The sequence below is a fragment of the Roseiflexus sp. genome (assembly GCF_057785375.1).
Genome location: NZ_JBYNRX010000087.1, coordinates 57,529 through 111,612, shown reverse-complemented (window position 1 = coordinate 111,612; position 54,084 = coordinate 57,529). Strand labels below are relative to the sequence as shown.

Genomic DNA, 54,084 nt, shown 5'->3' with positions numbered 1-54,084 from the left:
CCACGCGGTCTGCCGCCGGTGGCGGAGACGTTGCCTGCCGCCATCGAAAGGCTCGTCCGCGAGGTCAACCCGGAGAAGATTATTCTCTTCGGCTCATATGCGTATGGCAACCCGACGCCCGATAGCGATGTTGATCTGCTGGTGGTCGTTCGGAGCGACGAACCGTATCGCCAGCGGTATCTGCGCGTGGCGCGGGCGCTGCAACCGCGCCTGTTCCCCCTCGACCTGATCGTCAAGACCCCTGAAGAGATCGAAGAGGCGCTGCGCGCCTTCTCGCCCTTCCTGCGCGAGATTTACACAAAGGGAATCTGTCTCTATGAAAGAAAGTAATCCCCTGGATTGGGTCGCCAAAGCGGAAGGCGACCTCGACATGGACGCGCTATGCGCGGCAAGACTCAGCATACCGACGCTGCCGTCTTCCATGCACAACAATGCGCTGAAAAATATCTCAAGGCGATGCTGATCGCCGGAATGATCCCATTTCCCAAGACGCACGACCTGACGATCCTGCGTCATCTCTGCATCAGCAATGGCATCCCGATCAATGTGGACGAACAGGCGCTTGATTTCCTCTCTGGATTTGCGGTCAATGCGCGCAACCCCGGCGCCGAACCGTCGCCGGAGGAAGCCCGTGAAGCCATTGCCATCGCCAGAAACGTTCGCGCCTTCGCGCGCCGCCGGCTGGAGGTGAAATAACATTCAACGTTCAATGATTATTCGCGCCAGGTATTGACCGGTGTACGATCCCGGAGTGTGCGCAACCTGTTCGGGAGTTCCGGCGGCGACGACGCGCCCGCCCTCGTCGCCGCCTTCGGGACCCAGGTCGACGACCCAATCGGCGCACTTGATGACATCGAGATTGTGTTCGATGACGAGCACCGTGTTTCCTGCATCGACCAGCCGTTGCAACACGCGCAGCAGGCGATCCACATCGGCGACGTGCAATCCGGTCGTTGGTTCGTCCAGAATGTAGAGGGTGCGCCCGGTAGCGCGGCGGCTCAGTTCGGTCGCCAGTTTGATGCGCTGCGCTTCACCGCCGGACAGGGTGGGGGCCGGCTGACCGAGGCGGATGTATCCCAGCCCCACATCGATCAGGGTTTGCAACTTTTCGGCGGTGGCCGGCACGCGCTCGAAGAACGCCGCCGCTTCTTCGACGGTCATGTCGAGCACTTGCGCAATATTCTTGCCGCGGTAGCGGATGTCGAGCGTCTCGCGGTTGTAGCGCGCGCCGTGGCACACGTCGCAGGTCACGTAGAGGTCGGGCAGGAACTGCATTTCGATCTGCATCAACCCTTCGCCATTGCAGTGTTCACAGCGTCCACCGGGGATGTTGAACGAGAAGCGACTCGCGTCGTAGCCGCGCGCGCGCGCTTCAGGCGTCTGCGCGAACAACTTGCGGATCGGATCGAACGCTTTGGTGTAGGTGACCGGGTTGGAACGCGGCGTGCGACCGATCGGCGACTGATCGATATCGATCACCTTGTCGATATGCTCGATGCCGTATATGGCGTCGTGCGCGCCGGCGCGCGCGCGCGCGCCGTGGAGCGCCTGCGCCAGACGCGGGTAGAGCGTGTCGTTGATCAACGTGGATTTGCCAGAGCCGCTGACACCGGTAATGGCGACCAGGCATCCGAGCGGAATGGCGACGTCGATATGCTTCAGGTTGTGCTCACACGCCCCCTTGATCGTCAGAAACTTGCCGCTACCGGATCGTCGCCGGCGCGGAACGGCGATTGCGCGCTTGCCTGAGAGGTACTGCCCGGTCAATGAGCGCGGCTCTGCCAGCACAGCGTCGAGCGGTCCACTGACGATCACCTCGCCGCCGCGCTCTCCTGCGCCGGGACCAATATCAACGATCCAATCGGCGGCGCGGATGATTTCTTCATCGTGCTCGACAATCAGCACGCTGTTCCCCAGATCGCGCAAGCGGCGCAGCGTAGCGAGCAGGCGCGCCGTGTCGCGCGGGTGCAGCCCGATGCTCGGCTCGTCCAGAACGTAGAGCGCACCGCTCAACCCAGAGCCGATCTGCGTCGCCAGGCGGATGCGCTGCGCCTCGCCGCCGGAAAGGGTCGTGGCGGCGCGGTCGAGCGTGAGATACTCCAGCCCTACTTCGTTCAGAAAGCGGAGGCGCGCGCAGATGTCGTTCAGGATGGGTGCGGCGATCTGACATTCGCGCACGGTCAGAGCATAGGCGGATGAGTGCAGGTCGCTTTCGCGCGTCTCGCGCCAGCGTGTGACAACCGCATCGACATCGGCAGCCAACGCCTTTGCCCACGACCAGGCTTCAGCGACGGGGAGCGCCGACACCTGTGCAATCGTGTATCCGGCGACGGTGACGGCAAGCAACTCAGGGCGCAGGCGCGCCCCGTTGCACGCCGGGCAGACACGCGGCGTCATAAACTGCTCGATCTGCGCGCGTTCCGTTTCGTCGGCGCACTCTGCCAGCCGACGGCGCAGCGCAGGGATCACCCCCTCGAACGGCGCTTCGACGACGCGCTCCTCGCCGCGCAGCCGGTAGCGTAGCGGCAGCACATCGCCGTCGGAGCCGTAGAGGATCGTTGCCACAACGTCGGGGGGGAGGTCGCGCAGCGGCGTGTGCAGCGAAAAACCAAGGTGATCGGCGAGCGATGCCAGCAGATCGTCGAAGTAGCGGCGCTGCGCGCGACTGACGTTTGCCCAGGGCGCAATCGCACCCTCTGCGAGCGAGAGCGAGCGGTCAGGAATGACCAGATCGGGGTCGAACTCCAGCACGCTGCCGAGTCCATCGCAGGCAGTACAGGCGCCAGACGGGTTATTGAACGAAAAATCGCGCGGTTCGAGCGCCCCAATCGTTGCGGGACCGTGGACCGGACAGGCATACCGTTGCGAGAGGGTCAGTTCATCACCGCCGACGACCTGCACGATCACCACCCCATCGCCGACCCGCAGCGCCGTCTCGACCGAATCGGCGACGCGCACCCGAAACTGCGACTGATGCGGCGCCGGATCGGGCGATGGAATAACGAGGCGATCAACCACAACCTCAATCGTGTGTGATCGGTAGCGATCCAGGCGCAGATCATCCGCCAGGTCGCGCACCTCACCATCGACGCGCACGCGCACAAACCCCTGTTTGCGCACCTGATCGAGGAGGGACTGATGATCGCCCTTCTGATCACGAACGAGCGGCGCGAGCAGCAGGATGCGGCTGTCGGGAGGCAGCCCGAGGATCGTATCGATCATCTGCTGCGCCGACTGACGAGTCAGCGGACGACCGCAATGAATGCAGTGCGGTCGCCCGATGCGAGCGAAGAGCAAGCGCAGGTAGTCGTAGATTTCGGTGACCGTGCCGACAGTTGAGCGCGGATTGCGCGCCAGCCCTTTCTGGTCGATAGCAATGGCGGGTGACAGACCTTCGATGGCATCGACATCCGGCTTATCGATCTGCCCAAGAAACTGACGTGCATAGACGGAGAGCGACTCAACATAGCGACGCTGACCCTCAGCAAAAATCGTATCGAATGCCAGCGACGACTTGCCGGAGCCGGACAGACCGGTGATCACCACCAGCGCATTGCGCGGCATGGTGACCGTAATATTCTTGAGATTGTGGACGCGCGCCCCGCGCACCACGATCCAGTCAGCAGCCATAGCGCGTATGCCGATACACAAGCTCAGACCAGGGATGGTAGCACGGAACCGCGCAGAGAGCAAATGGTTTTTTAACTATGTGAACTTTTCGCCGCGCACCACCTGTACGTCACAGACATAGGCAATGACGGCATAGTTGGGAAAATAATGGTCTGCCACCGCGTCTATAATGCGGTCGGCAACCTCAGGCGAGACCAGCGTTTCGATCTTGACATTGCCGCCCTGCCACCGGCTGGCGTGAATGCCGCGCGTCCCTTCGCCATGCACCTCCGAAATGGTATAGCCGTGGGCGCCGAGCGTACGGATCTCATTGATCAGGCGTTCCTTCAGCACTGGTTCGGCAATGATCGTCACCAACCGCACGGTCGTCAGTTTCATCACTCGCTCCTTTCACTGCACTTCATCGCGAAGCGTTACATCCGTCCAAGCGCCGCGCTCAGCCAGCGTGCATATTCATAATACAACGGCAAGCCAATGATCAGATTCACCGGCAGCGTAATTCCGAGCGACGACGTCAGATAGATGCTCGGATTCGCCTGCGGGAACGTGGCGCGCACGGCGGCGGGAGCATCGATGTACGAAGCGCTGGCGGTAATCACCCCCAGGATGAAGGCGCCACTCGGCGAAAGACCTGCCAGCAGACCGAGCGACACGCCGATAATGCCGTGGATGAGCGGCATCACGGTTCCGAAGACCGCCATAAACGGACCGACCTTGACAAAATCACGCAGTTGCCGGCCAGCGAGCATGCCCATTTCGATCAGGAAGAAGACCAGCACGCCGCGGAAGAGGTCGCTATAGAGCGGCTTGATGCGCGCAAACCCCTGCTCGCCGATAATGACGCCGATCAGCAGCCCGCCGAGCAGTAATACCACACTGCGCCCGGTAAGAGTATCACGGATGACCCGGCCGAATTCGCTGTTCTGCGCCTGACTCACACCCATGCGCCAGCGCCCGATGAAGAGCGCCACAACGATTCCCCATTCCATGAGCGCCGCCAGCGCCGGAATGAACGCCTCGAAGGTGTTCTGCCCGTCCGGCAGGCGCTCGATGAACGAAATGCCGGCGACGAATGTCACCGATGAGACCGAACCATAGTGCGCGGCAATGCCGGCGGCGTTGGGAATGTCGAACCTGCCGGGACCGCGCAGGATCAGGTAGCACCACGTCGGCACGGCAATCGCCAGGGCAATCGTCGCCAGCGCCGGCAGCAGAAACTCGCCAAGCGTCGTGCCTGCCAGTTCGATGCCGCCGTTCAGCCCGATAGAGAACAACAGGTAGACCGAAATCGCCTTGATGACCGCTTCTGGAATCTCGACCTCGCTCCTGATCAGGGTCGCCACAATCCCCAAAACAAACGCCAGTACGAGTGGTGACAAAAGATTGCTGCGGATGATCTCGATCGTATCCATACCTTCCTCAAAGACATATAAAGATATTGCTGACATTGCGGAAGGTAGCACGAGTCGCTATTTTTGTCAATAGAAAGACTTAAGAGACACAAAAAGACTATACCTTCAGCGGATCGTGCTCCATCGAATGGCGGGGAGGAGGTCAATCGACGTCGCGGCGCAGCATGTATCCCTGGCCGCGCACGGCGATCAGTTTGCGCGGATGTTTGGGGTCGGGTTCGATCTTGTCGCGAATGCGCTCGATAATCTTCTGCAGCGCGCTGTCGGACGGCGGCGACACGGGCCAGATGGCGCGCTTGACTTCATCGCGGGTGCAGACGCGCCCGGCGTGTTCGTGCAGGAATGCATAGACTTCCCCTTCGAGGTGGGTGAAGGCGGGCGGCGCTGCTGGCGCCGCAGGGGGCAGAGGGAGCGACGTTTCAGCGGCGGGCATGCCAGGCTGGTCCGACAGCGCCTGAGCGAAGATGGCGGAGGTCATCCGCCAGCCATGCCGGTCGCGCTGCGCCAGACCACGCAGGTGGAGCGCCTCGAAGATCGCGGTTTCGTCGGAGGTTGGCGCGCGGTGCTGTTCGAGCAGCACCGCGCGCGCGTCGGTCGCCGTGGTATGCGTTTCGATCAATTCGCGCCACCAGGAGCGGCAGAGGGGGCGCGCCTCTTCGATAGCGGCGCGCTCGATGTCGTCGGGGTTGCTGCCATTGGGATGCGTTCGCCAGTGATAGACGTGCGCAGCGGCAATCAGGAGCAGCAGCACGTTGGCGCCGCCAAGCCGCCGGATCCAGGCGTGATCGGCGGCGCTGAACATCGGCGCGCGCGCGAGCAACGCGGCAATGTCGGCGTCATCGAGCCTGCCGATGAAGAATTCGCTGGCAAACAACCCCCAGAAGGACGACGGCTCGCGCAACTCGTCCAGCGGGTACAGCCGGCTTAATGGCGCGCTGGCAGTGACCACATAGGCGACGTGCGCGCCAATATCGGGGTCCTGTGTCAGCGAGCGCAAAAAACTGGCGGTATGGCGCGGCAGGCGGGCAATCCCCTCCACGTTGTCGATCAGAAACACAAACGTGCGGTCGCCATTTCGCCGGATCATGTCCTCAACGACGCATTTGAGCACATAAACTGCATCGACGATCGCTGTTTCGGCGATGCCCTGATCGGGCAACGCCGGGAGATCGTCGTACAGAGCGAGCGCTTGAGCCGTGGCGCGCGCCAGATCACGCCAGAAGTACAATGCGCCGTGGCTCTGAGAAACGCCCAGATCGGCATACGGACCAGCGTTGACATAGGGGAAGACAAACCGCGCCGTCGCGTCGCCGCAGATCGGGCGCTCCGGCGATGCGCTGCGCAGATAGTAGAGCAGTGAGGTTTTTCCGCTCCGCGCATCGCCGATTATAGCGCAACACTGCGATGGCGCCGCCGTCAGGCGTTCACAGACGGCGGCGATGAGGTCGCGGCGCCCGATGAACAATTCAGGATCGATGACCGGCTTGCGGTTGCCGAAAGGGTTCATATGCTCGCCTGCGTTCAGCGACATTGCTGACAATAACTATACCACACTTCGCGCAGGCATGTCGATATACCGACCTTAAAACGTCAGTGTTGTCGCGCCAACACAAAGCGCTGCCATTTCCTCGATGCCCAGCACGCGCACATCTGGCAGGAGACCGTGATCGGCATCGAGCCAGTAGCGCCGGAGACACGGTTGCGACAGATACAGCGCCCCGCCGGCTGCACGATACGCATCGCGCACCTCGCGCAAAGGCGGGTATCCTGCTTCGTGCAAACCGGCAGCCCACCCCTCGGGTGTTGCACACAACACTCCTTCGCCGCGCAGCAGAACCGCTGCGCGATTCCCGGCGGCAAGCACTGCGCTGGCGGTCAGAAAACCCAGCGTGGCGGCGCCGGGATCGCGTCCGGCATGGGTGATGATAATGACGAATGGTGGTGTGGTTGTCATCGCAGTCATATCCATACCTGGGTTGATTCAGATTCGACAAGCCCCCGTCGGAACGCACGCAGCAAGATAGTCAGACGGCGTTGGCTTTGGCAGGCTCAGCCAACGCCGACGATCTATCTGGCGATCTCAGGACGCGAGCAGGGACTGCGGAGCGCGTTTGACATTCCTGGCTATCGTCAGTTCCTGCCCGACGTGACTCGCCGCCTGCTCAACACGCCTCCCAGCGCAACCCGCCGGCATACTTGTGCATCACCTTGCCGCGCTCGTCGAGCGCAAACAGGTAGAGCCAGCCGTTGTCGAGCAACTGCCGCACCTGCTCGTGCCGGGCGATAATGTCGGTCATCGCCTCGATCGGCGCTTCGATCATCACGTGCAGGCGCATCGGTTCGTGGACGTAGCTTTCGCCGTCGTGAACCGACTGCCACGGCAACCCGACCTGCAGATCACCGGAGTTGCCCTCCAGAACGCCAAGCGTGCCGACGACGTTGTGCAGCGTTTTGTTGCCGCTGCCGAAAACCCGGTTGTCCACTGTCGAACCGTAGTACTGCAGATTGATCCAGCTTGCAACGATCATCGGCGCCGTCATAATCAGTTCCAGCACACCGAACCCTTCGTCCTGCCGCCAGTCGTATGAGTGCAGGAAGGAGCGTCCATTCATCACCACCCCTGCCGTGCGATCACGCGGGGTGACGATAAATGCTGCGCAGCCAGCCAGCCCCCACTCCGGACGCACCTGCGACCAGTCCTTGCTCCGCAGCCGCACCGCGCCATCGATGTCCGCCTTCGACGTGATCTTCAGCAGGGTTGATCGCTCGGCGCGCGCCAACCGTCCGGCGGCGGCCAGGTCCGCTTCTAGCCGCTTGAGATCTTCGGCATGGCTCGCCGGGATGTCGGCTTTGTCGAAAATCGCCACATCATCGGTGGTGGTGTCGTGCAAACCGGCCACAAACACGGTATCGTCGGGAATGACGAGTCCGCGCGCGTTCAGACCGGCGCGCACTGCCGGGTCGTTCAGGATCTGCACCGCCACGCGGACATTCGCCTCGCCGGTATGACCGCCGCAGGCGCCGCAATCAAGACCCGTCGCGTGCGGGTTGTTGACGGTGGTCGAGCCGTGCCCGGCAAGCAGCACAATGCGAGCGAAGTTGGTCGTCAGCGACATCGCTTTGAGCGCACCCTCGGCGACCGCCACCCGCTGCTCGAGCGCCATGCCAGTCGTGCGCCCGCCAATCGTGCGCGGCTCGAGACTGGGGCGAACACGCTCGCGGGTGTGCGCATCCAGCCCGAAGGTCGCCGGATGCGGCACGGGGCGGGTAATCCCCAACGTATCGAGTGCCAGCTTCCGCACATATGCCAGCCCAACCGGACCGACGAACCCGAAGCAGGAAATTGGTCCGAACTTGAACATCCGCCACGCTTTGGCGACGCGCTGGTTCATCGCGCGTTTCTCGATGGCAGCGGTCACCTCAGCCTCGGGCGCGCCGCGAACCGACTCGGCGATCACGAACTGCGGTGTCAGCAGAACCGGGCACTGCGCGCCGCCGCGGGTTTCCGCCAGCGGCACATACTCGATTGGGAAGCCGAAAAAACCGGCGAAACCGATCGTCTCGATCTCATCAGTCACGGTTTCGAGCGCGCGGCGAAAGATCTCGGAGCGCACGTCGATACAGAAGACTGCCTGCACCCGCTTTCGCGTCGCGGGTGCGTCCGTCGTCTGCGCGCCGAGGCGGGCGAACAACTGGCGCTGATAGGCTTTCTCGAAGGCGCGCTGGAGCAGGAGATCGCCAGCGATCGCGCGCCGGGTCGCGTCGTCCAGGTAATCGTTGACCAGTTCGCCAGCCCGCGCTCGCCATGCCTCCGCCAACCCTTTGGACGCGAAGCTGCGCCAGAGCGCCACTTCCCACACCAACCGGATCGCCAGCAGATCGGTGAGCGTGTCGTCTTTGCCGCTGTAGAGTTCGGCTTCCCAGCGCAGGTAGCGGGCATAACTGGCCCAACCGTGAATGGTCAGCAAGAGCCGGTGCAGGTACGCCTCAACTCCCTCGGCAGGAATGTTCAATATCTCTATCGCAGCGACAATCGTCTCCATCGCCGACTCCGGCAATTCGCGCAGCGCCTGGCGAAACCCATGCGCGCCGCGCATCTGCGGCGCGCGATCATGCGCCGCCTCAGCCCGCCACGCGGCATATGCCGGCAGATCGGCCCACGGCGACCGCCAGTAGGACTGGCCCAGGTCAAAGTAGGCGCCTGCCCATGTCGAGATCGACTCGGTGACGATGTCAGCCCAGTTGACGCCGGTCGTCTCACGCGCAACATCGGCGACCGTGGGCAGTGTTGTGAATGCCGGCGCTTTCGCGTCACTCAGTGCGAACGCCTTGAGCGCTTCGACCGTCGCAGGAGCGCCGGGGAACGGGATGCCTTCGGCCAGCGCCGCTGCCAGGTCGGCATCGATCACGCGCCCGCTTGTGATCGCCTGTGCATAGAAGGAGCGCGGCGCAGTCATGCGGGCGCCAGCCCGGCGCGCCAGCAGTTCGGCGGCGTTCTCGAAGGAGTGCTCGATCAGACCGAGATACGGATTGACCGCCACAAAATTGCGCAGGGGCCACAGCGGAGCAATGCGCTGTTCGGCGCGCTTCACGGCTGCGGCGATCATATCGGTGGCAGGAAAATATGTCGGCGCCATCATCGGTGCAGGTCGGGTCCGAGTGTCAGCCAGGTGCAGATTCATCGTATCGTCCTCCGAATACTACATAGTCACAAATCAGCGAGCCAGCCGGAATGTATCGATGAACCGGTCGAACAGCGTGTTGGCGTAGAAGCCGTTCTTCAGATGGACATAGAGCGACCGCCATGCGGGGCGCTTCACCAGCGCGGGCAGGAAGGCGCTGAGCGCCATCACGATGCCGAACATCGCCACTGCCGCCACGACCGCGATCATCGCCGTCATAGTGAGCGGCGGGTAGACGGCAACCGCCTTGCCGAGCAGCGCCTCAGCCGTCACCTCCAGGGCGAAGAAGGCGATCGTCACCAGCGCAGCCATCAGCATGGTGCGACCGATCACCGAGACAGGCGCTTTATTGGTATTGCCCTTCACCAGCAAATAGGCGACAGCAAGCATAAAGATCGTGATCATCGCGGTTTCGCCCGGTCGTTTGGTGATGTCGATGCCAATGGCAGTGGCGACTGCCAGGAAGATCGCCACGGAAACCGCCATATTCGCCAGGAGACTGAGCAGGTGCGGCGCAGTGTCGAGTTTTTGAGCGCCAGTATTGCGCACATATTCGATAATGCTGCCCGACGACAGGAAGGCGTGCGCCTTATAGCAGGAATGGGCGATAAGGTGCATAATGGCGACCGTATGCGCGCCGAACCCGCACAACATCAGCATGAACCCCATATGCGCCGCGCTCGAGTACGCCAGTGAAACCTTGACGCTCGTCTGCGTAATCATTGAGGATGACGCGAAAATCGCCGTGAACCCGCCAAGCGCGATCAGCAGGATCAGCGCCGGAGTCGACAGGAACACCAGTTCGCCGAACCGCACCACCAGAAAGATGCCAGCATTGAGCAAACCGGCGTGCAGCAGCGCCGACACGGGGGTTGGCGTTTCCATCACTTCGAGCAGCCAGCCGTAGAAGGGGAACATCGCCGATTTCAGCGCCGCAACGATCACGATCAGGACTGCCGCGACAGCAGCATTCGCGGGAATATTCCCATCGGCAAGCGCCGCCGCAGTCGCCTCGCGGATCGCGCCCAGGTCGGCGGCGCCGAAGGTCTGGGCAAGCAGCACAGCGGCGACAATCAGACACACATCGCCGATGCGAGCGGCGATGAATTTCTTGCGGGCGGCGCGAATGGCGCGCGGGCGCTCAGGGTAGAACACCAGCAGTTCGTGCAGCGCCAGGCTCATACCAATCCACGCCAGCGTCAGTTGCCAGAGATTACCAGCCAGCACCATCAACAGGACTGTGCTAATCGTCAGGTAGAGGCGGATAAAAAAGATCCTCTGGCGCGGGTCGCCATCGAGATAGTTGCGGCTGAACTGGATCAACAACGTGCCCAGCAACGTCACCAGCCACGACATCATGACACTCAGTTCATCGAGGCGCAGCGCAATGCCTGCCTCACCAACGCCGATCAGCGGGCTGACCATGGGACCAGAGGTGAAGACCGCAATCCCAAGCCCAAGCAACAGCAAGAACGAACCGATGCCGACCGCGCGCCCCAGCTGGAACGTCAGATCAACCGACCGCGTCAGAGACGCGATGAGCGCCACGACTATCAGTGACAGCGGCGCAAGATACCCGAGAAGCGCCAGATCGCCGACCATGCCTCCGTCCATAACGTACCGACCCTCCTTCTGTTCTTGATCTTTTCCATACCAAGAGAATATCGGAGATTGTCGTCAATGTCAATATAAAGACATCAAGACATCTGAAAAACTCTTTCTTTGACGGATGTTCCTCGACGGATGGAGGGGATAGAATAGTTCTCAAGGGTAGAGTTTTTCAGGAGCGAGATGCGTTTTCCGCGTCTCGAAGCCTTTTTCTTCCTCCCCCCCGCCCCCTCTCCAGCAGAGCTGGAGAGGGGGATTTGAGGCTTTCTGATGCCTGAAACGGGCGACTTAACATGAGAGTTTGCCCAAAAACTCTACACTTGTAAGGGATAGAATAATCCGGCATCGCCACGTCTAGCCCGCGAAGGCGGGCTTCGCTTCCCATAGCCCGTGACTTCAGTCGCCGGGCGGGGAGGCGCCATCACGCCCGCGCGGATGCCGCGAGTCGGGATCGGCGGCCAGGAGCGGCAGATACAGCCCCGTGGTTCCTGGCACATCCTGCCTGCGCCCGAGTGACATCCGTATAGTGACAATCGTTCCATCTCCTCGTATAATGGAACGGAATGCATCCGCCCGACGAGTCGCGCCGGAGCGCCCGATATGTCTGATCGAAAACGTCAAAGCCAGCCATCGACACCACAAGGAGGAAGCGGCATGAATGTTGCGGGGCGAACTGTCGCCATCGTGTTTGCACTGCTGATCATCGTTGGATTAGGCGCGGCGACCGCGCGCTTTGTGCAGGTGGACGAGGGACAACGCGGGATTATTATTACCAGCGGCGCCGTTGAGGGCATCCAGGAGCCGGGCGTCTTCTTCCGCCCCTTTGCGCCATTGACCCGCGTCGAGATCGTGAATGCCCGTCGTCAGACGCTCCAGATCTCGCAGAATGTCGCCAGCAGCGACAAACAACTGTACGATATCGACATTCAGATCGACTTCAGCCGGAAGACCGATCCGGAGTCGTTACGCCAGATGTACGCCCGCCTTGGCGCCGAAGATGATCTGCTCCGCCTGCAACTTGAAGGCTTCGCTTCCGACGCCTTGAAGAGCGCCAGCACGCAGTTTACGCTCGATCAGGCGCTCTCCGACCGTGGCGGTTTTTCCCAGCGCATTCGCGCCAATCTGACGTCGCCGCCCGGTCCGGGACAGCAAAGCCCTGCCGATCAACTCTTTGTCGTCATCGAAGCGGTGAAGGTGCTCGACATCAAAGTCAGCGATGAATACGCCCGCCTCCTCTCCGAAAAGGCGAATCTGGAAGTGAAGATCGAAACCGAGGAGCGTCGCCGCCAGCAGATCGAGGCGGAGCAGGCGAACAATCTGTTCCAGGCGGAGCAGGAGGCGCGGGTGGCGCTGACCCGCGAAAAGGGGCAAACGGCGGCGGCGCTCGAGGCGGCAAACCGCGAGGCGCAGGTGCGCGCGATCCAGGGGCGCTACTGGCGCGAGAACCCGGAATTGTTTGAACTACGCATCCGTGAGTTGATGGTCGAAATGTTGAAAAGCGGCAATATCTGGTTCATCGATCCCAACACCAACATTACCCTGTTGCTGAACCAGATGGCAACCGGCACAACGGTCGTGCCCAACCCGTCGTCGGGGCAGCGGACATCGACGCAACCAGCGCAGCCGTCGCAGCCTGCGACGCCTGAGCAACCGGCGGCGCCGACGACGCCGTAATTGCGATGGCATATGTGGTCTGGATCATAACAGGCGTGCTCACAGCGGCGCTCCTTAGCGCGGCGCCGCCACACCGTTCCGTGTACGGAGACGCGGTCGCGCCGGCGCTGGCAGGCGTTTTTGGCGCGCTCCTCGGCGGCATCATCGTCAGCGGCGTCATTCATGCCGATCATACGGTGACGCTGCCGGGCGCGCTGGGGTCCATCATCGGCGCAGCGATCTTCGTCCTGACGGTGCAGGCGCAGCCAGGCGCCGGAAACCGGCGGGTCGGGCGGGGGAACCCCGGCACGGATGACCGCTGACGGAATGACGGACCTCGCCGGGGGAAAGCGGGACCTCACAGGATCGGGCCGTCCGTAAATGTGATTTCCCTCATCCTCCTTCCCCTTCTCCCACAAGGGGCGAAGGGGGCGTGAGGGAGGCGTCGCCTCCCTCATACGGGGCGAAGCGGGTGCGGGGAAGCAGCGTTGCCTTGCCCACACGGCGCGAAGGAGGCGGCGGGGGCGCCACCTTTTTGCTTTCTCGGATAAGCCTAACGCATTAGCCCAACTCTTGCGCCCTGCGTTCCCTGCTCTTCGAGGAATGCTCCCTGTGAAAAGCGGACAGTACGTCGCTTTTGAGTAGATAGGCGAGGAAAACGACTGGGGCGAGAAAATCTCGCGTCATGGCAAACGTACACGTGGCGCAAATTTTACAAGTGCGGACACGATGGTGATGTTTGAGCGGATAGATGGAAAGCGGCACATTTTATGCGTCAGCAGTTTTTGACCCACGAAATGGAACGAGCCAAAGAACTGGCTGCTGAGACGGTATGCGTCCTTCATATTGCCCCAGACCATTGCTCTTGCGCCACTTGGTGAGATAGTTACGGATATTTGGAAGAAACTGGTGCATCCGTGCGACAGGTTCATCAGCATCAGCACCGAATAACTATTTGGCGGTTGGTCGGTTGAAGCATTTCCAGAGACGAGGGCGTAGCGGGAATATATCCCTGCAAGGTACGCCTGGTTTCAGCAGGGGGCGGGCTAACACCGCGTTCCAGCCGCTGCGAAGCGGCAGCGGCTCATCCGCGTGCCATTGGGCAGCAAAAGTAGTCATCATTATTATTCTGCGTAACCCTGATTGATCAACTCCCGGCACTGTCGTGCTGGGCGAAGCGAAGCATTTCCTCCCTTGAAAACCTAGACTCTTCGCTGCGCTCAGCGCGCCAATCTGCAAGGTCATTATGGTTACCCTAATAGGTTATCATCGTTGGCGCAGGGATTGCCGGGTTGCGCGCCGCCCAAATATTGCAACAAAACCCTCGAAGCGCGTAACCGAACTGGCGGGCGAGTATGGACTGATGACTACAATGGACTGCCACTAGACCTTGGCGCTTCGTGGATTCACGGCATACGCGGCAATCCCATCGCCGCTATTGCTAATCAACTGAATGCAACGCTTATCGCCGCTGATTATGATGACCTAAAACGATTCAACGTCAGCGGCGAACCACTCTCTGCAGACCTCGACCGCCGTGTCGAAAAACTGCTGGAGCGTTACGTTGAACAGGCTCGCGAGTATGCCGAGAACCAAGACCGCGACTTAAGCCTGCAAACCGCTCTAGAGTCCGTTTTGCGCGCATTTCCTCTTAGTATGCAGGACTTGCGTTTACTCAACTACGCGATAAACACCATGTTTGAGCATGAATATGCAGGCGATGCCAGTCAGTTATCTGCGCGGTAAAGCACGCCCACAAGGAACGCCCGGTCATCGCTCGCAGGAGACGCCCGCGAGAACACGACCCTGTATCGCAACGTTTGGCAACCTGGACAATCAAAGATGTGGAGCGGCGGACGTTGGCTTCAACAGGCTCAGCCAACGTCCGTTGCAAGACGGTCAATGATTGTGCACCATCTGGTTGATCGCTCTATGAGGCTCATCACCGTGGAATGAAATCGGTCTCTGGTTCCAGGCTGCGCACAAACGCAGCAATCAGGTGCGCAGCATGCTCAACGTCGCTCAGGTCGATCATTTCGTTCGGCGAGTGCATGTACCGATTCGGGATCGAGATGACGCCGACAGCGACGCCGCTGCGCGAGACATGGATGGCATCGGCGTCGGTGCCGGTGGAGCGCGGGTTGATCTGCACGCTGTACGGAATGCCTTCACGCTCGGCAATCGCCACGAGCATGTCGTACACGACGGGGCTGTTGGCAGAACCGCGCGATAGCACCGGCCCGCCACCCAGTCGCACATTCCCGTACTGCTTCCGATCCGCATTGGGATGATCGGTTGCAAAGGTCACATCCACGGCAATCGCCGCCTGCGGCTCGAAACTGAACGCTGCGGTGCGAGCGCCCGCAAACGTGATTTCTTCCTGCGCGGTTGCCACGGCTGCCACCGTCGCACGTGGACGGTCGTGCGCCAGCAGGCGCAACGCCTCCAGCACGGTAAACGCGCCGATCCGGTCATCGATGCTGCGCGAGACGATCTTGCCCCCCGGCAAGTCGTAGATCGGCGCATCGATCACTCCGGCGTCGCCGACGCGCACCAGCGCCTCGGCCTCCGCCCGGCTCGCTGCGCCAATGTCGATCCAAAGGTCCTCGATCTTGCTCGCTTTTTCCCGTTCCTCGGATTTCATCTGGTGGATGGGCTTCTTCCCAATCACGCCGATCACATCACCGGAGCGCCCCAGCAACCGTACTCGCTGCCCGACGAGCACCTGCGGGTCCCACCCGCCGACCGGCGCAAACCAGAGGAAGCCATTGTCGTCAATGGAACTCACCATTACCCCGATCTCATCGATATGCCCGGCGAGCAGCACACGCGGCGCGCCCCCTTCGAGCACGGCATACGAACTGCCGCGCACATCGGCATAGACCCGGTCGGCAAACGTTTCGGCTTCATACCGCCAGACGCGCCCGGCGGCGACTTCGTCGCCGGAAGGACCGGGAGTGGCGAGCAGGCGCTTCAGGAAGGCAAGCGAGTGTTCGTTCATCATTGTTCCTCGATAAGTTTCAGACAACCACACTCCCTATTGTAACGCACATACCCCTTCCCGAAGCGAGGAATGAAGAGAAGTCAGAAGTGAGCGGAAGGCGCGCTGCGCCAGGACAGGCAATGCCGGGACTGAACGGCGGTGGCGGAGAATCCTTTACACCAGGGATGGGGTGGGATATACTACACGGCTGCCCGGCGAATCTGGTCATGAGCATATGCGCAAAGCCCGCATTGAACCTGAATCCTTTATCAGGAGGCGCAACTGAACGATGGGGATGACGATTGATGAAGCCGATACGCTTCTCGCGCCACGTGAGCGAACGACTGCATGATCACGGCGCAACGGAGGAAGAGGTGATCGAGACGATCAGAACGATGCCTTGGACGTCGGCAGGGACACGGCGCTTTGAATGCCAGGCAGTGGCTCAGCAGCCCCGACGGGACGTGCTCAGCGAGGGCTTTCGCCCGCAGCGCCCTGGCAGTATGGTACGAATGATCCACATGAGTATGCGCTGCTACGCAGAACCGTATGCCTGAAACGCAGCGTCGTGCCGTATGCTGGAGAAAGCAAGGTTCTCTCCTCATTATCCGGCGACAGAAGAACCATCAATAACAACACCCAACCTTGTCTGAAAGGATCATCTATGCGCCTGACGAACATGATCACTGCTGTCGATTTGCACGCCTGCGGCGAACCAGGACGAGTCATCATCGGCGGGGTGCTAGACGTGCCGGGACGAACCATGTTCGAGAAGATGAAATACTTCGAGAAGCACCACGATACCATCCGTATGCGTCTGTTGCGCGAGCCTCGCGGGTATCCTGCTCTATGCGCAAATGTCATCCTGCCGCCGGCGCACCCCGAAGCACAGGCCGGCTTTATCATTATGGAGCAGGCGGAATATCCCCCCATGTCAGGAACGAATACCATCTGCGTCGCCACTACCCTGCTGGAAACGGGCATGTTGCCAATGACTGAGCCGGTCACGGAGTTCATTCTGGAAGCCCCTGCCGGTTTGATTGGAGTCAAAGCGGAATGTTACGATGGAAAAGTGACGCGAGTGACATTTCGTAACGTGCCAGCATTCGCCGTTCATCTGGACGTGAGCGTCGAAGTGCCGCGCTTAGGAACGGTCAAAGTTGATGTGGCCTGGGGCGGCATGTTCTACGTCATCGCGGATGCTTCCCAATTCGGATTGCGCCTGACGCCTGATGAAGGACGGGATATCACCCGCATCAGCGAAATGATCAGGGCTGCGACCCGTGAACAGTATCCGGTCGTTCATCCAGACAACCCGGAAATCGTGGGGCCGACCATCTCCCAGCTTTCTGGTCCGCCTGCTCACCCACAGGCCCATTACAAAAACGTGGTCACGCTTTCCACCGGCACATTTGATTGGAACAATCCTTCCACCTGGACCGGCGTGATCGACCGTTCTCCCTGCGGCACCGGCACATCGGCCAAAATGGCAACCCTCTACGCGCGTGGACAGTTAGGGCTGCACACCGATTTTTATCATGAAGGCATTCTTGGTACGCTGTTTACCGGACGATTGGTTGAGGAGACGCAGGTAGGACCATACAAAGCGGTAGTGTCTACCATCAGCGGCACGGCCTGGATTACCGCCATTAACCAGTTTGTTGTGGATCCGTCCGACCCATATCCCAATGGATTTACCGTCGGCGATATCTGGTAAAAGTCGGGGGAGGCGCATGAACCGACATTCTCGCCGCTCACCTGATCGCGTGCGGCAACGGTCCCTCAACCGACAGTTCCGCCCGCTGCCGGTCGAAGATCTGGCGCGCCTGATCGAGACGGCGTGTAGCATCCGCCATGGTGAGCGCCGCGCGGTTGGCGTCTTCGGCGCGAAAGCCGCTGTAGAACGCCAGCATGTGGTCGAGCGCCGTCAGTTCCAGCTCCAGCCCCTGCAGATAAAGCGCATGCGCCTCTGCGAGCGTTTCCGGCGGTTCGAGTGCGGCGATGACGGCGTATGCCTGCTCGATCTCATCCCGCAGCCGCTGCGCCGATGTCGCATGGACAATCGACGATCCGCCAGGGCGACTCGTCGCGTTGCGGTATGACTCGACCGCGCCGCGCAGCCGGGCGCGTGGTTCTTCGAGCCGGCTGAGGTATGCCAGCGCCGCCGCCTCGCGCTCGGCTGCCGGTGCTACTTCGAGGATCGCCGGAACAGCAGGAAGCGGAGCAGCCGCATCGTCCAACATCTGTGCCTGTGGTTCGGTGGCGCTCACCCGCTGCGCCAACTCCGCCGCGATGAGCGCCTCGTTCCGTTCAACGGCAGCGCGAAGCGCATAATTGAGCGCAAGCGTCAGCAGCAGCAGCAAGATCGGCATACTCCAGAGCAGGGCGCGCGCCCGCCCCATCTCCTGGCGCGAATGGCGCCAGCCGACCCACCAGGAATCGGCGTGATCGGACGATGGCGCCGATGCCGGGATCAGACGGCGGAATGCTCCTGCCGCTCGCACCTGCCACGAAACCGGCGCTTCCGGCGCCTCATCACCGGTCGGGGAGTCGGTTGGCGCGGCCGCAGGCGTCACCGCAGGGGCCACGCGCGCAAACGACGCAGTGATGGCGGTGTCGTCATCGCGCAGCAACTGGCGGCTGTTCAGCCATGCCAGCCCGCGCTGCGCACGCTCGTTGTGCGGATTGATCACCAGCACCGAGCGCAGACAGAACGCGATCTCCTGCGGATCATCGAGCACGCCGGAAAGCCACAACCACCCCATTTCGTGCTGCGGATCGAGTTGGACGACACGCGACAGCAGCACCGCCGCCAGGCGTCGTTGCCCGCCGCGCGCCGCCGCCACTCCACGCACAAAGAGTTGCGCCGCCTCGCGCTCGTTCGCTTTGATCTCCGACTTGATCATCAATGCTCCGGCAACAGGCGACTCAACACCCGCTGCGATTCATACGGGTCTTGCAGCAGCCGGGTGCGAATGATCTCCCAATTGCGCGGGTCCTCGCCGCCGAGCCGCCAGATCGCAATCCCTGCCAGATCGAGTTCCTGCACCAGGCGCAGTTTTGCGTCGAGACCGCTGCTCGTGGCGAACCAGACTTCGCGTCGCCCTTCGGTGCGCGAACTATAGGTGATCCAGTTTTCCTGCACCAGACCGTTCTGATTGCTCTCCATCAGATTGACCGACAGGCGGTACGTTTGAATGATCTCATTGATCATCGCCCACGTCTGCCCGCGCGCATTGCCGCCGCCATCACGGGGCCAGTTGTAGCCGTAGAACGGCACGCCGATCACCACCTTCGCCGGATCGACGACCGTCACCGCATAGCGCGCCACCCGTTCCACCCAGTACACCGGCGCCACCGGACCAGGACCGCCGCCGCGCCAGTGGTAGTCGTAGGTCATGATCCGCAGCCGATCGACCACCTGACCGATGACCGCCCAATCCTGGAACCCTCCCAGCCCGCAGTAATCGCAATCTTTGGCGTGAACGGCGACCGTCAGCAGTTTGCCGTGCGCGTGGAGCGCGTCTGCCAGTTCCAGAATGAAGGCGCTATACTCATCGCGCAGGCTGCTGCTGAGAAACTCATAATCGATGTCGATCCCATCGTAGCCGTAGGTCAACACTTCATCGACGATCTGCTGCACGTGGTATGAGCGCAGACGTGGATTGCGCAGAATGCCCGGCACCGGGTCCTCGCCGGTGACAACGTTATGGACGGTTGGGATCACGAGCACGTTTTTGCTATGCGCCAGTTCGACCAGCGTGCGATCGCGCGCCTCACGCCCGAAGCGCAACCCGCCGCCGGGCGACGGCGAGTACCAGAAAGGGCTGATCTCATCGAGAATGTCGGCATTCGCCTCGAACGACTCGCGATTTTCGGAACCGAACGAATTGGGGAGCCAGGCAGCGATATAGCGCCCGGTCTTGGGATGGAACCAGCCATCTGCGGGGGGGGGTTCCGGCGCGACTGTCGCTGCATCATTCGTCGGAGCGGAAAGGATGAGTGTTGGCGCTGGCGCTGCATCGGCAGGCGCAACGGTCGCCGCAGGCGCGAGCGTGGGGGTTGGAAAAACCGGCGGCTCGGTAGCGCGCCGGGCGAGGCTTACGGTATCGACGACCAGCCATGCCCAGACGATCAACGACACAGCGTAGATCGATGCTGACAGCGGTGATGAAAAGAAGTGTCGCATGACCACATGATAGCGAAGATCATTCGCTCAGTAGGCGTCCAGTTCATGGAGTCGTTCATCGCTGATGCCAAAAAAGTGGGCAATTTCGTGCAGCAATGTGCGCCGCACTTCTTCGCGCAACGCATCGCGGGAAGGGAAATCGCGCACCAGCGGCGCCTGAAAAATCGTGATGACATCCGGGAGAAGCGGTTCGCCGCCGGCGCGTTCGGTGAGCGGCACGCCCTCGTACAGCCCATAGATCGTCTGCCAGGGGCGCAAGCCAAGCGCGCGCCGTTGCTCGCGCGAAGGGCGCGCTTCGATGCGCACCTCGACATTGTTCAAATAGCGGGCAAATTCAGGCGGCAGCGAGTCGAGCGCCTCGACAACGATTGCACTGAAGGTTTCGCGGTCCATACGCTTCCATCGCCCCAAAACAACATTCCCAGGGCATTATACGCGGGCGATGGAACCGGCGTCAAGGGTTTTTCCTGCAAATGAGGCAATTCAATGGCAAAGCGGCTGAGGTGATGGCGACACACATCACGATGCCGCAATCGGTCGATGCGCCGGATGATCGGCGAGCGCCTCGGCAAGGCGCGCCAATCCCCGGTGCTGCAACGCCTTCACCGAACCTACCGTGCGCCCAAGCGACTCGGCAATCTCAGCAAGCGAGCGATCCTCATCGAAGCGCAGCCGCAGCACCAGGCGCTGATCGCGGGTCAGCACGCGCATCACGCTCTGAAGTTCGTGATACGCGATCCGGGAGATGACCGCCTCATCGGGCGGTTCGAGCGCCTGAGGCGTGCTCTCGTCCAGCGGAACCGATGGCCGCCGCCGCGCCTGACGCAGCATGTCCATCGTTCGTGCATAGGCAATGCGGTAGAGCCAAGCAGAGAAGGGCCAGCCGCGATCTTCGTAGCGATGCAGCCCTTCCAGCATCTTGACGAAGACATCGCTGCACACATCTTCGGCGAGCGCCGGATCACCCAGGCGCGACGCAATGTACCGGCAGACCTGCGGCGCATAGCGTTCGTACAACAGGCTGATTGCATCGGCGTCGCCAGCTTTGGCGCGCGCAATAATATGCGCCTCACTCTCGCTGTGGTTGTCGGTTGGTGCAGATGGGTATGCCATCGTCTGCCTCTTCACAATCCATTGGCATGCTGCTGACCGAGTGAGATCGGAAACCTGTGACACGCTGCTGAAGTCGCAATCAGTGTACGTAGCCAAGATGAAATGATCGTGTCTCATCCACACCTTGTGCTGACTCTCGTGGATGCGGAAATGTGCGGAGGCTTCACTACTTTCCGCGTTTATATGCGCCCTTATACCCCATTCCAATGCCAGATCTGCATGTGCTGGCAGATGTCCCGCGAGGATTGGTTTATTTGGTTCGCAAATACGAACCCCCAACGAACAATCATAGATAACGCTACGACACAGGGTCATAATGAATGTTTGTTCACGGTGCGTTCATCGTATCCCCGGCTCACCAGAATATTACCGATCCTTAACCCATTTTTAGTCATGAGGGGGTAAAATATCTGTTACCATAAACAGTACCGAAGACGAAAGCAACCGAATGACCCTTCCGCCATCTTTCGCGGGCAGCGTCATCAGCGAAGGATGGCAGTTGGGTGGTTCTACCCGGAAAGTGAAATTGTCATGCGAGATCATTACCTGAAACAACTGCAATTGGTGCACGATGACCTGCTCCGTATGGGAAGCCGGGTGGAACATCAACTTGCCGACGCCATCAAAGCGCTGGATCGCCTGGACGTGGTGCTGGCGCGCGAGGTGATTGCACGCGACCGTGAGGTCGATGCTGCGCGCAATGCTATCGATGAGCGCGTCTTTGAATTGATTGCCACGCAGCAACCGGTCGCCTCCGACCTGCGCAGCCTGCTGGCAGCCGTTGCCATCGCGGGCGAACTGGAGCGCGCTGCCGATTACGCCAAAGGGATCGCCAAGAAAGTCGAGCGCAGTCTGCACTCGCCGGCGATTATCGAGGCGCCCCTCGAACTCCACCGCCTGGGAACGCTGGTGCAGAACATGCTGTATACCTGCCTGGATGCGTTCGTGCAACTCGATGTAACGCTGGCGCGCTCGCTTGGCGAGCGGGATCAGGAGATCGATGCACTGGAAGATCGGGTGATCGAGATGCTGAAAGAGGTCGCGCGTCAGGAGCCGAACAAGCTTGATTGCGCATTGCTCCTGATCGATACCGCTCACGTGCTGGAACGTCTCGCCGACCGAACAACCAATATTGCGGAACGGGTCATTTTCATCGCCACAGCAAAGGCGGAGGAAATCAACCCATGATCACCATGGCTCGTGCCCATGTCTTCATCTCAGGCCGCGTGCAGGGGGTCAACTTTCGTGCCAACGCCCGCGCCTACGCCCGCGAAATTGGCGTCTCCGGCTGGGTGCGGAACCTGGAAGATGGACGGGTCGAGGCGGTCTTCGAGGGCGACCGCCTGGCAGTGCAGCGGATGGTCAGCTGGTGTTACAGCGGTCCCGCCCATGCCCGCGTCGACTCGGTCGATGTACAGTGGGAGAAGCCCACCGGCGAAGAACGCGAGTTTTCGATTATCTGGTGAGATGCAGCGCCTGCGCCAGACGGCGGAAGTCTTCAACCGGAAAGGGTGCTGCAACATAGATCATGGCGCGCGTGAAACCCAGCGCCTGCCACCGATCCAGCACAGTGCTCGGATCGGAGAGCAGGTCATGCCAGTCGGCATGCACTGAGAGATCGAAAGCGGCGCGGGTGCGTCCCGCCTCTGCCAACCCCTCGTCAAGCGCTGCGATCTGCGCGTCCAGTCGTGCATGATCGCGCCATTGCACGTTCAAACCATCGGCAAAACGCCCGGCAATCCGGCAGAGTCGCGTACCGCGCGCTCCGACGATAAGCGGCGGGAGCGGTTGGGGCGGCGGCGCCACGATCGCGTCTGTGAGCCGATAGTAGCGCCCGTGGAAAGTAACCGGCTCGCCGCTCCAGAGTAACCGGATCACCTGCACTGCCTCGGCGACGCGCTCTGTCCGTTCGTTGAGCGTGCCCTGATCGATTCCAAACGCTTCCTGCTCCGGTTTCCACCCGCCGCCGCCAATCCCCAACTCGAACCGCCCCCGTGCAATCTCCTGCAACGTCGCAGCAATCTTCGCCAGGCGCCCCGGATGGCGGTTGAGATTGTTCGCCACCAGCGGACCCAGACGAATCTGCTGCGTCGCTTCGGCAAGCGCGGCTAATGCTGTCAGCCCTTCGATCACCGGCTCGCGCGGATCGTTCCAGGAAACGTAGTGATCCCACAGCCAGACCGAATCAAACCGCAGCACGTCGAGCAGACGGGCCGCTTCACGCACTTCGGCGTAGGAGACGCCGAATGTCCCCAGACAAAAGCCTATCGGCAGCGTCATCAGATACCTGTCACAGAATCGCCGGCGATATACGCCTTCTATCCTACCACACTGCTGCGCACATTCTGCTGCTGAACAGGACTGTCGGGCGCTTTTCCGGTTGGCGCTCCGCTGCTATTGTATGCCCGACGACCCAATACCGTCAGACCCGAAAGGGAGCCGGCAATGAGCGATACATCTTTTCCCGACGCCAGCATCTATTGCGCCACAGCGGTCGGCATTCTCGACGTTCCGCCTGCGCATCGCCAGAACCCCTCCCGCCACCCTCAGTTGCGAATGGCGGGCCCGCTCGGCGGCGATTTTCGCCTGCCGATCCGGGTGATGCGCGAGATTCCCGGGCGTGAATTGCTCGACTCCGCCCACCACGGCGCGCGTCTGCTGATCGAGGGTCGGCTGGAGTGGGCGACATCCCCCGATAATGCCACGACATCGCCGATGCTCATTGCCAGCGCCGTGCGCCTGGTCACTCCCGACGACGAGGATGGTTGCGACATCCGCATGTGCGGTGAGATTACCGGTCCCGCGCGCATTGGACGGCACCCGTTGCGCTCCGGGATTGCGCTGGCGCACGTCAATCTGCGGGTTCAGATACCGCGTACCCGCCCTGGAAGCCGCGCCATGCTCACCGAGACGGTGCGTATTCCGGTCGTCATCCCGCTCAACCATCCAGGCACGCCAGCCCTCCTGCGCCCCGGCAATCGTGTTGTTATCGAAGGCATGCTGGAACAGGCGTTGTTGCCGCGCAGCGGACCAGAGGTTGAGCAGGCGCTTGCAGACCTGGAGGAAACCTCGAAGCAACGCGCAGCATGGGTTATGACCCCGGAAGAAGCACGCGCTGCCGAGCGCGACCATGCCCGGCGACGCTGGGAAGCGACCCACACCATCATCCATCGGGTCGTGGCAGGATATGTCGAATTACTGAATGGCGCCCCCGCAACCATCCGCGAGGCGCGCGAACTGCGCCGCGCCGCGCTGCAACGACGTGCGCAGCGGCAGCAGGCATCATAACGGTGGTAACCGGCGGTCGGTCGTCCGGGCCGCCGAGACCAGGCCAGCCCACCAACTCCCCTCTGTCCATCGGCGAGAACGTCGGCTGGCTTCGTATCACCGGCCCGGCGGGGCCGGCAGCGGGTTCCCGCTGCACTGCACCCTGACAACGCCCATACCACACGTTGCTTTTCGATGTGCACTCGCGCACAATTACGCGCACACCTTCGGAAAGAACCGTCTCCGGCGCTCGATGCGCCAGATACGTTTTCGTTCCTTTCTCAACCACCGGTGGGTGCAGTTGCGACACATCATGCGTCATGCTCCTGCTGCGCCACCCGGGGCGTTTGACATCACCAGGAGGAAAACGCCCATTTCGCTTTCTGTGTGACGTTGCGCCACAACCGCTACCCGGCAGCGCGACGCCGCACTCATCGTTTGTATCCATTCCCGCGCAGGGACACACCAGCTTTCTGGACGTGTCCCGCGCGGGACGTCACGGAACGTTGGCATGCCCTGCGCTCCTGAACCAACAGGAGACAGAAATGATGCACAACGTTCCTGTTTCGTCTACGATGTTCAAGAACCGCTACGTTCTGGGCTATCCCGACGATCCTATTCGGAGGGCTATGGTTCAGACAACACACCCAGGGTTCTTCGAACTGATCTGCCATGGTTCGCGGCCTAATCAAAAAGGCGAAACGTTTGCGATCCCATATGTGTATATGGGAGCAGACGGCTGTCGAACAAAATCGCTGAATGCAGAGCAACTCTTCGAGATCATCATCACCCATCCGGCATATTCTCTTGGACAACCCGTTCGTCTGATCATGTGCTGGGTGGGGTATGGACCAAACTCGCTGGCGCAGCAGCTCGCAGACCTTCTGGGAGCGCCGGTGCTGGCGGCAAACGAACGCATTAACGCCCATACGTTTTGTCCCGTCAACAACGGTCGCTGGATACTGTTCACACCGCGCATTCGCTCGTGACACCGTGGGCACAGGAGCGAGGACACGTTCCTGTGCCCGTCTTCATAGGGGCATAACAATGGTGCACGTTCTACGTTGAACGAATGACCACGAACGACGGAGAGGCTGGCCTCGCACTTCGCACCATACCCTCCGCCTCACGTCTCTCGTCTCTCACCCCGCCGTCATGGGCAGCAACCTGGATACCTGAACCTGCACAGGAGGAATCACCATGTACCTTGCCGATCTGAGCCAATACCGTGGGTTTCTCCAGGCGCCGAAAGAATATACCGTTCTGGCAATCGGCTGGCTCGATGATCTCTATCCCTTTCCATTCGGTCCGACGCCGGTCGAGTTCCAGCAGCGGCTCCGTGAGCACTGTACGCGGGGGGTCCATGCGCTCACGATGGGCTTCCACGAATGCCAGTTCTGTCACCGGTGGAACGTTGGGTTATGGTGTGGCAAAAAGTGGGTTGCCAACAATAACGGCGAAATCTGGATCCCGGATGGAAACACCATTTATGCCGCGCCGGTCATGATCTACCACTATGTGACCGACCACGAATACCGCCCGCCAGAGGCGTTCATCGATGCGGTGATGCGTTGCCCGCTGCCGTATGAAGAGGAGTATCAGGCGTTCATGCGCTTCATCGGCTGGGAAACGGACGATCTCACGCGCGAGTGGAATGAATGAACCATAACTGTCGGGTTGACGTACAAAGGGCGCTGATGCGCCCTCAATGTAGCATGCGTCGTCGCCAGCTGCCGACCGGTGATGAGCAGATCTGGGCATCTCTGAGGGACGCCCCCTCTCATGCGCATGCCCGCCAGGCATGAGATCGATAACGCAACGTGACACGCGGGTGATGCAAAGGGTTCAGAACCTGCGGGAGGATGCCCCGACATACGGAAGCCCCTCACCGCAGACGGCGCATGGGGCGCTGTTGGGCATGCCGGGCGCCACCACGGAACCGCGATTGCGCATTTTTTACATAAGAACGGATCGCTGCGCCGATCCGCCTGATGAGCAGGGTCAGTAGTTCGCGCCGCAGCGCGCGCCAGTCTTCACCCGGCAACGGAGTGAGAGCGGCGTGGACGGGGTGATACCGTTCGGCGACGAAATCGCCGACAATGCGACCAATGACGTACTTCTGGCGGGGAATGTATTCCCTGAGCAATGCCGCATACTCATACGGAGTTGCATCAGGCGGCGCTCTGACGCCTGCCCATCCCGCCAGGCGCGTCAGACGCGCATAGGCGGCAGCCGCCGGTGAAAGACCGCGCACATCCCAATGCAGCCACAGGAACAGAGCGCCGATGAGCGCCAGAACAAATGCCAGGGTCCCCACCACAATTGCAGCCAGGCGTAACCGCTCCTGGGCGCGTCGCGCTTCGATCTCGCGTTGCAGCGCACTATCGTCGCCAATTGCAGGACCGGTGTTGCGCCCGATCATCTCGCGCAGCATGGCTTCCGGGTCGCTCAGCGCGCCCCCCAACCCGCCGGTGGTCTCCGGTCGTTCCGTCTCGCCAGCCGGGGGAAACGGCGGACGCAGCGGGACACTGGCGTATGGCGCTGGCGTCGGCTCGAAGCGCTGCCAGCCATAGCCGGGAAAGTAAACTTCGGGCCAGCTATGAGCGACATTCTCACGCACCAGGTACACCCGCCGATCCGGGTCAAGTTCGCCGCCGGCGTACCCCTGCACCCACCGCGCAGGCACACCCTCGGCACGCAGCAGCACGACCATCGCCGACGTGAAATCATCGCAGTAGCCGCCCGGCGCATCGAAGAGGAACCAGTCAACCCAATCGCGGTCATCGGGCGGAAGGGGACGCTGATCATTGTACGGCAGCGTGCGCAGGTAATTCTGCATTGCCAGCGCCTTGTCGTAGGGTGTAACCGCGCCGGCGTCACGAACGATGGACGCCGCCAGTTCGCGCACCCGCGCTGGCAGCGTGTCGGGCAACTGCAAATACGCCACGCGCACCCATTCCGGGTATGCGGTTCCGCTTTCGCGCAGACTCTGCTCATCGACCGTGGACAGATACGTGGCAACCGTATAGGTTTGGGTCGCTTCGAGCGGCGCTTCGGTCACAACGGTGGCGGTTTCGGTAAAGTTGGGCAACAGTTCGCCGGATACTGCCAGGTATCCGTGCTGGATCAGCACCGGCAGACCGGTGGATGCCAGCGCGCCGCCAACCATCACCAGCCCATCGGTGCGCGTTTGCGCAAGCTCGATGGTGGTCGTGACCAGGGTGCGGCCACGGAGTTCAGGCTGTTCGAGGCGCACGCCGGGCGCCAGCGGCGTGCGCGCTGCTTCGGCTGTCGCCACTCCCAGCGCAGCGCGCGCCCGCTCGCCGACCATGTTCTGCCACATGCGCCCGGTATAGCGATCAAACGCCGCAGCGCGCCAGTAACTGTACTCAGACGATCGCACCGTCATCACCAGCGCCGTGCCTAACTGACGGGGACCGCCGACCCGTGCAGTGCGGGTCAGAAACGCGCCAGTTGATCCCGGCGGCGCGTTGATCGTACTGAACGCCTCCTGCCATTCCTCGCGCAGCGCTGTCATCGGCGCGCGAATGGTGCGCCAGAGACGCGCCAGGTGCTCATTATCCGGCTGGTTCGGCAAAAAGGCCGTGACAACCAGCAGGAACACAACGACCAGGAGCGAAGCCAGCAGGACGCGCGCCGGCAGAAAGTCGGGAAACTCGACGCGCGAGGCGCGCCAGAGGCGCTGATGGCGGTCGACATGCTGGTAGGCGATCAACAGCAGCGCCGTGATCAGAAAAACGAAGAACAGTCCCGTTGCTTTGGGCCAGGCATAGGCATAATTAATCAGGATGACGCTTGCTTGCAGCGCAACGGCGATCCAGGCGCGCTGATGGCGGAAGACGAGCCATCCGGTTCCATACCCCATTCCCCAGATGATGAGCGCCAGGGTCAGGACAAAGAGAACGATATCCTCACCGCGCCCGCCAGCCTGGAGCGTGCGCGACCAGATGATGACACGGATCGCAAGTTCCGCAGCGACATCGCTCCAGGTTGTAAGACGCTGCGCCTTTGCTGCGCCAAACTCAGCCGCCGTTTGTGCGCTGACGACCGGGCCGATTTGCCAGATCACGAACACAACTCCCAGGCACAATGCCAGTGGATGCGCCAGTAAGGAAGGCATCCACGCGACCCGCGCAAAGAGCGTGCCGGTGAGAAGGGCTGCCAGACCAACGCCTGCCAGCATGGTGAGTCCATCCGCCCAGTTTGCGACCTCGAGACTGCGCGCCACACTCCAGGTCATCAACAGCGCCAGCAGAAGCGGAAGCACGAGCGATCCCAGTTCGAGCCGGGCAAACCAGGAGCGGGACGACATCTCGTTTGGAATGGTCACAACCGCAGAACTCACAGCCCAAAGACCTCCTCTGCATTGCGCCATATCGCCAGAGCCAGATCATCGAGCGGTATGCCGCGCAGGGCAGCGATTCGTTCGGCAATCAGGCGCACATACGAGGGTTCATTTCGTTTCCCGCGAAAGGGATGCGGCGCCAGATACGGACTATCAGTTTCGATCAGCAGACGGTCGAGTGGAGCGCGGCGCGCAACGTCGTGCAGATTGACGGCTTTCGAAAAGGTGATCGGACCGCTGAACGAGAGGTGGAAACCAACGTCCAGACACGCACGCGCATATTCCCAGTCGCCAGAGAACGAGTGCATGATGCCAGACAGACCGCGCGCTGCGTCGCGCAACACGCGGATGGTATCGTCGCGCGCGTCGCGGCTATGAATGACGACCGGAAGGCGCAGGGTGCGCGCCAGATCGAGTTGTGCACGGAAACACGCTTCCTGCACAGCGGCAGGCGCCGCATTCCAGTAATAATCGAGACCGATCTCGCCGATGGCGAGCACCTTTGGTTGTTGCGCAAGGGCGCGCACCTGATCGAGCCAGTCGTCCGGCAGATCGGCGACATGGTTGGGTTGCACGCCGATCACGGCATAGATCGATTCGTGCTGTGCCGCCAGTGCAACCGCAGCGCGCGATGTCGCCAGGTCGTAGCCAATTTCGACGATCCGCACCACCCCAGCAGCCCTTGCGCGTTCCAGCACATCGGTGCGATCTGGATCGAACTGTGGAGCGCCGAGGTGCGTGTGGGAGTCAATCAGACGGATGACATTGTTCACGTCGGATATTGTACCACGAGCCTCACACGTTGCGCTGCAACCGCCAAAAAGAGCCGTGATACAATAGTGGCATGCGTGATCCGATACGTATCATGGTCGTTGAAGACGATCCGACCATTGCCAGCCTTATTGAACTCGTGCTTCGGGGGGCTGGCTATCAGACGCTTCTGGCAGCCACCGCCGCCGACGCGCTCACCCTTATCGAGACCGGCGACATTGACCTCGTCATTCTCGACTGGATGCTGCCAGATACTCCGGGAGTGCAGATTTGCACGGTGCTGAAGGGGCGTTCTGGTCGAGGATTTCTGCCTGTTCTGATGCTGACCGCGAAAGGTGAAGTGTCAGACCGGATCACGGCGCTCGACTCGGGCGCCGATGATTATCTCACCAAGCCGTTTTATATCGAGGAACTGCTGGCGCGGGTGCGGGCGCTGCTCCGTATTCGCGCAGCCGAAAGCGAACGCGATGCGGCGATGGCAGCGCTCGCAGCGCAAAACGATGCGCTGCGATCCGCCAACGAACAACTACGCTCCATGCAGGCGCAACTTGTGCAAAACTCAAAACTCGTTGCGCTGGGAGAACTTGTCGCCGGTGTGGCACACGAATTGAACAATCCTCTCGCCATCATCCTTGGCAATGCCGAACTCCTTCTCCCACAGCGCAATCCCGACGATCAGCGATCGGTCGAACAGATCATCGAAAGCGCCAAACGCGCCCGCCGCGTCATTCAGAGTCTGGCGACCTTCGCTCGCCGCAGTTCGATGATCAAAGAATGGACGTCGCCTGTCGATCTGATCGACCGGGTGCTCGATCTCAAACGTGCCGCGCTTCGTTCTGCCGGGATTGCGCTTGAAGTCGTCTGCCAGCCTGATCTCCCAATGCTGCGGATCGATGTTCCACAAATACAACAGGCGTTGCTCAATCTGCTGCTCAACGCCGAGCAGGCGCTTTCGGGCGTACCTGCGCCACATGTGCGGATAGGCGTCTCGCGCGGGTATGCTGAACCGCCGCCCCTCTTGCCAGCCCGCGCAACCGAAGGCGATGGACCATTCGTGCGTTTTGACGTGGCGGACAACGGTCCTGGCATTCCGGCGCATATTATCGAGCGCCTGTTCCAACCCTTCGTCACTACCCGTTCGACAGGCCAGGGGGCGGGATTGGGGCTGGCCATCGCATACGGCATCGTCACGCAACACGGCGGTCAGGTGCTGGTGTCCAGCCAGCCGGATCAGGGAACAACGGCGCGGATTGCGTTGCCGATCAATCCGCCGGAAGGCATGGATGGATAGGAATAATCGGGGGATGGTCACGCTGTTGCACACTCAGGAGTGTCCACGTTGCCCGGCGCTCGTTGCCAGCCGGCGGCGCATTGTGCATGGTTATGGCGATGTGACCAGCGGCATTGTGTTCATCGGCGAGGCGCCCGGTCGTCACGGCGCCGATCAGACCGGCATTCCGTTCTGGGGTGATCGGTCAGGGCGAGTGCTGCGCCGCATACTGATGCGGGTTGGGCTGGCAAGCGACGAGACTGCCGGCGCAGTGCTGCGCTGTTTCATCACCAACGCAGTACGCTGCTGCCCGCCGGGGAATCGCACGCCAGCGCCGGGCGAAGTGCGCGCCTGCGGCGAATGGCTGCGCACGGAACTCGAGATCATCAAGCCACGACTGATTGTTCCGGTTGGGCGACTTGCTTTGCACGAAGTGGGGAGGCGGTATCTGGGGCGCGATCCGGGCGCCATCCGCAGATTGCACGCAACCGTACTCCGCAGCGAGAATGTCACCATCCTTCCGCTTATCCATCCGGCTCGCATTAGCCGCGCCGATACGCAGGCGTTCATTACGGCGGTGAAGCCGCTCATTGACGAGAGGAATGAACCATGAACTTTGACCTTACCCCCGAACAGCAGCGCATTCGCGCAGAAGTGCGACGTTTCGCCGAGCAGGAAATCGCGCCGCGCACCCGTCACGTCGATGAGACGGGCGAGTTTCCCGCCGAAACATTTCGTAAAATGGCGGAGTTGGGTTTGATGGGGTTGCCATTCCCCGAAGAGTATGGCGGCGCGGGCGCCGATAGCATCTCCACGGCAATCGCCATTGAAGAAATTGCGCGCGCCTGTGGTTCAACCGCACTGATCTACTCGGCGCACCTGGGGCTGGGATGCGCACCCATCGCCATGTTCGGCACTGAGGAACAGAAACGACGCTTCCTGCGCCCGGCAGCCGAAGGGCGCCATATCGGCGCATTCGCGCTGACCGAGCCGCATGCCGGGTCCGACGCTGGCGCCACCCGTACGACTGCTCGCCTCGAAAATGGAGAATGGGTAATCAACGGCGCGAAGATGTGGATCACCAGCGCATCCATTGCCGGGCATATGATTGTCACAGCGGTCACCGATCCGGGGGAACGGCACGCGATCAGCGCCATCATCGTGCCCGCCGGAACGCCGGGGCTGAGTTTTGGCAAGCCGGAAGCCAAAATGGGATTGCGCGGCTCGATCACCAATGCGGTGACATTCGAAAATGTCCGCGTGCCCGAGGCGAATCTGCTGGGACGGCGCGGGCGCGGTCTGCAACAATTTCTTGCCGTGCTCGACGGCGGGCGGGTCGGCATCGGCGCCATGGCGATCGGTCTGGCGCAGGCAGCATTCGAGGTCGCTTCCGCGTATGCGCGTGAGCGCACCGCCTTCGGCAAACTGATCGGTGCCTACGAGTCGGTTTCGAACATGATCGCCGATATGGCCGTCGGGCTGGAAGCGGCGCGTTTGCTGGTCTATCAGGCGGCATGGCTGAAAGACCAGGGGCGCCAGTACAGCCGCGAGGCGGCGATTGCCAAACTGTACGCTTCGGAAGTCGGCGAGAAAATCTGCCGCGACGCGATCCAGGTGCTTGGCGGGTATGGATACAGCAGCGAGTATCCGCTCGAACGCATCTACCGTGATCAACGCCTGCTCACCATTGGCGAGGGCACGTCCGAGATCCTGCGCGTGGTCATCGGGCGACAAATTCTCGGCGAGTTCGTCGGACGGTGACGGCGTGGAACGTTGCAGGTGCGAACGTTGAACGTGGGAAGGTAAAGTAAGGCTAGAGGGGCGAGGGGAGAGGCAAGCGGCGCGAGGCAAGCGGCGCGAGGCAAGTGGCAGGGACCGCTGGCATAGCCGCTTCGTGCCCTTCGTGCCCTTCGTGGATCACAGGAACGAGGCGCGAGGCAAGCGGCGCGAGGCAGGAAGTCTAACCTCTAACCTCTAACCTCTAACCCCTAACCTCTAACCCCTAACCTCTAACCCCCTTGACCCAGTATCCACCCCTCGACGCGGCGAATGACCTCGCCCTCGGGCTCACCGGCAATGCGACGACCAAGGACGACATTGAGTGCGCCGAACAATCCCACCGTGGCGTCGAAATCATCGTCGCCGCCGGGTGCAGCGCCAAATCCGTCATCAATCGCGCGGCGCAGAGCGGTATCGATCGCAACCTCCGCCGCATCCGCCCATGCCAGCAGCGCCATTCCTGCGGCGGCGCGGGCAGCCTGCGCGCGTTTGCTGCCGTGCAGCGTGATACCCAAATGATGGCAGCACTCAGCAGGGTACACTTCGGCGACCACCAGGCGGTCCGCAGCAATCAGGTCGTCCAGGCGTCCCTCAAAGGGCCAAAGCCAGGGAAATATGGCATTATCTCGAGCATACGCGCGGCGCGCCGCACCGAGCATATCGCGCCAGCCGACGATGGTCGCCTTTCCCACCTGCTGTGCGCCGAGCGTCCAGAACATCGGCGCAGCGGCGCGCCGCGCGTCGGTAGCCTGGTCGCACCGGCGGCGCAGGTCGTCGATGGTCGTCATACCGAGCGCCCGGATCAGGTGCGATTGCCGTGTTCCACCCGGTCGCAGCGGGTAGAATGGACGAACGATGCTGATGTCGTCCGGACGACTGGCGACCTCGTAGAACTGCACCCATCGTCCTGAACCCAACTCCGGTAGAAGCGCTGCAAAGTCGGCAACGCCAGCGGCATTCGCGTAACGCAGCGGGAGACCAAGCGGAAAATCGACGCCGAACAGGATGCCGCCACCAGGCGCGAGAGTGCGCAACCGCGCCAGCAGCGTCCGCGGGTCGCCGGCCGGACCCGGCGCATACGCCGTGAACCGCCCATCGGACTGGCGCAGCGCATACGCCAGCCGCCTTCGCGCCGCGTTCGATCCCCAATCGGCGTGAGCGACCAGAACAGGAAGAGCAGCCATTGGTGGTATCAGGGAACAGCGACAGGTGCGGCGGTCAGCACCCAATCGCGGTAGAAATCGTTGAGATCGCAGGCGCAGGCATTTTCGGCGATAGCGCGCACATCGTCGCTCGACGCAATCCGGTAGCGAAAGGTCGCATAGTAATCGCGCAAAAAGCGATCGAACGCCGGTTCGCCGATGCGGTTGCGCAACGCCTGAAAGAAGAGCGCTCCTTTTGCATATGCAACGGCAGTATAGTTGCCGCGCAACGCCGACACAGGGCGCTTCAGCGGCGCATCACGACCCGCCTGCCGCGCGCGCAGGTACGTCGCACGGAATCCGTCGAGTTCGCGTTCTGCCGCTATCGCCCCACCGGTTTCTTCCTGATAGATGACCTGCGAAAATGAGGTCAATCCCTCGTCGAGCCAGGCTTCCCCTTGCACATCGTTGCCGACCAGACTGTACCACCATTGATGCGCCACTTCGTGTGCTACAATAATCTCCAGACCCTCACGTTCACCGGTGTACAGGCGCCGGTCGATCATGATCAGACCAGGATACTCGACGCCGAGAAATTTGCGCGCATCGATCTGCACAATATCGAGTTCAGTCAGCGGGTAAGGTCCGAACCGGCGATTGAACGCACGCAGCGCGTTAGCGGCGGCATCGAGCGCCGCCCGCCCGCCTTCGGCATTTTCGGGGCGAAAATACGACGTGATGCGCGTCCCATCCACATCAGTGGAGATCGACGGGAAGCGGGTGAGCACGATCGTAAAATCACGCTGCGGACCGCTGACGAAGCGTGTTGTTCGAGACACGCCATCGCTCTGGCTTTCGATCGCCGTCCCCGTGGTCACCGAAGTCCATGCGGCGGGGATAGTCAGCGTCACATCGTACAGCGCCGTTTCGCTGGTGACGAGGTCGCCGCGGAAGAGCGGCGTCGCCAGTTGCCAGGCGCCATTAACCCGCCGCGCCGCCATCGGCAACGCCGAGGCCAGCGTCAGCACGCCGCGTTCGCGATTAAAGGCGGCATAATAGCGCTGGCTGGCATCGAGCGGCGCAACGGCGCTGAAGTCGAGCACGACGTGAGCAACAGAACCAGATGGGAGCGTTGCAGGAAGGTCGAGCCGCAGCAAGAATCGATTCGACTCATAGCGTACCCGCACCGGTACATCATCGACGATAGCGCTGCGAATATCGAGACGTCCGCCCAACTCCGGCAAATTAGGGAAGAGATAAAAATAGATGCGGTCGAGCGGATCGGCGGCGCGATTGGCATACTCCAGCCGCAGCCTGCCGGCGATGGCGCGTCGCTCAGGATCGATGCCGGCGCTCACCGTGTACCGATCCCACTGCGATGCAGCGTCGAGGTCGGCGCTGAAGGCTGGCAGCAGCGCCGCCTCCTGCCACTGAACATCGAGCGGCTCGGCAAACGGGTCGCTCGTATGTGGCGCTGCGGAGAGCGGCGTGACGCTGTAGCATATCAGAACCGCGACCAGCGCCAGAAGAACATCTTGCCTTCGCATACTCAGTAATCGCTGCATAGACGCATTATATCATTGTGTCTGGAACTGTCAGGAAACCCGTCGCTGTACTGTTAGCAAAACAGGATCGATCTCTATTGCCAGACTATGACAACGCCCGAAGAATTGAAACATATTCCACTCTTCGCCACGCTGGATGATCAAACGCTGGCGGATGCAGCGCGCTACATGGAGAGACGCACCTATCGTCCAGGCGAATACATCGCCTACGAAGGCGAACAACCGGCAGGAGTGTACTTTGTGCAGCGCGGCAGGGTGCGCTTATCGCGCACTGCGCCGGATGGTCGCGAACAGGTGCTGGCGATGGTCAGCGCCGGTGAAAACTTCAATGCCGTCGCCATTTTCGACAGCCATGGCAATCTGACGACGGCGCGCGCAATGAGCGCCGTTCACTGTCTGATTTTACCGGGAAATGCGCTGATCATCCTTATCCGCTGTCATCCTGACCTGGCGCTGGCAATGCTGCGTGAAATGGCAGGGCAACTGCGCAGCCTGGCGGTGCTGGTCGAAGACCTGGCATTCCGGTCGGTGCGCGAGCGGCTGGCGCGCGAACTGTTGCGTGAGGCGCGCGAAGGCGCCGCCGAACTGACCCATCAGGAACTTGCCGAGCGCACCGGCACCGTGCGCGAGATCGCCGGACGCGCATTGCGCCAGTTGGCGCAGGAAGGGCTTGTGCGGCTGGAGCGTGGGCGGGTCGTGGTGCTCGATTCGGGCGGGCTGGCGCGGATCGGGAACGGCGGGTGAGGCGGAACGTCGCCGGTGGGAAGGTTGCACACGCGACTTCACACGAATGAGAGATTGCACATCGACTGTTCTGATACGCCATGTTGTGGAACTAAAGTCACAGAAAAGTTGAAAAGGGCGTGTTATGATTGCAGGTGCTGGAACATCTTCCGTATGCTAAAGGAGATTGGTATGGCGTATATCATCGCGGAGCCATGCATTGGCGTGAAAGATGCTGCGTGTGTGGCGGTCTGTCCGGTTGACTGCATTTACGAGGGTGAGGATCAGTACTACATCAACCCTGAAGAGTGCATCGACTGTGGCGCCTGCGAACCGGAGTGCCCGGTCGAGGCGATCTTCGCCGACGACTCGGTGCCGGAGCAGTGGCAAAGCTACATCGAAAAGAACCGCGCGTTCTTCGGACTGTAATACGTCGTTCGTTGCGAACAAGGCGCTCTGTGAGGGGCGCCTTGTTGTGTTAAGGGTTCGACTTATGCCGACAACCGCGTGCTGCAAAGACGCAGAGTCTCTACTGGAAACACCCCGCCTGCCGACCCGCTTGCCGTGCGCTGCACGCCCGTCACTAACCTCCCGCTGAAAGCCTGCCCCCCCTTGTGTGCTATAATTTCCGGGGAAAGCCAGCGCACGGAGATGCCTGCCGATGATGCGCTTCGATGTTCGCACGTTTCTGCTTATCTTTGGCGCGGCATGCATTGGCGCAGCCTGGGCGACGTATCAGTACAGCACGACTGCCCCCCCCTATGGCGAAGCGCAGATTCCTGCATTGATCTGGACGGTGTTTGCCACTCCCTTTGCCATGTTCTGGGGGTGGCTGGTAGCGCGGCGTGAGGAACGCTGGTGGGCGGCATTCGTCTGTTTCTGCATCTACTTTCTTTCCACATTTATAGCAGCACGCTACGAGACGTGCGTTATTGTGCATGGATCGTTCAACCTGGTCAGTTGCTTCGTCGATACAGAACAGGCGCAGACGCTTGCAAACGCCAGCGGTCATCGCGTCTATTTCGAGTCGATCGTCGTGGTGCATCTGATCGCTGCGCTGGTCACGGCATTGCAGCGCGCGCTAAAACGCCGTACAATGCAGGATGCGTCGCTTCGTCCGGCAGGCGAGACGACCTGACATCTTCCGTCTGGTTTGATGCGGTGTCTTTCGAGTTCCAGGTACGGCAGCGGTATCTGACGTTGCCGGCGCCGGAGGTTTGGCATGACCAGAGCGCATGCTGGTGTACGTCAGCGTATTGAAGCGGATGAGCGCGCCCGGCTTTCACCTTTGGCGGCATTCAGTGACGACGCCCGCCGCGCGCGTCCTGAAGAACCGTCGCCGGTGCGGAGCAGTTTTCAACGTGATCGCGACCGTATCCTGCATTTAAAACCGTTTCGCCGTCTGAAACACAAAACCCAGGTGTTTATCTCACCGCAGGGCGATCATTACCGCACCCGCCTGACCCATACGCTCGAAGTGACGCAGATTGCACGCACAGTCGCACGCGCCCTGCGCCTCAACGAGGACCTGGTCGAGGCGATTGGTCTTGGGCATGATCTCGGGCATACGCCCTTCGGTCACGCCGGCGAGACGGCGCTGTCGCACGCGATGGGGCGCGCCTTCCGGCATAACGAACAGAGCCTGCGCATTGTTGACGTGCTGGAGCGGAATGGCGCCGGGTTAAATCTGACCGATCAGGTGCGCGAGGGCATCTACATGCACTCCAAAGCCAGGCGCGACATTACCATGCGCGCCTGGGGAACAGCCAGTACGCTGGAAGGGCAGATCGTGAAACTGTGCGATGCCATCGCCTATATCAATCACGACATCGATGATGCGATCCGCGGCGGTTTGCTGCACCCCGAAGACCTGCCACGCGACGCGATCGAGATACTAGGCGAAACCCACGGTCAACGCCTCGATACGATGGTCTGCGACCTGATCGACCATAACTGGTGGGCCACCGGCGAAGCGCCGCCGCCTGATCCGCCGGAACTGTCGATGAGTCCGGATGTGCTGAAGGCGACCAATACGTTACGCGAGTTTCTGTATCAGTATGTGTATCTTGGATCGAAAGCCAAAGCGGACGATGGCAAGGTCCAATTGATGATCGAGTTGCTGTACCATCACTTTCTGAAACACCCGGAACAGATCCCAGCCGATCTGCTGCGGATCAATCAGGATCGCGGCGAACCGGTCGAGCGCGCCGTGGTTGACTATATTGCCGGTATGACCGACCGCTTCGCGCTGAAGGTGTTCAACGACCTGTACGTGCCGCGCACCTGGAGTGCGTAAAGCGTGCGGACGTTCGCTGGAACGAGTATGCCTGGCGTTACCGATCAGATCAAAGAAAAGGTTGATATCGTCGAGTTCATCTCGACCTATGTGCCGCTGCGGAAGACAGGACGCAGCTATGTTGGCTTCTGCCCATTCCATCCCAACACCCGGACGCCGGCGTTTCACGTCTTTCCCGATACGCAAAGTTTTCACTGTTTTGGGTGTAAGGCGTCGGGGACGATCTTCGACTTTCTGATGCGTCGTGAGGGGCTGGAGTTTCGTGAAGCGCTCGAGCGCCTGGCACAGCGCGCCGGTGTGCAGTTACACCCGCGCACCGAAGCCGACGAGCAACTGGATCAGTTGCGCACCCGTCTGCTGGAGATGAATGCAGCAGCAGCGGCGTTCTTCCGTCATATGCTGGTAAAGTCGCAACGTGGCGAGGAGGCGCGCGCCTATGTCGCCAGACGACGGATTGACGACGCAACCAGTGAGGCATTCCTGCTCGGCTATGCTCCCGATGACTGGAGTTCGCTGCTTTCCTACCTGACCGAACGGCGCGGCTTTTCGCCAGAGGAGATCGAAGCGGCTGGACTGGCAATCCATCACGAAACACGCGGGTATTACGACCGCTTCCGCAACCGGCTCATGTTCCCGATCCGCAACGTGAGCGGCGAGATTGTGGCGTTTGGCGGCAGAGCACTGGGGGATGCGCAGCCGAAATATATGAACTCCCCCCAGACGCCGCTCTTCGACAAGGGAAAGGTGCTGTACGGGCTTGACCTGGCGCGCGATGCGATCCGCCAGAGCGACGCCACCGTGATTGTCGAAGGGTACGTCGATGTCATCATTGCACACCAGTACGGCTTCCGTAACGTCGTTGCGCCGCTTGGCACGGCGTTGACCGCCGATCACGTGGCGCTGGTGAAGAAACTCTCGCACCGGGTCTATCTGGCGCTCGACGCCGACGCCGCAGGCGTGCGAGCGACGCTCAAAGGATTGCAGGCGCTCCAGAGCCAGCCGGAGGGGGAATTAACTGCGGTAATCTCGCCACAGGGGGTGATCGGGCTGCAACGCCGCCAGGATGTTGAGATCAGGATTCTGTCTCTTCCCAAAGGGAAAGACCCCGATGAGGTCATTCAGGAAAACCCGGAACAGTGGCGTGCGGCGCTGGCGGCGGCGCGTCCGGCGATGGATTTCTACATCGAGACGCTCACCTCCGACCTCGATCTTTCGAGCGGACGCGGCAAAGCAGACGCGGTCGAACGGATAGCGCCGCTCCTTACCCAGATCGCCAATCCGGTGGAGCAGGCGCATTATATCCAGCAACTGGCGCGACTGATCGATGTCGAAGAACGGTATATACTGGCAGCGCTGGGAAACAAGGCGCGTCAGGAAGGGTCGCGCCGTCCGCCGGATCAGGCGCGCGCGACGAAGGTTCTGGAACAGCAACCTGACGAAGCAAAACAGCAACCCGGCGATACGCAGCCGTCAACTCCGACGCAAGAAGAGCATCTGTTGAGCTGGATGATTCGTTACCCGAAAGCGCGCACAGCCGTGGAAGATAAACTCTACCGCGATCTGGCGTCGTATCCGGCGCTGCGATCGCTCATGAGCGGAACGATCGATGAGTTGTTCACCTGCGATGAGCACCGTGCACTGTGGCGCGCCTGGATCACCGCCCCTGCCGATAGCGACCCGGATAGTTGGGCGACGACCCTCCACGCGCCACTTGATGCAACGGCAAAACACGTGCTGGCATTGCACACACCCCAACCCCAGGCGTATCGGATTGTCAACGACGCACTGGAATGTGCTACAATCCTTCAGCGCGACGTTGCAAAGCGCTGGCTCGTCCAGATCGCGCGCTTGCAGGCAGAGGCGACCAGTGAAGCAGAGCGGGAAATCCTGCTCGACCAGCTGGTGCGGGTCAAACAATTCATCGATATGCTGAGCATCCCATGCCGCAGTTCAGCATACGCTGACCTGCATGCACTGCATACGCTCTGACAGGTGCGGCACCATGCAATCCGCTGCCGGGTAAAAGAAACATTGCTGGAAGCAGATATGTCATGCACGACAATGGCCGCATATCTTTGCTGTCCGGTCTTCTCAGCGCAACAAACACGAGCACATCATTCTGAGACGCACTGGTAAAGAAGGCAGTGGGTGTCTGCGGAGGTTTCGATGGAAAAACCGAACGAGCCACTTTTGGAAGATGATCTGTTGCTGGACGATCTGGACGATGACATTACCGGCGCATCCCGCGAACCCGAAGAGGAGCCTCAGACGATTACAAGCCTGAATGATCTCCTGGCGATCGGGAAACAACGCGGTTTTGTCACCGAGGGAGAAATTGCGCAACTGCTCGCAGGCAGCGAGGCCGATAGCGACCGCCTGGCGGAGATTCAACAGGCGCTCCAGTCGGCGGGCATTGCCACGCGCGATGAGATGATCGCCGGCGGCGCCGATATTGATGTCCACTTCGAGGAAGAAGGCGATTTTGATGATCTGAGCGTCGAGGGCATTAGCATTAACGACACAGTGCGCATGTATCTGCGCGAGATTGGGCGGGTGCCGCTGCTGACCGCGCGCCAGGAGACCTTGCTGGCGCAGAAGATCGAGATCGGTGAATACCTGGAATCGTACCGGACGCAACTGGCGGCAGACTGGCGCGTTGAGCAGATCGATACGGTTGGTGCGCAAATGTACCAGCGCCTGTGCAAAACCTGGCCCGTGGTCGAGGATGCCATTCGACTGCTCTATGCGATTGTTGAGCAACCGCTTCCCGATCCGTTGACCCCTGGGCGCCTGCGCGATGTCTCCGCCCTTCAGGAGCGCATGACCTTCGAACAGCGTCAGTTGTTCGACAAGCGTCGCAATGAGTTGATCAAACAGCACCGCATGACAGCAGAGCAGTTCGATCAGACTTTCGCGCAGGCGACGATTATCTTCTCGCTTCTGCCCGCTGCCGTTCAGCAACGCTTGGCGACATCAACCGACTGGCCCTCCGTTGAGAAAGTGCAACAGATGTGCGCTGATGTGTGTGATCAACTCTGGCACGACTGGAACCTCGCTATCGAGCAGGGCAAAACGGCGCGTGAGGATCTGACCCAGGCAAACCTGCGTCTGGTCGTGTCGGTAGCGAAGAAGTATATCGGGCGCGGCTTGCAACTCCTCGACCTGATTCAGGAGGGAAATGTCGGCCTGATCCGTGCGGTCGAAAAGTTCGACTACCGTAAAGGGTTCAAGTTCTCGACGTATGCGACCTGGTGGATTCGCCAGGCAATCACCCGCGCAATCGCCGATCAGGCGCGCACCATCCGCATTCCGGTGCATATGGTCGAGACGATCAACCGCCTGATGCGCGAAAGCCGCCGCATGCTCCAGGAGTTGGGGCGCGAACCGACCGACGAGGAGTTGTCGCGCGCACTGGGCATTCCGGTGGATAAAGTTCGTTCGATCCGTAAAACTTCGCTCGAACCGGTCTCGCTCGAAACACCGGTTGGTCAGGAAGAAGACAGCCAACTCGGCGATTTTATCGAGGACTCGAAGGTGCTTGCGCCATCTGATGCCGCCAGCCATCAGATGCTGCGTGAGCAGGTCGAGCAGGTGCTGAATCAGCTTACTGAGCGCGAACGGCGCGTCCTTCAATTGCGTTTCGGTCTCGAAGATGGTCATAGCCGCACCCTCGAAGAAGTCGGCAAGGAATTCGGCGTCACGCGTGAGCGTATTCGCCAGATTGAGGTGAAAGCGCTGCGGAAACTGCGTCACCCTCGCCTTGGCAAGAAACTGCGCGATTATCTCGAATAGAGGGTGTGGCATGTCTCCGCCGCCGGGCGCCTGTCCCGTCGCCGGAAGCCCCATGGTGTGCCAGTGTACGACTTCGAGAAGTTAGACTTCTACGAATTGCTTGGTGTGTCGCGGTCGGCATCGCCCGAAGAGATCAAACGCGCATACCGGCGCGAGATCGCCAGGTATCATCCCGACCGGTTCGTCAATGCTAGCCCCGAAGACCTCGAATATGCGCGGCGTCGCAGCCGGTTGCTGACCGAGGCGTATGCGACGCTGAGCAATCCGTCTGCGCGGAGCGCCTACAACCTCGACCGCCGCCGTCAATCTGCCCGGAAATCGTCGCGTCCCACGCCGCCGCCGCCAACCCAACGCGACCATCAGGCGGAACTCTACCAGCAGGCACGCGACCATCTCGAGGCGGGACGGTACGTTCAGGCGATTGCGACGTTGCGCCAGTTGCATCGGATCAATCCGTTCTACCGCGACAGCGCTGAACTGCTGGTGGATGCCGAGTCTCGTTTGCGGAGTCGTGCAACGGAAAAACGTTCTATCGTCTCGCCGGTCACGCCACGGCGCCTGACGCTGGTTGTGGGAGTGGCGACTGTTATCGCGCTGGTCGGCGGCGCGGTCTGGTGGCTGGGAGCGCAGAACGCGCTGCGTTCCGCCGATGCGGGTGTGGTCGCTCCATCCGGCGCGCTGCTATCGCCAGCACCGATTGAGCCAGCGCCAGATACCCCGGCTCTGGCGACGCCGCTGCCAACAGCGCCGCAAGAGCCGACGACCCCTCCCGCGCCTTCGCTGCCACCGGAAACGGCAGGTACACCGCCAACCCAGACAACGCCCGAGCCATCGCTCACTCCCACAACACCCCCTCTCCCGCCATCGCCTGAGGTGGAAGGCGCTGTGCTTCTGCGCGACGATACATTCGCCGAAGGGTGGACAGCAGTGCGCCGCGCGACATGGAGCGTCGGGCCGCGTGATGGACGGTACCGTATCACTGCCGAGGCGCAGGTCGGGGTGATCTGGAGCTATCGCAGCGTCTCGGCGAGTGACATTCGCATGACCGTTGATATTGAAGTCGTCGAAGGCGAAGGAGGGGTCATCCTTCGGTTTCGCAATGAACAGAACTACCTGATCTTCACCGTTGCACCGCAAACGGGGGATTTCCGCCTCGAACAGGTGCGCGACGGAACGCCAACACTGATCGCAAGCGGGATGCGCAGCGATCTGCGCGTTCCCGATGGGCGGTTTCGCCTCGATGCCCGTCTCCGCGGCGACCAGGTCCGGATGAGCGTCAACGGACAGGTCATTGTTGAGGAGGACATTCTTTCTCTTTCAACCACATCACGCTTTGGGCTGGCAGTGGTTGCACGAGAAACACGGAGCGAAGCCTGGTTCGATAATCTCGAAATGCGAGCACTACCCTGATGAAGCGCCTTCCTCCTTGCCCGACTCGCCCCGCCGGTCGTTCGTTGTTTATGCACGGACGCTGGCTCGTTCTGTTGATCGCTGCAATGATCGCCGGCAATTGCGGTTCGGCAAACCACACGCAGATCGCCGTCCTACCGCCGGTCATGGCTGATGGCGAACGTCTGCGCGCCGGAGGACGCGACTTCGAGGTGCGCGGCGTCAACTATATTCGCCCGACCGGCGACGACGAACGCCGGTGCTGGACGCTCCAGTTCGGCGCCGACATCAACTGTCCGTGGCGCATGTCGGTCATCGAAGCCGATTTCGACGCCATGCGCGTGCGCGGGGTCAATACGGTGCGCATCTTCCTCAACTACTATGTCTTCGGTGGCCAGCGCGAAGCCAATGCTTCCTACCAGAAGAGCGACGCGCTGCGGCATCTGGAAGAGTTCATTGCAGCAGCCAATCAACGCGGTCTCTACGTACTGCCGGTGCTGCTCGTCGAGTATCCGCAGGATCAGTTCGGACCGGAGTATTACGAGCGCGCGCTTGAATGGCACGTGCGGCCGCTGGTGCGCCATTTCGCCGCCAGACCTGGCATTCTGGCGTGGGACCTGTTCAACGAACCGGACATCGGCAGCCCGATCGATGAGCGCTGCTGGGATTGGGACAATGGTGATTTTCCGCTTTGCTTCACGCTTGCCGAGGAGCGCCAGCGGTTTGTGCGCGTCGTTCACGACGAGGTGAAGCGCCTTGACCCTGAACGTCTGACGACGGTGGGTATGGCATTTGCAAAGAGTTACTTCGAGCCAGTCGAGGCGGCGATCCGCATGGCGGATGTGGTCGATTTCTATACCTTCCACTACTACGATAACGAGCCTTACGATAGCGGACGCTACCGGCAGCACTGGTACTATGGCGAAGGCTTTCCTGCCGATCTGCAACGCGCCATTGACGAACTCCACGCGCTTGGTCTGCGGAAGCCGGTCGTCGTGACTGAACTCGGATTTCCGACCGGGTCGGATGCCACCCGGACGCTCGACGATCTGCGACGCGACCAGCGGATTGCACTGCAAACCATTCGCAACGCGCGTGGCGCAGGGATTGTGCTCTGGTCGTTCCAATCGTCACCGGAGGAGTTGCTCGGCGATCTGTTTGTACGTTGAAGGGAGTGGATGTGCCCGTCACCCCTGAGCAACCGGCGTGCTTCCGGTCGTTGTTCCACACCGCGCCTCTGCCGGGGCAGGCAGTAGCGCCGCGGGTGACGGGCGCCGGGGGGCTACCCTTATTCTTATACTAATACTGACTTGCAGTCAGTTAGACAAAATGTTCGAACGTTCGTTATGCAAGGCGCAACGGTCAACGCGCATCGGCAGACATGTCGTGGACGCAGCCTGAGCTTTGGCATCAGCAGCCCCGGCGGGGCTTTCGTGCCCGCAGCGAGGGCTTTCGCCCGCAGCGCCCCAGCAGCATGGTACGAATGACCGCTCATTAGTATCAGTTCCTGGTTCTCGGTGCTTTTATGTCTACTTCGTGCATCATCGTTGCCGGCGGTTCAAGTCAGCGCATGGGGAGCGACAAGCGTTGTCTGCGGCTATGGGGCGAGTGCGGTCCGATGCTGCTGGAGCACATGGCTGCGCGCGCGACCCGCGTCAGCGACGATGTGATTGTCGTTCTGAACGACCCGGAAGCGTGGAGCGGATTGCCGACGCGCCTGGTGTGCGACGAGGTGGAACAGGGTGGACCGCTCGCCGGGATTGCTGCGGGTCTGGCGGCGTGCCATCACGAATATGCGCTGGTGCTGGCGTGCGACACACCGCTGGTGCAGGAGGCGCTGATAAATGCGCTCCTGGCGTATCCGCGCCCGTATGATGCGCTGATGCCGCTCCGTCCCGACAACGGCGCGCGCGCGCCGCGCAATCGGTTGGCGGCAGAACCGCTGCTGGCAGTCTACCGGCGCACGTGCCTCCCCACAATCCGCGCCTGCCTCGCGCGCGGCGCGCGCGCGCTCGTGGATCCGCTGGAGTTGCTTGATACCCGTTACCTCACGCCAGATGTCTGGCGCCAGTACGATCCGCAGGGGTTGTCATTCGTCAATGTCAATCGGCCAGATGACGTGGCACGGGTAAAGGCGATCATCACCGCCGACAATCGAGGGCGATGATGCAGACCATGACGCGCTTTCGTGTGGTGATGTCGGTCGCTTGCGCCTTCATCGGCGTGATCGGTGCGCTGGCGCTGCTCTGGATGACACGGCGCGAGCCGCTTACGCTGCCGCCGCTGGTCTATCTCGACGCGCTGGGGGCATTCTTTGTCTTTGCCACGTGGGGCGGATTGGCGCTCTGGTCGGCGCTGCGCACGCCAGCAGAACAGGGATGGCGCTTCTGGCTGACGGCGCTGTTGCTGACGATCGCGTTTGTCACCTCGTTAACGCCGGTGATTATCGCGGTCTATGTGCTGCTGGCGCTGATACCCGTGCTGCCGGTGCGTCGCAGCGAACTGTTGGTTGCGCCCGGCAGCGCCATCGTCCCTCTGCTGGCGGCAGGGGCGCTGGCAATCGGGTATGGCATGCTGGCATTGCGCGGCGCCGGACACGTCGATGCGCCGCTGGCCGGCGCCGCACTCGACTCGTTCGCCTTCTGGTGTGTCCTGCTGTCGGCTGCGGTTCCGCTTCTCCCATTCGTTGCATCGTTGGGAGATTTGGGATTTGAGAAAATATCCCGCTATCCATCGACCCGCCCGACGCCCCAGGTCGCGGGCCACGACATGCGACGCCCGCCTGCGCGGACTGGCGCGGGTGATACCGGATCATGTTCGCTAGCACCAATCGGAGGGGACCTGTTCGCTTATGCCTGGCTTTACCCGCTGATGCGGCTGTATACCCTCAGTCCCTGGAATGAAGGATGGTCGTTTGCGACGCTGACGCTTGGCGGCGGCGCAATGCTCTGGCTGACGCTCGGCGCCCTGACGACAACGACACGCCTCCAGCGCGCAGAGCGCAATCGGCGTCGATTACTGGCAATCGGACTGGCAGGCATTGGCCTGAGTAGCGGCGCCGGTCTGGCAGCGGGATGTTACGCCGTACTGGTCTATCTGCTGTTGATCGTGACCGCAGATACCGGACCGGAGACAAAATCGAAGATCAGTGTCTGGGGCTTACCGCCGTCAACGCCATTCTGGCTCCTCTCTGGAGCGACTCCGCTGACTGCACCGTTCATCGCTACCTGGATGATCGTCGGAGCGGGCGCAGCCGGCGGCGTTACCATACTGACCGCCGTCGCCTGGCTGACAATGCTGGTCGGGGCGCTGCCGTTCGTGATCGACCCGCCTGCCGCCGTGTCGTATCGCCGGTGGATCGGCGGCGCCCTCAGCCTCGCGCTCGGCATTGCGTCACCGCTGATAGTACGCTTCCTCATTCAGCCGGTGATCGAGCAGTTGCAGGGTGGGTTGAGCGTCTACGGCGACGTCAATGTCTGGCCCTGGGTCGGGCTGGCGATGGTCAACTCGGCGCGCACCGGCATTACGGCGCTGCCGACCATTGGCGCTGCGGGGCTGATGGTTGTGCTGAGCGCACTGGTCTACCTGCTATCCCGGTTGCTACGCCCGAGACCAGTGATCGACGCTTCCGCTCCTGCCTCAACCGCATACGACGATCTGCTGAACGATCTGCGCCGCGCTGTCCCCTGGCTGGGCGAAGCGGCAACGAAAGCGCCGGAGCATGACGATCACTGAGTTGCTATCGTTTCTGGGTCTGGCGTGGTCGCGGCTGCTCCTCTTCCCCGGCGGCGTGTGCCTGCTCATCGCTGTGTGGCTCGCGGAAGTATTCGAGCAACGGCGCATGTTCCACAGATTCGTTTCCCTTCCAATGTCCTGGCTCACCTCGCCACGCGCTACGAGCGCTGTCGCGCTGCCGTGGCTCGGCGTGGCGCTCCTGCCGCTTCCCGGCGCAGTGGCGCTATCGCGTCCCATCGACCTGGCTGTCCTCATCGCATTGCTGGAGTGGCCTCGCTTGCTGGCAATCGCCGCCGATCTGCAGGGAGGCGACCGCTTGCGAGGCGTACAGCGACTGGCAGCGGCGCTGAATGGCTATCCACCGTTGATCCTCGCTGCTCTTTTGGCGTCGATGGGAACAGGAACGCTGGAGGTTGCAGGGTTGCTGCGCATCCCCGAGAGCGCCGCTCCTCTCCAGCAGACGGTGTGGTTCTGGCTTGGTGCGGGGGCGTTGATCCTCGCCTTGCCGCCGCTGATCGAGGTCGGACCATTCGCACTCGGCGCACCCGATGAACTGCGCCCTGGCATGCGCCTGCGGGCGCTGGGGATCGTCCTGATCGCCGCACTGCCAGGTATTGCGCTGTTAACCCGCGATGGCGCCAATGACTGGTGGCGCGTTGCACTACCGCCACTGGCGCTCGGCGCTGCGCTGTGGGTCTTCCATCGCGGCGCGCGCCGTCAATCGGCGCTGCGCTGGGCGCGCATCTACCTGGGATATGACATGCTCCTGTTGCTGGCGCTGCTGGCAGCCGGGCTGCTGGCGTTGCAGGCGCGACTGGCGTAATAGCTAAATAATCAACGTCGTTGCGTGCTGAATATCCGGTTCTTCGCGCAGGCGCGCAATGACGTGCGGCGGTACAGGATCGTCCAGGCGCAACACCATCATCGCCTGCTCGCGCGGCGCCAGCCGCCCCACGTCCATACTGGCAATGTTGACGTCCGCCTCGCCGAGGAGCGTGCCGACCTTCCCGATCATGCCCGGACGGTCGCGGTGATAGGTAAAGAGCATCGGGCCAGCAGGCACAAACGTGACCCAGAAGCCGTCGGCTTCGACGACGTGCGGTTCGCCGCGCAGCATCGTTCCAGCAAACTCACGCGCACCATCGCTCGTTTGCGCACGCAACACCAGCAACCCTGAGAAGTTTCCGGCATCCTCGGTCGAAAACTCGGTCAATTTCAATCCCAGTTCACGCGCCAGGATCGGCGCATTTACCGGCGTCACCCGCTCTTCGCGGGTGCCCGCTAGCAATCCCTGCAAGATTGCCAACCGCACCGGCGTGGTGTCGACTGTCGCCAGTTCACCACGATACTCAATCTCGAAGTTATGCACCGGATCGTGGACCAGACCGGCGCAGAGCATGCCAAGCCGCCGCCCCAGATCGACGTAGGGCGCGACGAGACCGCGATGCTCCGGCGGGATGTAGGGGGCATTCACCGCATAGTGCGGCGACCCGCCCGCCAGCGCCACCAGGACGCCTTCAGCGACATCGACGCCGGTCAGCGCCTGCGCTTCAACTGTAGAGGCGCCCAGGTGCGGCAGGGTGATCACACGCGGATGGCCGACGAGCGGATTGCCGGTTGGCGGCTCGGTCGAGTAGGTATCGAGGGCAGCGCCAGCGAGATGACCGCTGTTGATCGCGTCGAGCAACGCCGTTTCGTCCACCACGCCGCCGCGCGCCGCATTGATCAGGTAGGCGCCGCGTTTCATCTGCGCCAGGCGCTCTGCATTGATCAGGTTGCGGGTGGAGTCGATCAGCGGCACATGGAGCGACACGATATCCGCCTGTGCCAGCACATCCTCGAGCGGGGCGAGGGTCACGCCGAGTTGCGCGGCGCGTTCAGTCGAAACGACCGGATCGTAGGCGACGACGTGCATTTCCAGCCCGCGCGCGCGGCGCGCCACTTCCGCGCCGATCCGCCCCAACCCGATCAGCCCCAGCGTCTTGCCGCGCACCTCGAAACCCATGAAGCGGTTGCGTTCCCACTTCCCTGCAACGACCGAGCTGTGCGCGTGCGGAATGTGTCGCGCCAGGCTCAGAATCAACCCCATGGTCAGTTCCGCAACGGCGACGCTGTTCGACGCCGGTGCATTGACCACCACGATCCCCTGGCGGGTGGCGGCATCGAGGTCAATATTGTCCACCCCCGTTCCGGCGCGCCCCACAACGCGCAGGCGGGTTCCTACCGCGAGGACCTCGGCCGTGACTTTTGTGGCGCTGCGGACGATCAGGGCGTCGTATTCGGGAAGGATGGCGATCAGACCGGCTTTGTCGAGATTGGTGCGAACATCGACGCGCGCAGCGGCGCGGAGCCGGGCAAGCCCTTCCTCGGCAATCGTTTCAGTCACGAGAATGCGGTCCATTGGCGCTATCTACGCTCCTGTGAAGTATGCAGACCCGACAACCGGCTCGGCGGTGAGGACATCGCTGCGCTGCAACGAGATGATATTATAGCACACACGCTGCGGCGTATTATGTCTTTGCAGCACATCGGCGCTGCAACCTCCAGGCATCGGCAGCACGTTGTGGTAGCGGTCTGCGGGCGCCGTTCAACATTCAGCACGTCGCGCTCAACTCCCCATACTCCGCTCGATTACGGTACAATGTGATCGAGTGGTAATTAGCGCCTGTTGGAAAAGGTCGTGGGGTAGGCGAAGGCAATGCCTTCGCTTATTTAGCCGCACGTCACGTGGCGATTTTTCGGATAGTCGCTCAGAGAAGGGAAACACATTCATGCACCTGCGGTTTGCTCTGTTGATTGTCGCGCTGCTCCTGAGCGCGTGTACAGTTCCATCTGCATCAAATCCGACGCCGACGCTGGCGCCTGGCGCTGAGGCGTTGCTCGGCGCACCGACGGCGACGCCGGTTCCGCCGACGACGGTATCGCCAGGGTCCACGGCTGCGCCCACTGCGACGCCCGCGCGGTCCGCCGCGCGCTATGAGGCGGCCAATTGTGAGTTTCCGCCGCTGGGCGGCGTGTCGGTCGAATGCGGCTGGTTGACCGTTCCCGAGAGTCGTGCAAAGCCCGACAATGGCAGAGAAGTGCGGCTCCATGTCGCCATTTTCCGCAGCACACGCCCCAACCCGCCCCCCGATCCGATCGTCTATCTCGAAGGCGGTCCCGGCATCGATGCGCTGGAGCGTCTGCCGCTGGTGTTCGATGTCTGGTTTCGATCATTCCTTTCCAACCGCGACTTTATTATGTTCGATCAGCGCGGCACCGGCTATTCGACGCCGTCGCTGGCATGCCCGGAACTGACGAAACTCAGTTTTGATATGCTGCCAATGGACATCCGCGCTGACGAAAGTTCGCGCCTCTGGAAGGAAGCGGCGCTCAAGTGCCGCGCACGCCTGGTTGCGGATGGCGTTGATCTGGCGCAGTACAATACGCTGACCAACGCCGCCGACCTGGAGGACCTGCGCCTGGCGCTTGGCTATGAGCAGTGGAACCTGATCGGCAGTTCGTATGGCACGCGCCTGGCGCTCACCGCGATGCGCGAGTATCCGCAGGGGATTCGCAGCGTGGTGCTCGACTCGACCCGCCCGCCGCAGATCAATGAGTCGCAGACGCCGGCTGACGCCGAGCGCGCGTTTCAGACGCTGTTTCGCGGCTGCGCCGCCGACCCGGATTGCAATGCGGCGTATCCTGATCTCGAGCGGGTGTTCTATGATCTGGTGGCGAAACTCAATACGCAACCAGTGACGCTTCCAGGTGTTGATCCATTCACTGGACGCACATACCAGGTGTTGATCAACGGCGACTCGATGATCAGCACGCTGTTCCAGGCGATGTATTCGACCGAAATCATCCCGCTGCTGCCGCGCGCGATCTATGACGCGGCGCAGAAGAATATCTTTGATCTGTGGGTGCGCCTGATTATGAACAACGTCTCGCAGAGCGACTATTTCAGTTATGGGGTGATGTATTCGGCGCGCTGCTATGATGAGATTCTCTTCGAGACGCGCGAGGCGATGGTGAAGGCGGATGAACCCTTCCCACATCAGCAGGATGTGTTCGATATGGCGTCGTTCTGGGACATCTGCGATGCCTGGGGCGTCGGCGTGGCGCCACCGGTCGAGAATCAGCCGGTGCGCAGTGACATTCCTGCGCTTATCCTTGCCGGAACCTACGACCCGGCGACGCCGCCGGATGATGGCAAAGAAGCAGCAACGACGCTGCGCAACGGTTTCTTCTTCGAGTTCCCCTCCTCCGGGCATGGCGTCGTTCTCGATGGCGGCTGCCCGTTGAGCATGACGCTGGCATTCCTCGACAATCCGCAGCGCCAGCCGGACGCAGCATGTATGGCGCAGTTGGGCGCGCCGGCGTTCGATGTCGAGGGTGCAGCGGTACGCATGATCCCGTTCCGCGACACCGACCAGGGGATTGCCGGCGTGATACCGAAGGGATGGACGAATTTCGGCAGAGGGGTTTATGGTCGTCCATCGGGCGATGTGGCCATTGTCCAGGCGCTGACGCCGGTTTCGGCGCTCGAAGTGCTGGTGGGGTTGAGTCGCCAGTTTAATCTCGATAGTGAGCCGGAAGCGGCGGGCGAGTACGTCGGTGAGCGGTATACCTGGCAACTCTACACCGCGACGATCCGCAGGCAACCGACCGACATTGCGCTGGCGGAGGTAGGCGGTCGCGCACTGCTGGTGCTGATGATCAGCGATCCGGGCAACCGGGATGAGTTCTATGAGCAGGTGTTCCTGCCGGTGCTCGATGCGCTGCGGGTGATTTCGTAGCCCCCCGTAGTCACCGCCGCCGGTTGCGCCGCACCCGCCGCACCCGCCGCGCCCCGCAGCGACCCCGTGCCAACCCGAATCATCCCGTGGTGACGGTCACTTCCGCCAACCACACCCGCCGCACCCCCCAGCGACCCCGCACCAACCCGATCTTCCGCCAGTGACCGTCACCGCCGCCGGTTGCGCCGCACCCGCCACACCCGCCGCGCGGCGCGACGACCTTGAGTCCGCCCGTCGCCTGTTGGTGACGGTCACTTCCGCCAACTTCCGCCACACCTCACTCATACCGCAGCGCTTCGATCGGCAGAAGGAGCGCTGCACGCCGAGCGGGGTAGTAGCCGAACCCGACGCCAATGGCGCATGCGAACACCAGCGCCAGAATGACAGCAATCCATGAGATCGATACGGCTAGCCCGGCGGCCACGCCGATGAGCGCCACGAGTCCGATAGCGCCGGTGACGCCGATGAGACTGCCCACCACGCTGATGGCGACTGCCTCCAGCACAAACTGGCTCAGCACATCGCCGTCGGTGGCGCCGAGCGCCTTGCGCACCCCAATTTCGCGGGTGCGCTCGGTGACCGCCACCAGCATAATGTTCATAATGCCGATGCCGCCAACCACCAGGCTGATGCCTGCCACCAGCGCGATAAACCCGGTGATGGCGCCGTTGATGCCCGCCAGCACGCCAAGCGCCTGCGTCGGCAGGTTCAGCCGGAAATCGTCAATCGCGCCATCGGGCACGTTGCGCGTGGCGCGCAGCGTTGCAGTCACCAGCGCCTCGCCTCGCTCGACCAGGCGCTCGCTCTGCAAACTGAGCAGAATGCTGCTCATCTGCAACCCGCGACCCGGAAGGTCCTGGCTGCCGGCAATGCGCAATCGCGCCGTACTGACCGGCACCAGAATACGCTGGTCGGACGAGAATGGTCCGCCGAGTTGCCGCAGCACGCCGACGACCTGGAGCGGTTGCCCGTTGACCTCGATGGTTTTGCCGACCGCATCCTTCACGTTCTCTTTGCCGAAGAGGTCTTCGGCGATCAGCGCGCCAAGCACCGCCACCCGCGCCACCTGCCGGTCGTCGTCATCGGTCAGGAACCGGCCATACTGAACCGGCACCGTCTGAACCATCTGGTAGTCCTTCGTTGTGCCGACGACGGTGGGGTTGGCGGCGGAACCGCCGAAGCGCGCCTGTACGCGCAGCGACACTTCAGGCACAATCGTGCGGAAAACGTCCGGGTGGCGCGCCACCAGTTGCTCGAGTGCGCGATAGTCCTGGATCGACAGCAGACCGTAGCCGGGAATATCACGCGCGCCGCGCGCCTGCGGATCGCCGGGAAGCACCGCGATGCGGCGCGTGCCCAGATCGACGAACCGCTCGAAGACCTGGCTCTGCAACGCATTGCCGAGCGACAGAACGGCGACCAGCGTGGCGGAGCCGATGATAATGCCCAGCATCGTCAGCAGCGAGCGAAACTTGTTCGCGCGCAGACTGTCGATCGCCATGAGCGCAAGTTCTTTGAACACGGGCGCTTACTCCTGTTCTGTTCTGATCACAGGAACTGCCACAGCTTCCTTCTCGCGCACCGGCAGTTCCAGTTCCTCGGCTGCCAGAGCGACGTGGTAGTACTCCTGCAGAATGTTCTCAGTAATCCGCCCATCGCGCAGCCCGATGACGCGGTCCATCTGCTTGCCAATCTCCGGGTCGTGCGTGACAATCACGATGGTGATGCCCTGCTCGCGGTTCAACTGCCGGAAGAGCGCCATGATCTCCGCGCCGGTGCGCGTATCAAGCGCGCCGGTCGGTTCGTCGGCGAGCACCATCGCCGGATTGCTCACCAACGCGCGGGCAATGGCGACGCGCTGCTTCTGACCGCCGGACAGTTCATTCGGGCGGTTGTGCAGTTTCGCGCCCAACCCCACCGCTTCCAGCGCCTGACGGG

At 61.7% G+C, this 54,084-nt stretch carries 46 protein-coding genes and 2 pseudogenes (1 of these 48 only partly in view); 27 read left to right on the top strand and 21 right to left on the bottom strand.

Annotation, left to right across the window (positions count from 1 at the left end):
- A partial coding sequence (locus AC3EA7_RS16880; RefSeq protein ID WP_488615238.1) for a nucleotidyltransferase domain-containing protein occupies nt 1–330 on the top strand: 330 nt, incomplete at its 5' end.
- A gap of 51 nt (nt 331–381) precedes the next feature.
- The gene (locus AC3EA7_RS16875; RefSeq protein WP_488615237.1) at nt 382–696 is read left to right on the top strand and encodes a HEPN domain-containing protein; all 315 of its coding nucleotides are present in this window, start codon (nt 382–384) and stop codon (nt 694–696) included.
- A gap of 3 nt (nt 697–699) precedes the next feature.
- On the opposite strand, the gene uvrA is transcribed toward AC3EA7_RS16875, so the two are convergent.
- The 7 genes from uvrA to AC3EA7_RS16840 form a co-directional block, all read right to left on the bottom strand.
- On the bottom strand, nt 700–3,630 hold the full coding sequence (gene uvrA, locus AC3EA7_RS16870) for an excinuclease ABC subunit UvrA (protein ID WP_488615236.1): 2,931 nt from the start codon (nt 3,628–3,630) through the stop codon (nt 700–702).
- A 75-nt stretch (nt 3,631–3,705) separates the two neighbouring features.
- Nucleotides 3,706–4,008, bottom strand: a complete 303-nt coding sequence (locus tag AC3EA7_RS16865) for a P-II family nitrogen regulator (RefSeq protein WP_488615235.1) — start codon at nt 4,006–4,008, stop codon at nt 3,706–3,708.
- A 35-nt stretch (nt 4,009–4,043) separates the two neighbouring features.
- A complete protein-coding gene (locus AC3EA7_RS16860) occupies nt 4,044–5,042 on the bottom strand; it encodes a sodium-dependent bicarbonate transport family permease (RefSeq protein ID WP_488615234.1) in 999 nt (332 codons plus the stop codon).
- Between the two features lie 142 nt (nt 5,043–5,184).
- A complete protein-coding gene (locus AC3EA7_RS16855; protein ID WP_488615233.1) occupies nt 5,185–6,549 on the bottom strand; it encodes a winged helix-turn-helix domain-containing protein in 1,365 nt (454 codons plus the stop codon).
- A gap of 75 nt (nt 6,550–6,624) precedes the next feature.
- Nucleotides 6,625–6,996 carry a DsrE family protein gene (locus tag AC3EA7_RS16850; RefSeq protein ID WP_488615232.1) on the bottom strand — a complete coding sequence of 124 codons (372 nt, stop codon included), beginning with the start codon at nt 6,994–6,996 and terminating at the stop codon, nt 6,625–6,627.
- A gap of 208 nt (nt 6,997–7,204) precedes the next feature.
- Complete coding sequence (locus AC3EA7_RS16845; protein WP_488615241.1) at nt 7,205–9,682, bottom strand: YbcC family protein; 2,478 nt, start codon at nt 9,680–9,682, stop codon at nt 7,205–7,207.
- 75 nt (nt 9,683–9,757) lie between these two features.
- Entirely contained in the window at nt 9,758–11,338 is a 1,581-nt protein-coding gene (locus tag AC3EA7_RS16840; RefSeq protein ID WP_488615231.1) for a proton-conducting transporter transmembrane domain-containing protein, read from the bottom strand.
- A gap of 594 nt (nt 11,339–11,932) precedes the next feature.
- On the opposite strand from AC3EA7_RS16840, the gene AC3EA7_RS16835 reads away from it, so the two are divergent.
- From AC3EA7_RS16835 to AC3EA7_RS16825, 3 genes are all read left to right on the top strand, one after another.
- The gene (locus tag AC3EA7_RS16835; protein ID WP_488615230.1) at nt 11,933–13,006 is read left to right on the top strand and encodes an SPFH domain-containing protein; all 1,074 of its coding nucleotides are present in this window, start codon (nt 11,933–11,935) and stop codon (nt 13,004–13,006) included.
- Nucleotides 13,007–13,011: 5 nt separating this feature from the next.
- Nucleotides 13,012–13,308, top strand: coding sequence for a hypothetical protein (locus tag AC3EA7_RS16830; protein WP_488615229.1), 297 nt, complete (start codon nt 13,012–13,014; stop codon nt 13,306–13,308).
- 949 nt (nt 13,309–14,257) lie between these two features.
- A complete protein-coding gene (locus tag AC3EA7_RS16825) occupies nt 14,258–14,731 on the top strand; it encodes an FAD-dependent oxidoreductase (RefSeq protein ID WP_488615228.1) in 474 nt (157 codons plus the stop codon).
- 196 nt (nt 14,732–14,927) lie between these two features.
- On the opposite strand, the gene AC3EA7_RS16820 is transcribed toward AC3EA7_RS16825, so the two are convergent.
- The gene (locus AC3EA7_RS16820) at nt 14,928–15,989 is read right to left on the bottom strand and encodes a M42 family metallopeptidase (RefSeq protein ID WP_488615227.1); all 1,062 of its coding nucleotides are present in this window, start codon (nt 15,987–15,989) and stop codon (nt 14,928–14,930) included.
- A 643-nt stretch (nt 15,990–16,632) separates the two neighbouring features.
- On the opposite strand from AC3EA7_RS16820, the gene AC3EA7_RS16815 reads away from it, so the two are divergent.
- A complete protein-coding gene (locus AC3EA7_RS16815) occupies nt 16,633–17,685 on the top strand; it encodes a proline racemase family protein (RefSeq protein ID WP_488615226.1) in 1,053 nt (350 codons plus the stop codon).
- Nucleotides 17,686–17,722: 37 nt separating this feature from the next.
- Here the strand turns inward: AC3EA7_RS16815 and AC3EA7_RS16810 are convergent, their stop codons facing one another.
- From AC3EA7_RS16810 to AC3EA7_RS16795, 4 genes are all read right to left on the bottom strand, one after another.
- Entirely contained in the window at nt 17,723–18,874 is a 1,152-nt protein-coding gene (locus AC3EA7_RS16810) for a hypothetical protein (protein WP_488615225.1), read from the bottom strand.
- A complete protein-coding gene (locus tag AC3EA7_RS16805) occupies nt 18,874–20,157 on the bottom strand; it encodes a glycosyl hydrolase family 18 protein (protein ID WP_488615240.1) in 1,284 nt (427 codons plus the stop codon). Before AC3EA7_RS16805 ends, AC3EA7_RS16810 begins: the two co-directional genes overlap by 1 nt.
- A 27-nt stretch (nt 20,158–20,184) precedes the next feature.
- Nucleotides 20,185–20,550 carry a metallopeptidase family protein gene (locus AC3EA7_RS16800; protein WP_488615224.1) on the bottom strand — a complete coding sequence of 122 codons (366 nt, stop codon included), beginning with the start codon at nt 20,548–20,550 and terminating at the stop codon, nt 20,185–20,187.
- Between the two features lie 126 nt (nt 20,551–20,676).
- Nucleotides 20,677–21,270, bottom strand: a complete 594-nt coding sequence (locus AC3EA7_RS16795) for an RNA polymerase sigma factor (protein WP_488615223.1) — start codon at nt 21,268–21,270, stop codon at nt 20,677–20,679.
- Nucleotides 21,271–21,801: 531 nt separating this feature from the next.
- Here AC3EA7_RS16795 and phoU point away from each other — a divergent pair.
- Both phoU and AC3EA7_RS16785 read left to right on the top strand, forming a co-directional pair.
- Nucleotides 21,802–22,458 carry a phosphate signaling complex protein PhoU gene (gene phoU / locus AC3EA7_RS16790; protein ID WP_488615222.1) on the top strand — a complete coding sequence of 219 codons (657 nt, stop codon included), beginning with the start codon at nt 21,802–21,804 and terminating at the stop codon, nt 22,456–22,458.
- Complete coding sequence (locus tag AC3EA7_RS16785) at nt 22,458–22,736, top strand: acylphosphatase (RefSeq protein WP_488615239.1); 279 nt, start codon at nt 22,458–22,460, stop codon at nt 22,734–22,736. The genes phoU and AC3EA7_RS16785 overlap by 1 nt, the downstream gene beginning before the upstream one ends.
- Here AC3EA7_RS16785 and AC3EA7_RS16780 read toward each other — a convergent pair.
- Nucleotides 22,726–23,550, bottom strand: a complete 825-nt coding sequence (locus AC3EA7_RS16780) for an LLM class flavin-dependent oxidoreductase (RefSeq protein WP_488615221.1) — start codon at nt 23,548–23,550, stop codon at nt 22,726–22,728. The two genes, AC3EA7_RS16785 and AC3EA7_RS16780, sit on opposite strands and share 11 nt — an antisense overlap.
- Before the next feature lie 165 nt (nt 23,551–23,715).
- On the opposite strand from AC3EA7_RS16780, the gene AC3EA7_RS16775 reads away from it, so the two are divergent.
- The 3 genes from AC3EA7_RS16775 to AC3EA7_RS16765 all read left to right on the top strand — a co-directional run bounded on the left by AC3EA7_RS16775 (nt 23,716) and on the right by AC3EA7_RS16765 (nt 26,199).
- Nucleotides 23,716–24,558 (top strand): hypothetical protein, encoded by an 843-nt coding sequence (locus AC3EA7_RS16775; RefSeq protein WP_488615220.1) that lies wholly within the window; start codon nt 23,716–23,718, stop codon nt 24,556–24,558.
- Between the two features lie 524 nt (nt 24,559–25,082).
- A complete protein-coding gene (locus AC3EA7_RS16770) occupies nt 25,083–25,526 on the top strand; it encodes a hypothetical protein (protein WP_488615219.1) in 444 nt (147 codons plus the stop codon).
- A 211-nt stretch (nt 25,527–25,737) separates the two neighbouring features.
- The gene (locus AC3EA7_RS16765) at nt 25,738–26,199 is read left to right on the top strand and encodes a DUF7919 family protein (RefSeq protein WP_488615218.1); all 462 of its coding nucleotides are present in this window, start codon (nt 25,738–25,740) and stop codon (nt 26,197–26,199) included.
- A 223-nt stretch (nt 26,200–26,422) separates the two neighbouring features.
- Here AC3EA7_RS16765 and AC3EA7_RS16760 read toward each other — a convergent pair whose 3' ends face one another.
- Nucleotides 26,423–28,903 carry a DUF4129 domain-containing transglutaminase family protein gene (locus AC3EA7_RS16760; RefSeq protein WP_488615217.1) on the bottom strand — a complete coding sequence of 827 codons (2,481 nt, stop codon included), beginning with the start codon at nt 28,901–28,903 and terminating at the stop codon, nt 26,423–26,425.
- Nucleotides 28,900–29,676, bottom strand: a complete 777-nt coding sequence (locus tag AC3EA7_RS16755) for a TatD family hydrolase (RefSeq protein ID WP_488615216.1) — start codon at nt 29,674–29,676, stop codon at nt 28,900–28,902. The genes AC3EA7_RS16760 and AC3EA7_RS16755 overlap by 4 nt, the downstream gene beginning before the upstream one ends.
- A 71-nt stretch (nt 29,677–29,747) precedes the next feature.
- Here AC3EA7_RS16755 and AC3EA7_RS16750 point away from each other — a divergent pair, with 71 nt between their 5' ends.
- The 3 genes from AC3EA7_RS16750 to AC3EA7_RS16740 are packed head-to-tail and all read left to right on the top strand — an operon-like array spanning nt 29,748 to nt 32,705.
- On the top strand, nt 29,748–30,965 hold the full coding sequence (locus AC3EA7_RS16750) for a response regulator (protein ID WP_488615215.1): 1,218 nt from the start codon (nt 29,748–29,750) through the stop codon (nt 30,963–30,965).
- On the top strand, nt 30,958–31,557 hold the full coding sequence (locus tag AC3EA7_RS16745) for a uracil-DNA glycosylase (RefSeq protein ID WP_488615214.1): 600 nt from the start codon (nt 30,958–30,960) through the stop codon (nt 31,555–31,557). Before AC3EA7_RS16750 ends, AC3EA7_RS16745 begins: the two co-directional genes overlap by 8 nt.
- Nucleotides 31,554–32,705: an acyl-CoA dehydrogenase family protein gene (locus AC3EA7_RS16740; protein WP_488615213.1), complete on the top strand. Its 1,152-nt coding sequence runs from the start codon at nt 31,554–31,556 to the stop codon at nt 32,703–32,705. Before AC3EA7_RS16745 ends, AC3EA7_RS16740 begins: the two co-directional genes overlap by 4 nt.
- Nucleotides 32,706–32,953: 248 nt before the next feature.
- Here AC3EA7_RS16740 and AC3EA7_RS16735 read toward each other — a convergent pair whose 3' ends face one another.
- Nucleotides 32,954–33,907: a DUF429 domain-containing protein gene (locus AC3EA7_RS16735; protein ID WP_488615212.1), complete on the bottom strand. Its 954-nt coding sequence runs from the start codon at nt 33,905–33,907 to the stop codon at nt 32,954–32,956.
- A gap of 8 nt (nt 33,908–33,915) precedes the next feature.
- A complete protein-coding gene (locus AC3EA7_RS16730; protein ID WP_488615211.1) occupies nt 33,916–35,412 on the bottom strand; it encodes a M1 family metallopeptidase in 1,497 nt (498 codons plus the stop codon).
- 105 nt (nt 35,413–35,517) lie between these two features.
- Between AC3EA7_RS16730 and AC3EA7_RS16725 the strand changes: the two genes are divergently transcribed.
- The 12 genes and pseudogenes from AC3EA7_RS16725 to AC3EA7_RS16670 all read left to right on the top strand — a co-directional run bounded on the left by AC3EA7_RS16725 (nt 35,518) and on the right by AC3EA7_RS16670 (nt 48,188).
- The gene (locus AC3EA7_RS16725; protein ID WP_488615210.1) at nt 35,518–36,174 is read left to right on the top strand and encodes a Crp/Fnr family transcriptional regulator; all 657 of its coding nucleotides are present in this window, start codon (nt 35,518–35,520) and stop codon (nt 36,172–36,174) included.
- 171 nt (nt 36,175–36,345) lie between these two features.
- Nucleotides 36,346–36,582, top strand: a complete 237-nt coding sequence (locus tag AC3EA7_RS16720) for a ferredoxin family protein (protein WP_488615209.1) — start codon at nt 36,346–36,348, stop codon at nt 36,580–36,582.
- A gap of 232 nt (nt 36,583–36,814) precedes the next feature.
- Nucleotides 36,815–37,291, top strand: coding sequence for a hypothetical protein (locus AC3EA7_RS16715; RefSeq protein ID WP_488615208.1), 477 nt, complete (start codon nt 36,815–36,817; stop codon nt 37,289–37,291).
- An 84-nt stretch (nt 37,292–37,375) separates the two neighbouring features.
- A complete protein-coding gene (locus tag AC3EA7_RS16710) occupies nt 37,376–38,449 on the top strand; it encodes a deoxyguanosinetriphosphate triphosphohydrolase (RefSeq protein ID WP_488615207.1) in 1,074 nt (357 codons plus the stop codon).
- Between the two features lie 27 nt (nt 38,450–38,476).
- Nucleotides 38,477–40,438 (top strand): DNA primase, encoded by a 1,962-nt coding sequence (dnaG, locus tag AC3EA7_RS16705; protein WP_488615206.1) that lies wholly within the window; start codon nt 38,477–38,479, stop codon nt 40,436–40,438.
- Nucleotides 40,439–40,615: 177 nt separating this feature from the next.
- Nucleotides 40,616–41,053: pseudogene (locus AC3EA7_RS16700) on the top strand (sigma-70 factor domain-containing protein); the annotation flags it as partial.
- A 453-nt stretch (nt 41,054–41,506) separates the two neighbouring features.
- A pseudogene (gene rpoD / locus AC3EA7_RS16695) lies at nt 41,507–42,241 on the top strand (RNA polymerase sigma factor RpoD); the annotation flags it as partial.
- 57 nt (nt 42,242–42,298) lie between these two features.
- Entirely contained in the window at nt 42,299–43,651 is a 1,353-nt protein-coding gene (locus tag AC3EA7_RS16690) for a J domain-containing protein (protein ID WP_488615205.1), read from the top strand.
- Nucleotides 43,651–44,799 (top strand): cellulase family glycosylhydrolase, encoded by a 1,149-nt coding sequence (locus tag AC3EA7_RS16685; RefSeq protein WP_488615204.1) that lies wholly within the window; start codon nt 43,651–43,653, stop codon nt 44,797–44,799. Before AC3EA7_RS16690 ends, AC3EA7_RS16685 begins: the two co-directional genes overlap by 1 nt.
- Before the next feature lie 356 nt (nt 44,800–45,155).
- Nucleotides 45,156–45,797: a molybdenum cofactor guanylyltransferase gene (mobA, locus tag AC3EA7_RS16680; RefSeq protein WP_488615203.1), complete on the top strand. Its 642-nt coding sequence runs from the start codon at nt 45,156–45,158 to the stop codon at nt 45,795–45,797.
- A gap of 8 nt (nt 45,798–45,805) precedes the next feature.
- Nucleotides 45,806–47,365 carry a hypothetical protein gene (locus AC3EA7_RS16675; protein ID WP_488615202.1) on the top strand — a complete coding sequence of 520 codons (1,560 nt, stop codon included), beginning with the start codon at nt 45,806–45,808 and terminating at the stop codon, nt 47,363–47,365.
- A complete protein-coding gene (locus AC3EA7_RS16670) occupies nt 47,352–48,188 on the top strand; it encodes a hypothetical protein (protein WP_488615201.1) in 837 nt (278 codons plus the stop codon). The genes AC3EA7_RS16675 and AC3EA7_RS16670 overlap by 14 nt, the downstream gene beginning before the upstream one ends.
- A gap of 3 nt (nt 48,189–48,191) precedes the next feature.
- Here the strand turns inward: AC3EA7_RS16670 and serA are convergent, their stop codons facing one another.
- The gene (gene serA, locus AC3EA7_RS16665; protein WP_488615200.1) at nt 48,192–49,766 is read right to left on the bottom strand and encodes a phosphoglycerate dehydrogenase; all 1,575 of its coding nucleotides are present in this window, start codon (nt 49,764–49,766) and stop codon (nt 48,192–48,194) included.
- Nucleotides 49,767–50,136: 370 nt separating this feature from the next.
- Between serA and AC3EA7_RS16660 the strand changes: the two genes are divergently transcribed.
- Nucleotides 50,137–52,146, top strand: a complete 2,010-nt coding sequence (locus AC3EA7_RS16660) for an alpha/beta hydrolase (RefSeq protein WP_488615199.1) — start codon at nt 50,137–50,139, stop codon at nt 52,144–52,146.
- 79 nt (nt 52,147–52,225) lie between these two features.
- Here AC3EA7_RS16660 and AC3EA7_RS16655 read toward each other — a convergent pair whose 3' ends face one another.
- The 3 genes in view from AC3EA7_RS16655 to AC3EA7_RS16645 are tightly spaced (at most 6 nt apart) and all read right to left on the bottom strand, a layout consistent with a single transcriptional unit that may run on beyond the window.
- Nucleotides 52,226–52,420, bottom strand: coding sequence for a hypothetical protein (locus tag AC3EA7_RS16655; RefSeq protein WP_488615198.1), 195 nt, complete (start codon nt 52,418–52,420; stop codon nt 52,226–52,228).
- 3 nt (nt 52,421–52,423) lie between these two features.
- Complete coding sequence (locus AC3EA7_RS16650) at nt 52,424–53,668, bottom strand: ABC transporter permease (RefSeq protein ID WP_488615197.1); 1,245 nt, start codon at nt 53,666–53,668, stop codon at nt 52,424–52,426.
- Nucleotides 53,669–53,674: 6 nt separating this feature from the next.
- Nucleotides 53,675–54,084 carry the final stretch of an ABC transporter ATP-binding protein gene (locus AC3EA7_RS16645; RefSeq protein ID WP_488615196.1) on the bottom strand. The gene runs 424 nt beyond the window's last position, so 410 of the gene's 834 nt are visible here — the last part of the coding sequence; the start codon falls outside the window, past its right edge — the gene reads right to left on this strand; the stop codon is at nt 53,675–53,677.

Excerpts from the sequence above, each read along its gene's own strand:
- AC3EA7_RS16875 (WP_488615237.1), top strand. The coding sequence starts at position 382 with ATGCGCGGCAAGACTCAGCATACCGACGCTGCCGTCTTCCATGCACAA.
- uvrA (WP_488615236.1), bottom strand. The coding sequence starts at position 3,630 with ATGGCTGCTGACTGGATCGTGGTGCGCGGGGCGCGCGTCCACAATCTC.
- AC3EA7_RS16865 (WP_488615235.1), bottom strand. The coding sequence starts at position 4,008 with ATGAAACTGACGACCGTGCGGTTGGTGACGATCATTGCCGAACCAGTG.
- AC3EA7_RS16860 (WP_488615234.1), bottom strand. The coding sequence starts at position 5,042 with ATGGATACGATCGAGATCATCCGCAGCAATCTTTTGTCACCACTCGTA.
- AC3EA7_RS16855 (WP_488615233.1), bottom strand. The coding sequence starts at position 6,549 with ATGAACCCTTTCGGCAACCGCAAGCCGGTCATCGATCCTGAATTGTTC.
- AC3EA7_RS16850 (WP_488615232.1), bottom strand. The coding sequence starts at position 6,996 with ATGACAACCACACCACCATTCGTCATTATCATCACCCATGCCGGACGC.
- AC3EA7_RS16845 (WP_488615241.1), bottom strand. The coding sequence starts at position 9,682 with ATGATGGCGCCGACATATTTTCCTGCCACCGATATGATCGCCGCAGCC.
- AC3EA7_RS16840 (WP_488615231.1), bottom strand. The coding sequence starts at position 11,338 with ATGGACGGAGGCATGGTCGGCGATCTGGCGCTTCTCGGGTATCTTGCG.
- AC3EA7_RS16835 (WP_488615230.1), top strand. The coding sequence starts at position 11,933 with ATGTCTGATCGAAAACGTCAAAGCCAGCCATCGACACCACAAGGAGGA.
- AC3EA7_RS16830 (WP_488615229.1), top strand. The coding sequence starts at position 13,012 with ATGGCATATGTGGTCTGGATCATAACAGGCGTGCTCACAGCGGCGCTC.
- AC3EA7_RS16820 (WP_488615227.1), bottom strand. The coding sequence starts at position 15,989 with ATGATGAACGAACACTCGCTTGCCTTCCTGAAGCGCCTGCTCGCCACT.
- AC3EA7_RS16815 (WP_488615226.1), top strand. The coding sequence starts at position 16,633 with ATGCGCCTGACGAACATGATCACTGCTGTCGATTTGCACGCCTGCGGC.
- AC3EA7_RS16810 (WP_488615225.1), bottom strand. The coding sequence starts at position 18,874 with ATGATCAAGTCGGAGATCAAAGCGAACGAGCGCGAGGCGGCGCAACTC.
- AC3EA7_RS16805 (WP_488615240.1), bottom strand. The coding sequence starts at position 20,157 with ATGCGACACTTCTTTTCATCACCGCTGTCAGCATCGATCTACGCTGTG.
- AC3EA7_RS16800 (WP_488615224.1), bottom strand. The coding sequence starts at position 20,550 with ATGGACCGCGAAACCTTCAGTGCAATCGTTGTCGAGGCGCTCGACTCG.
- AC3EA7_RS16795 (WP_488615223.1), bottom strand. The coding sequence starts at position 21,270 with ATGGCATACCCATCTGCACCAACCGACAACCACAGCGAGAGTGAGGCG.
- phoU (WP_488615222.1), top strand. The coding sequence starts at position 21,802 with ATGCGAGATCATTACCTGAAACAACTGCAATTGGTGCACGATGACCTG.
- AC3EA7_RS16780 (WP_488615221.1), bottom strand. The coding sequence starts at position 23,550 with ATGACGCTGCCGATAGGCTTTTGTCTGGGGACATTCGGCGTCTCCTAC.
- AC3EA7_RS16775 (WP_488615220.1), top strand. The coding sequence starts at position 23,716 with ATGAGCGATACATCTTTTCCCGACGCCAGCATCTATTGCGCCACAGCG.
- AC3EA7_RS16770 (WP_488615219.1), top strand. The coding sequence starts at position 25,083 with ATGATGCACAACGTTCCTGTTTCGTCTACGATGTTCAAGAACCGCTAC.
- AC3EA7_RS16765 (WP_488615218.1), top strand. The coding sequence starts at position 25,738 with ATGTACCTTGCCGATCTGAGCCAATACCGTGGGTTTCTCCAGGCGCCG.
- AC3EA7_RS16750 (WP_488615215.1), top strand. The coding sequence starts at position 29,748 with ATGCGTGATCCGATACGTATCATGGTCGTTGAAGACGATCCGACCATT.
- AC3EA7_RS16745 (WP_488615214.1), top strand. The coding sequence starts at position 30,958 with ATGGATAGGAATAATCGGGGGATGGTCACGCTGTTGCACACTCAGGAG.
- AC3EA7_RS16740 (WP_488615213.1), top strand. The coding sequence starts at position 31,554 with ATGAACTTTGACCTTACCCCCGAACAGCAGCGCATTCGCGCAGAAGTG.
- AC3EA7_RS16735 (WP_488615212.1), bottom strand. The coding sequence starts at position 33,907 with ATGGCTGCTCTTCCTGTTCTGGTCGCTCACGCCGATTGGGGATCGAAC.
- AC3EA7_RS16730 (WP_488615211.1), bottom strand. The coding sequence starts at position 35,412 with ATGCGAAGGCAAGATGTTCTTCTGGCGCTGGTCGCGGTTCTGATATGC.
- AC3EA7_RS16725 (WP_488615210.1), top strand. The coding sequence starts at position 35,518 with ATGACAACGCCCGAAGAATTGAAACATATTCCACTCTTCGCCACGCTG.
- AC3EA7_RS16720 (WP_488615209.1), top strand. The coding sequence starts at position 36,346 with ATGGCGTATATCATCGCGGAGCCATGCATTGGCGTGAAAGATGCTGCG.
- AC3EA7_RS16715 (WP_488615208.1), top strand. The coding sequence starts at position 36,815 with ATGATGCGCTTCGATGTTCGCACGTTTCTGCTTATCTTTGGCGCGGCA.
- AC3EA7_RS16710 (WP_488615207.1), top strand. The coding sequence starts at position 37,376 with ATGACCAGAGCGCATGCTGGTGTACGTCAGCGTATTGAAGCGGATGAG.
- dnaG (WP_488615206.1), top strand. The coding sequence starts at position 38,477 with ATGCCTGGCGTTACCGATCAGATCAAAGAAAAGGTTGATATCGTCGAG.
- AC3EA7_RS16685 (WP_488615204.1), top strand. The coding sequence starts at position 43,651 with ATGAAGCGCCTTCCTCCTTGCCCGACTCGCCCCGCCGGTCGTTCGTTG.
- mobA (WP_488615203.1), top strand. The coding sequence starts at position 45,156 with ATGTCTACTTCGTGCATCATCGTTGCCGGCGGTTCAAGTCAGCGCATG.
- AC3EA7_RS16675 (WP_488615202.1), top strand. The coding sequence starts at position 45,806 with ATGACGCGCTTTCGTGTGGTGATGTCGGTCGCTTGCGCCTTCATCGGC.
- AC3EA7_RS16670 (WP_488615201.1), top strand. The coding sequence starts at position 47,352 with ATGACGATCACTGAGTTGCTATCGTTTCTGGGTCTGGCGTGGTCGCGG.
- serA (WP_488615200.1), bottom strand. The coding sequence starts at position 49,766 with ATGGACCGCATTCTCGTGACTGAAACGATTGCCGAGGAAGGGCTTGCC.
- AC3EA7_RS16660 (WP_488615199.1), top strand. The coding sequence starts at position 50,137 with ATGCACCTGCGGTTTGCTCTGTTGATTGTCGCGCTGCTCCTGAGCGCG.